General features: G+C 40.5%; 69 protein-coding genes, 1 tRNA gene and 1 pseudogene (2 of these 71 cut by a window edge). 13 read left to right on the top strand and 58 right to left on the bottom strand.

Features of this window, described 5'->3' with window-relative positions; genetic code table 11:
- Positions 1 to 417 carry the 5' end (the start) of a fumarate hydratase gene (locus G6W41_RS04115; protein WP_194170697.1) on the bottom strand. 429 nt of this gene lie to the left of the window's left edge, so the window shows 417 of its 846 coding nt (coding positions 1-417); it begins with the start codon at positions 415 to 417; the stop codon falls past the left edge of the window.
- 158 nt (positions 418 to 575) lie between these two features.
- Here G6W41_RS04115 and G6W41_RS04110 point away from each other — a divergent pair, with 158 nt between their 5' ends.
- The 4 genes from G6W41_RS04110 (at position 576) to G6W41_RS10285 (ending at position 2,903) form a co-directional block, all read left to right on the top strand.
- Positions 576 to 1,139: a LemA family protein gene (locus G6W41_RS04110; protein ID WP_103647144.1), complete on the top strand. Its 564-nt coding sequence runs from the start codon at positions 576 to 578 to the stop codon at positions 1,137 to 1,139.
- Positions 1,140 to 1,149: 10 nt separating this feature from the next.
- Positions 1,150 to 2,040: a DUF3137 domain-containing protein gene (locus G6W41_RS04105; protein ID WP_194170696.1), complete on the top strand. Its 891-nt coding sequence runs from the start codon at positions 1,150 to 1,152 to the stop codon at positions 2,038 to 2,040.
- Positions 2,041 to 2,145: 105 nt separating this feature from the next.
- Entirely contained in the window at positions 2,146 to 2,706 is a 561-nt protein-coding gene (locus tag G6W41_RS04100) for a sugar transporter (RefSeq protein ID WP_242039896.1), read from the top strand.
- Positions 2,707 to 2,780: 74 nt separating this feature from the next.
- Positions 2,781 to 2,903: a hypothetical protein gene (locus G6W41_RS10285; protein ID WP_275944618.1), complete on the top strand. Its 123-nt coding sequence runs from the start codon at positions 2,781 to 2,783 to the stop codon at positions 2,901 to 2,903.
- Positions 2,904 to 3,137: 234 nt separating this feature from the next.
- On the opposite strand, the gene G6W41_RS04095 is transcribed toward G6W41_RS10285, so the two are convergent.
- Positions 3,138 to 4,478 carry a hemolysin family protein gene (locus G6W41_RS04095; RefSeq protein ID WP_012140520.1) on the bottom strand — a complete coding sequence of 447 codons (1,341 nt, stop codon included), beginning with the start codon at positions 4,476 to 4,478 and terminating at the stop codon, positions 3,138 to 3,140.
- A gap of 170 nt (positions 4,479 to 4,648) precedes the next feature.
- Between G6W41_RS04095 and G6W41_RS04090 the strand changes: the two genes are divergently transcribed.
- The gene (locus G6W41_RS04090; protein ID WP_194170695.1) at positions 4,649 to 5,962 is read left to right on the top strand and encodes a sodium-dependent transporter; all 1,314 of its coding nucleotides are present in this window, start codon (positions 4,649 to 4,651) and stop codon (positions 5,960 to 5,962) included.
- 39 nt (positions 5,963 to 6,001) lie between these two features.
- On the opposite strand, the gene G6W41_RS04085 is transcribed toward G6W41_RS04090, so the two are convergent.
- The gene (locus tag G6W41_RS04085) at positions 6,002 to 6,448 is read right to left on the bottom strand and encodes a DUF411 domain-containing protein (protein ID WP_087583658.1); all 447 of its coding nucleotides are present in this window, start codon (positions 6,446 to 6,448) and stop codon (positions 6,002 to 6,004) included.
- A gap of 109 nt (positions 6,449 to 6,557) precedes the next feature.
- Here G6W41_RS04085 and G6W41_RS04080 point away from each other — a divergent pair, with 109 nt between their 5' ends.
- The 5 genes from G6W41_RS04080 (at position 6,558) to G6W41_RS04060 (ending at position 11,010) form a co-directional block, all read left to right on the top strand.
- Positions 6,558 to 7,526 carry a putative transporter gene (locus G6W41_RS04080; protein WP_194170694.1) on the top strand — a complete coding sequence of 323 codons (969 nt, stop codon included), beginning with the start codon at positions 6,558 to 6,560 and terminating at the stop codon, positions 7,524 to 7,526.
- A 431-nt stretch (positions 7,527 to 7,957) separates the two neighbouring features.
- Positions 7,958 to 8,761, top strand: a complete 804-nt coding sequence (locus G6W41_RS04075) for a M48 family metallopeptidase (RefSeq protein WP_194170693.1) — start codon at positions 7,958 to 7,960, stop codon at positions 8,759 to 8,761.
- A 2-nt stretch (positions 8,762 to 8,763) separates the two neighbouring features.
- A complete protein-coding gene (locus G6W41_RS04070; RefSeq protein ID WP_194170692.1) occupies positions 8,764 to 9,246 on the top strand; it encodes a GNAT family N-acetyltransferase in 483 nt (160 codons plus the stop codon).
- A 43-nt stretch (positions 9,247 to 9,289) separates the two neighbouring features.
- Positions 9,290 to 9,377: transfer RNA gene (locus G6W41_RS04065), tRNA-Ser, on the top strand.
- A gap of 58 nt (positions 9,378 to 9,435) precedes the next feature.
- Entirely contained in the window at positions 9,436 to 11,010 is a 1,575-nt protein-coding gene (locus G6W41_RS04060) for a Na+/H+ antiporter (RefSeq protein ID WP_194170691.1), read from the top strand.
- On the opposite strand, the gene G6W41_RS04055 is transcribed toward G6W41_RS04060, so the two are convergent.
- The 14 genes and pseudogenes from G6W41_RS04055 to G6W41_RS03990 all read right to left on the bottom strand — a co-directional run bounded on the left by G6W41_RS04055 (position 11,007) and on the right by G6W41_RS03990 (position 26,257).
- On the bottom strand, positions 11,007 to 11,519 hold the full coding sequence (locus G6W41_RS04055; protein WP_149701008.1) for a chemotaxis protein: 513 nt from the start codon (positions 11,517 to 11,519) through the stop codon (positions 11,007 to 11,009). The genes G6W41_RS04060 and G6W41_RS04055 overlap by 4 nt on opposite strands.
- Before the next feature lie 95 nt (positions 11,520 to 11,614).
- Positions 11,615 to 13,730 (bottom strand): annotated as a pseudogene (locus G6W41_RS04050) (TonB-dependent siderophore receptor).
- Positions 13,711 to 14,808, bottom strand: a complete 1,098-nt coding sequence (locus G6W41_RS04045; protein WP_194170690.1) for a PepSY domain-containing protein — start codon at positions 14,806 to 14,808, stop codon at positions 13,711 to 13,713. Before G6W41_RS04045 ends, G6W41_RS04050 begins: the two are co-directional and overlap by 20 nt.
- A gap of 1,337 nt (positions 14,809 to 16,145) precedes the next feature.
- A complete protein-coding gene (locus G6W41_RS04040) occupies positions 16,146 to 16,553 on the bottom strand; it encodes a tetratricopeptide repeat protein (protein ID WP_021087240.1) in 408 nt (135 codons plus the stop codon).
- A 133-nt stretch (positions 16,554 to 16,686) separates the two neighbouring features.
- Positions 16,687 to 17,514 carry an ABC transporter permease gene (locus G6W41_RS04035; RefSeq protein WP_021087233.1) on the bottom strand — a complete coding sequence of 276 codons (828 nt, stop codon included), beginning with the start codon at positions 17,512 to 17,514 and terminating at the stop codon, positions 16,687 to 16,689.
- A complete protein-coding gene (locus G6W41_RS04030) occupies positions 17,507 to 18,160 on the bottom strand; it encodes an ABC transporter ATP-binding protein (RefSeq protein WP_021087259.1) in 654 nt (217 codons plus the stop codon). Before G6W41_RS04030 ends, G6W41_RS04035 begins: the two co-directional genes overlap by 8 nt.
- A gap of 9 nt (positions 18,161 to 18,169) precedes the next feature.
- Positions 18,170 to 19,069: a NapH/MauN family ferredoxin-type protein gene (locus tag G6W41_RS04025; protein ID WP_021087271.1), complete on the bottom strand. Its 900-nt coding sequence runs from the start codon at positions 19,067 to 19,069 to the stop codon at positions 18,170 to 18,172.
- Positions 19,070 to 19,071: 2 nt separating this feature from the next.
- The gene (locus tag G6W41_RS04020; protein WP_021087218.1) at positions 19,072 to 19,536 is read right to left on the bottom strand and encodes a c-type cytochrome; all 465 of its coding nucleotides are present in this window, start codon (positions 19,534 to 19,536) and stop codon (positions 19,072 to 19,074) included.
- Entirely contained in the window at positions 19,533 to 20,084 is a 552-nt protein-coding gene (locus G6W41_RS04015) for a c-type cytochrome (RefSeq protein ID WP_021087241.1), read from the bottom strand. The genes G6W41_RS04020 and G6W41_RS04015 overlap by 4 nt, the downstream gene beginning before the upstream one ends.
- The gene (locus tag G6W41_RS04010) at positions 20,081 to 20,758 is read right to left on the bottom strand and encodes a 4Fe-4S dicluster domain-containing protein (protein ID WP_021087261.1); all 678 of its coding nucleotides are present in this window, start codon (positions 20,756 to 20,758) and stop codon (positions 20,081 to 20,083) included. The genes G6W41_RS04015 and G6W41_RS04010 overlap by 4 nt, the downstream gene beginning before the upstream one ends.
- On the bottom strand, positions 20,751 to 22,007 hold the full coding sequence (locus tag G6W41_RS04005) for a nitrous oxide reductase family maturation protein NosD (RefSeq protein WP_149702194.1): 1,257 nt from the start codon (positions 22,005 to 22,007) through the stop codon (positions 20,751 to 20,753). Before G6W41_RS04005 ends, G6W41_RS04010 begins: the two co-directional genes overlap by 8 nt.
- The gene (locus G6W41_RS04000; RefSeq protein WP_021086571.1) at positions 22,000 to 22,755 is read right to left on the bottom strand and encodes a hypothetical protein; all 756 of its coding nucleotides are present in this window, start codon (positions 22,753 to 22,755) and stop codon (positions 22,000 to 22,002) included. Before G6W41_RS04000 ends, G6W41_RS04005 begins: the two co-directional genes overlap by 8 nt.
- Before the next feature lie 82 nt (positions 22,756 to 22,837).
- Complete coding sequence (nosZ, locus tag G6W41_RS03995) at positions 22,838 to 25,426, bottom strand: Sec-dependent nitrous-oxide reductase (RefSeq protein WP_194170689.1); 2,589 nt, start codon at positions 25,424 to 25,426, stop codon at positions 22,838 to 22,840.
- A 12-nt stretch (positions 25,427 to 25,438) separates the two neighbouring features.
- Entirely contained in the window at positions 25,439 to 26,257 is an 819-nt protein-coding gene (locus tag G6W41_RS03990; protein ID WP_194170688.1) for a hypothetical protein, read from the bottom strand.
- Between the two features lie 418 nt (positions 26,258 to 26,675).
- Between G6W41_RS03990 and moaC the strand changes: the two genes are divergently transcribed.
- From moaC to G6W41_RS03975, 3 genes are read left to right on the top strand one after another with little or no spacing between them, the layout of a single operon-like run.
- The gene (gene moaC / locus G6W41_RS03985) at positions 26,676 to 27,152 is read left to right on the top strand and encodes a cyclic pyranopterin monophosphate synthase MoaC (protein WP_194170702.1); all 477 of its coding nucleotides are present in this window, start codon (positions 26,676 to 26,678) and stop codon (positions 27,150 to 27,152) included.
- Positions 27,127 to 27,393 (top strand): HP0495 family protein, encoded by a 267-nt coding sequence (locus G6W41_RS03980; protein ID WP_149703168.1) that lies wholly within the window; start codon positions 27,127 to 27,129, stop codon positions 27,391 to 27,393. Before moaC ends, G6W41_RS03980 begins: the two co-directional genes overlap by 26 nt.
- A gap of 9 nt (positions 27,394 to 27,402) precedes the next feature.
- A complete protein-coding gene (locus G6W41_RS03975) occupies positions 27,403 to 28,641 on the top strand; it encodes a hypothetical protein (RefSeq protein ID WP_194170687.1) in 1,239 nt (412 codons plus the stop codon).
- A 69-nt stretch (positions 28,642 to 28,710) separates the two neighbouring features.
- On the opposite strand, the gene G6W41_RS03970 is transcribed toward G6W41_RS03975, so the two are convergent.
- The 41 genes from G6W41_RS03970 to G6W41_RS03770 form a co-directional block, all read right to left on the bottom strand.
- Positions 28,711 to 29,505: an undecaprenyl-diphosphate phosphatase gene (locus G6W41_RS03970; protein ID WP_194170686.1), complete on the bottom strand. Its 795-nt coding sequence runs from the start codon at positions 29,503 to 29,505 to the stop codon at positions 28,711 to 28,713.
- 58 nt (positions 29,506 to 29,563) lie between these two features.
- Entirely contained in the window at positions 29,564 to 31,474 is a 1,911-nt protein-coding gene (gene tkt, locus G6W41_RS03965; RefSeq protein ID WP_194170685.1) for a transketolase, read from the bottom strand.
- Between the two features lie 107 nt (positions 31,475 to 31,581).
- Positions 31,582 to 32,481, bottom strand: a complete 900-nt coding sequence (locus G6W41_RS03960; protein ID WP_194170684.1) for a polyprenyl synthetase family protein — start codon at positions 32,479 to 32,481, stop codon at positions 31,582 to 31,584.
- The gene (locus G6W41_RS03955) at positions 32,478 to 33,587 is read right to left on the bottom strand and encodes a DUF7488 domain-containing protein (protein WP_194170683.1); all 1,110 of its coding nucleotides are present in this window, start codon (positions 33,585 to 33,587) and stop codon (positions 32,478 to 32,480) included. Before G6W41_RS03955 ends, G6W41_RS03960 begins: the two co-directional genes overlap by 4 nt.
- On the bottom strand, positions 33,584 to 33,898 hold the full coding sequence (locus tag G6W41_RS03950; RefSeq protein ID WP_002941513.1) for a YbaB/EbfC family nucleoid-associated protein: 315 nt from the start codon (positions 33,896 to 33,898) through the stop codon (positions 33,584 to 33,586). Before G6W41_RS03950 ends, G6W41_RS03955 begins: the two co-directional genes overlap by 4 nt.
- Positions 33,899 to 33,901: 3 nt before the next feature.
- Positions 33,902 to 34,249, bottom strand: coding sequence for an aspartate 1-decarboxylase (panD, locus tag G6W41_RS03945; protein WP_103557800.1), 348 nt, complete (start codon positions 34,247 to 34,249; stop codon positions 33,902 to 33,904).
- Positions 34,250 to 34,266: 17 nt separating this feature from the next.
- On the bottom strand, positions 34,267 to 34,836 hold the full coding sequence (locus G6W41_RS03940) for a hypothetical protein (RefSeq protein ID WP_194170682.1): 570 nt from the start codon (positions 34,834 to 34,836) through the stop codon (positions 34,267 to 34,269).
- Positions 34,837 to 34,854: 18 nt separating this feature from the next.
- Complete coding sequence (locus tag G6W41_RS03935) at positions 34,855 to 36,138, bottom strand: UDP-N-acetylmuramoyl-L-alanyl-D-glutamate--2,6-diaminopimelate ligase (protein WP_194170681.1); 1,284 nt, start codon at positions 36,136 to 36,138, stop codon at positions 34,855 to 34,857.
- A complete protein-coding gene (locus tag G6W41_RS03930; RefSeq protein ID WP_009295268.1) occupies positions 36,116 to 36,670 on the bottom strand; it encodes a hypothetical protein in 555 nt (184 codons plus the stop codon). Before G6W41_RS03930 ends, G6W41_RS03935 begins: the two co-directional genes overlap by 23 nt.
- A complete protein-coding gene (locus G6W41_RS03925; protein WP_194170680.1) occupies positions 36,657 to 36,932 on the bottom strand; it encodes a NifU family protein in 276 nt (91 codons plus the stop codon). Before G6W41_RS03925 ends, G6W41_RS03930 begins: the two co-directional genes overlap by 14 nt.
- Before the next feature lie 136 nt (positions 36,933 to 37,068).
- Complete coding sequence (locus G6W41_RS03920) at positions 37,069 to 37,989, bottom strand: ABC transporter substrate-binding protein (protein ID WP_194170679.1); 921 nt, start codon at positions 37,987 to 37,989, stop codon at positions 37,069 to 37,071.
- Positions 37,990 to 38,064: 75 nt separating this feature from the next.
- Positions 38,065 to 38,757: an ABC transporter ATP-binding protein gene (locus tag G6W41_RS03915; protein WP_194170678.1), complete on the bottom strand. Its 693-nt coding sequence runs from the start codon at positions 38,755 to 38,757 to the stop codon at positions 38,065 to 38,067.
- Entirely contained in the window at positions 38,754 to 39,503 is a 750-nt protein-coding gene (locus G6W41_RS03910; protein WP_194170677.1) for an ABC transporter permease subunit, read from the bottom strand. The genes G6W41_RS03915 and G6W41_RS03910 overlap by 4 nt, the downstream gene beginning before the upstream one ends.
- Positions 39,500 to 40,111 carry a hypothetical protein gene (locus G6W41_RS03905; protein ID WP_194170676.1) on the bottom strand — a complete coding sequence of 204 codons (612 nt, stop codon included), beginning with the start codon at positions 40,109 to 40,111 and terminating at the stop codon, positions 39,500 to 39,502. Before G6W41_RS03905 ends, G6W41_RS03910 begins: the two co-directional genes overlap by 4 nt.
- A gap of 104 nt (positions 40,112 to 40,215) precedes the next feature.
- Positions 40,216 to 41,202 (bottom strand): hypothetical protein, encoded by a 987-nt coding sequence (locus G6W41_RS03900; RefSeq protein WP_194170675.1) that lies wholly within the window; start codon positions 41,200 to 41,202, stop codon positions 40,216 to 40,218.
- Positions 41,203 to 42,109: 907 nt separating this feature from the next.
- Complete coding sequence (rplQ, locus tag G6W41_RS03895; protein WP_002941584.1) at positions 42,110 to 42,466, bottom strand: 50S ribosomal protein L17; 357 nt, start codon at positions 42,464 to 42,466, stop codon at positions 42,110 to 42,112.
- Positions 42,467 to 42,477: 11 nt separating this feature from the next.
- Positions 42,478 to 43,494 (bottom strand): DNA-directed RNA polymerase subunit alpha, encoded by a 1,017-nt coding sequence (locus G6W41_RS03890; RefSeq protein WP_002941564.1) that lies wholly within the window; start codon positions 43,492 to 43,494, stop codon positions 42,478 to 42,480.
- A gap of 14 nt (positions 43,495 to 43,508) precedes the next feature.
- Positions 43,509 to 44,135, bottom strand: a complete 627-nt coding sequence (rpsD, locus tag G6W41_RS03885) for a 30S ribosomal protein S4 (protein WP_002941501.1) — start codon at positions 44,133 to 44,135, stop codon at positions 43,509 to 43,511.
- A 25-nt stretch (positions 44,136 to 44,160) separates the two neighbouring features.
- Entirely contained in the window at positions 44,161 to 44,553 is a 393-nt protein-coding gene (gene rpsK / locus G6W41_RS03880) for a 30S ribosomal protein S11 (protein WP_002941551.1), read from the bottom strand.
- 22 nt (positions 44,554 to 44,575) lie between these two features.
- On the bottom strand, positions 44,576 to 44,944 hold the full coding sequence (gene rpsM, locus G6W41_RS03875; protein ID WP_012140556.1) for a 30S ribosomal protein S13: 369 nt from the start codon (positions 44,942 to 44,944) through the stop codon (positions 44,576 to 44,578).
- 3 nt (positions 44,945 to 44,947) lie between these two features.
- Complete coding sequence (rpmJ, locus tag G6W41_RS03870; protein ID WP_002941545.1) at positions 44,948 to 45,061, bottom strand: 50S ribosomal protein L36; 114 nt, start codon at positions 45,059 to 45,061, stop codon at positions 44,948 to 44,950.
- Positions 45,062 to 45,250: 189 nt separating this feature from the next.
- Positions 45,251 to 45,469 carry a translation initiation factor IF-1 gene (gene infA / locus G6W41_RS03865; RefSeq protein WP_002848031.1) on the bottom strand — a complete coding sequence of 73 codons (219 nt, stop codon included), beginning with the start codon at positions 45,467 to 45,469 and terminating at the stop codon, positions 45,251 to 45,253.
- 32 nt (positions 45,470 to 45,501) lie between these two features.
- Positions 45,502 to 46,260 (bottom strand): type I methionyl aminopeptidase, encoded by a 759-nt coding sequence (gene map, locus G6W41_RS03860; RefSeq protein WP_194170674.1) that lies wholly within the window; start codon positions 46,258 to 46,260, stop codon positions 45,502 to 45,504.
- 1 nt (position 46,261) lies between these two features.
- On the bottom strand, positions 46,262 to 47,524 hold the full coding sequence (secY, locus tag G6W41_RS03855; protein ID WP_009295263.1) for a preprotein translocase subunit SecY: 1,263 nt from the start codon (positions 47,522 to 47,524) through the stop codon (positions 46,262 to 46,264).
- Positions 47,524 to 47,925 (bottom strand): 50S ribosomal protein L15, encoded by a 402-nt coding sequence (gene rplO, locus G6W41_RS03850; protein WP_103609786.1) that lies wholly within the window; start codon positions 47,923 to 47,925, stop codon positions 47,524 to 47,526. The genes secY and rplO overlap by 1 nt, the downstream gene beginning before the upstream one ends.
- Before the next feature lie 15 nt (positions 47,926 to 47,940).
- On the bottom strand, positions 47,941 to 48,384 hold the full coding sequence (rpsE, locus tag G6W41_RS03845) for a 30S ribosomal protein S5 (protein WP_002941646.1): 444 nt from the start codon (positions 48,382 to 48,384) through the stop codon (positions 47,941 to 47,943).
- A gap of 15 nt (positions 48,385 to 48,399) precedes the next feature.
- A complete protein-coding gene (gene rplR / locus G6W41_RS03840) occupies positions 48,400 to 48,756 on the bottom strand; it encodes a 50S ribosomal protein L18 (RefSeq protein WP_002941658.1) in 357 nt (118 codons plus the stop codon).
- Between the two features lie 10 nt (positions 48,757 to 48,766).
- Positions 48,767 to 49,303 (bottom strand): 50S ribosomal protein L6, encoded by a 537-nt coding sequence (rplF, locus tag G6W41_RS03835; RefSeq protein WP_002941606.1) that lies wholly within the window; start codon positions 49,301 to 49,303, stop codon positions 48,767 to 48,769.
- Positions 49,304 to 49,481: 178 nt separating this feature from the next.
- Positions 49,482 to 49,877 carry a 30S ribosomal protein S8 gene (gene rpsH / locus G6W41_RS03830; protein WP_035169968.1) on the bottom strand — a complete coding sequence of 132 codons (396 nt, stop codon included), beginning with the start codon at positions 49,875 to 49,877 and terminating at the stop codon, positions 49,482 to 49,484.
- A 9-nt stretch (positions 49,878 to 49,886) separates the two neighbouring features.
- On the bottom strand, positions 49,887 to 50,072 hold the full coding sequence (locus tag G6W41_RS03825) for a type Z 30S ribosomal protein S14 (RefSeq protein WP_002941532.1): 186 nt from the start codon (positions 50,070 to 50,072) through the stop codon (positions 49,887 to 49,889).
- A 1-nt stretch (position 50,073) separates the two neighbouring features.
- Positions 50,074 to 50,619, bottom strand: coding sequence for a 50S ribosomal protein L5 (gene rplE, locus G6W41_RS03820; RefSeq protein ID WP_002941643.1), 546 nt, complete (start codon positions 50,617 to 50,619; stop codon positions 50,074 to 50,076).
- 5 nt (positions 50,620 to 50,624) lie between these two features.
- On the bottom strand, positions 50,625 to 50,861 hold the full coding sequence (rplX, locus tag G6W41_RS03815; RefSeq protein ID WP_009295260.1) for a 50S ribosomal protein L24: 237 nt from the start codon (positions 50,859 to 50,861) through the stop codon (positions 50,625 to 50,627).
- On the bottom strand, positions 50,861 to 51,229 hold the full coding sequence (gene rplN / locus G6W41_RS03810) for a 50S ribosomal protein L14 (RefSeq protein ID WP_002941516.1): 369 nt from the start codon (positions 51,227 to 51,229) through the stop codon (positions 50,861 to 50,863). Before rplN ends, rplX begins: the two co-directional genes overlap by 1 nt.
- Positions 51,229 to 51,480, bottom strand: coding sequence for a 30S ribosomal protein S17 (rpsQ, locus tag G6W41_RS03805; RefSeq protein ID WP_002941511.1), 252 nt, complete (start codon positions 51,478 to 51,480; stop codon positions 51,229 to 51,231). The genes rplN and rpsQ overlap by 1 nt, the downstream gene beginning before the upstream one ends.
- A gap of 1 nt (position 51,481) precedes the next feature.
- On the bottom strand, positions 51,482 to 51,676 hold the full coding sequence (rpmC, locus tag G6W41_RS03800) for a 50S ribosomal protein L29 (RefSeq protein ID WP_087586687.1): 195 nt from the start codon (positions 51,674 to 51,676) through the stop codon (positions 51,482 to 51,484).
- Positions 51,663 to 52,088: a 50S ribosomal protein L16 gene (gene rplP, locus G6W41_RS03795; RefSeq protein WP_194170673.1), complete on the bottom strand. Its 426-nt coding sequence runs from the start codon at positions 52,086 to 52,088 to the stop codon at positions 51,663 to 51,665. Before rplP ends, rpmC begins: the two co-directional genes overlap by 14 nt.
- Positions 52,089 to 52,090: 2 nt before the next feature.
- Positions 52,091 to 52,789 (bottom strand): 30S ribosomal protein S3, encoded by a 699-nt coding sequence (rpsC, locus tag G6W41_RS03790; RefSeq protein ID WP_002941650.1) that lies wholly within the window; start codon positions 52,787 to 52,789, stop codon positions 52,091 to 52,093.
- A 1-nt stretch (position 52,790) separates the two neighbouring features.
- Positions 52,791 to 53,123: a 50S ribosomal protein L22 gene (gene rplV / locus G6W41_RS03785; protein ID WP_194170672.1), complete on the bottom strand. Its 333-nt coding sequence runs from the start codon at positions 53,121 to 53,123 to the stop codon at positions 52,791 to 52,793.
- Between the two features lie 11 nt (positions 53,124 to 53,134).
- Positions 53,135 to 53,416 carry a 30S ribosomal protein S19 gene (gene rpsS, locus G6W41_RS03780; RefSeq protein ID WP_002941639.1) on the bottom strand — a complete coding sequence of 94 codons (282 nt, stop codon included), beginning with the start codon at positions 53,414 to 53,416 and terminating at the stop codon, positions 53,135 to 53,137.
- Between the two features lie 2 nt (positions 53,417 to 53,418).
- The gene (rplB, locus tag G6W41_RS03775; protein WP_002941522.1) at positions 53,419 to 54,252 is read right to left on the bottom strand and encodes a 50S ribosomal protein L2; all 834 of its coding nucleotides are present in this window, start codon (positions 54,250 to 54,252) and stop codon (positions 53,419 to 53,421) included.
- Position 54,253: 1 nt separating this feature from the next.
- On the bottom strand, positions 54,254 to 54,493 hold the 3' portion of the coding sequence (locus G6W41_RS03770; RefSeq protein ID WP_002941535.1) for a 50S ribosomal protein L23. Its footprint extends 42 nt past the window's final position; 240 of the gene's 282 nt are visible here — the last part of the coding sequence; the start codon falls outside the window, past its right edge; the stop codon is at positions 54,254 to 54,256.

Genomic DNA, 54,493 nt, shown 5'->3' with positions numbered 1-54,493 from the left:
TAGCTTATCGCCTGGGACGATCCTAGTGTGGATGACTGCTGGAGTGTTGTTTGTGGTATTTTTTCTCTCAAAAAGCGGCTCAGCAACGACTGATTTTCTAAGATAGCCCTCGGTGTAGCCCTTCGCAACGCCCTCATTGATCGCATCTTCGATATATCCGCCCTCGATATGCACATCCTGACCGATCTCGACAAAGACAACAGTCATGCCAGTATCTTGGCAAATAGGCGCAACGCCCTCTTCTGCTAGCTTGGCATTTTGCAAAATTTTGCCCAAGATATCTTTACCAAGAGATGAGCTCTCAATGGTTTGTGCTTTTGTAAAAGCAGCCTTTAGATCTGGTGTAACGACGTAACAGGCTTGTTTGCAAAGCTTTGCAACAGTCTCTTTTATATCTTTTACGTTTACCGTTCTCATTTATCCTCCTCGTAAAAAACAATTTTTAATTATATAAATTATATGTAAAATTTAAGATTAAATTATAATATTAAATTTAATCACCCAACCTCGGTGTTTAAATACTCTTAAGCAACTTTGGATAAACTACAACAAACTTAAATTTCAAAGGAAAAGTTATGAATTCGTTAGTCATCGTGATACTTGTTGTCGCAGTCATTTTTGTCTTTTTCATCAGCCTTTACAACTCACTCGTTGCAAAGCAAAACCAGGTAAAAAGCGTGGAGGCTGGCATCGACGCACAGCTAAAAAGAAGATATGACCTCATACCAAATTTAGTAGCTACTGCAAAAGAGTACATGGTGCATGAAAAGAGCCTACTAGAAAACATCACTGCCCTTAGAGAAAGCGCTAGAAGCGCATCAACAAATGAGGAGAAATTTGAGTTAAATAACAAAATTTCAAGCTTGCTAAATGGTTTAAGAGTAAGCGTAGAAAACTACCCAGACCTAAAAGCAAATCAAAATTTACTTCACATCCAAAGCACGCTAAATGAGATTGAAGAGCAAATTTCAGCTGCGCGCCGTGCTTACAACTCAGCCGTTGAAATTTACAACAACGCCACACAGATGTTTCCTTCAAACATCGTAGCTTCAATGTTTGGCTTTCACAAAGATGTATTTTTTGACATCCCTGAAAATGAAGCAGCTGCTCCAAACGTCGGTGATCTTTTTAAAAAATAAGGCATAAAAAATGCAAGCAGACGAACTAAAAGGCATCGATCTAAGCGATCTTGACGAGCTTGAAAAAGAGCGCCTTGCCATGGGGCAAAAAGCCTTTAAAATGATCGCTTATGGCTTTCTTGGCATCATAGTTGCAACTGGTTTTTTGGCGTCACTGCACCTTGGAAATTTATTTTTCTTTTTGTTAATCGGCGGAGTTTTTTATCTTGGCAAGACGATAAATGGGCTAAAAAACGAACTTGTAGCAAAATTTAAACAAAAAGTAGTTGGCGTCATCGTAAAAAACTATGGCCTAAATTTCAGCGCAAATGGCGGGCTAAGTTTGAATGATTTTTTAAAAATTTATGACGCTGATGTCAATAGACACAATGCAGAAGATATGATCTACGGACAGATCGATAACACGCAGTTTAAGCTTTGCGATTTTTATGCGGCAAAAGAAGTAAAGGGCGAAAAAAGCACTACTACAACAGTGAAATTTCAAGGCATTTTGCTAAAGGCTGAGTTTAAAAAAGAGCTAAACGCCACGATCTATGTCTGCGACAAAAAGCGAACATCTGATCTAAGAAGCGAGGGCGAGCAAGCGACGATGGATAACCCTAAATTTAACGAGCTTTTTAAGACCTACACGACCGATCAGATCGCAGCTAGATACGCTCTAACGCCAAAGCTGATGGAAAATTTCACCAGATTAAGAACCAAATTTAACGCCCCGCTCTCGGCAGTGTTTTTAAAAAATGAAATTTTTATCGCGATCGATCTTAGAAAGGATAGCTTTGAGCCTGATCTTAAAAAGCCGATAAACAGCAACGAGAGCGTGCAAAACTACATCTCAAGTATCAGTGACTTTTCGCAGATCATGCACGATCTGGAGCTAAATAAAAACATCTGGAAGAGCTAAATTTATAAAATATCAGAAAAGAAAAAGCTCAAAGAGGGCGACATATTTTACGTCTATAATGATTACTACAAGAGATATTTCTTTGGCAAAATCTTAGTTGATATCATGAACCGTTTTATAAAGCGAGCAAATGAGGGGCTTCTTTGGCCGCTTGATTTTTTTAGTGACTGCTACTTGGTTGCTGTTTATAAAGATATAGTAGATACACCAGTGCTAAAAAGCCGTGAATTTATCATCCCGGGAAGCTTCATCTACAAAAGCAGTTTCAACCGCAAAAATAAAGACGCTATAAAGTGGGTATATTATGATCACGAAGATATCAACTACCAAGAGTTAGAATTTCCAGAGTATATCGTCAGCAGCAATGATAAAATTTGCCTACAACGAGGAGAGCTTAGCATACCAACTGGCTTAACTCGCGCGCAATATGAGAATGAATTTAACATTACTGGCAGCAAAACTGGCGGCATAAACTACTCAAATGCCCTGCTTTTACAAGGCTTGCCAGCATATAAAGAGAGGATAGATTATAGCGATCTTCGCCTCCTACCAGAGCTTCGTAAAAAGATATATGAGATGATAGGTGAGGACCCAGGCATGCCGTACTACGAGCTAGCATTGAAGCACGGCAAAGATCTAGCACGCTTTTATCAAGATAAAAACTAGACTACAAAAGAGCTATTAAGAGGCGTTGTTTAAGGTTTAACAAAAGAAAATTTGACTCTCTTATTGCAGCCTAGATGAGCGTAATAGAGAAATTTATAACAAATTTTTGTGGTATTGCGTCTGAGCCAAGGCTAACTGGCTTTAGTAAATTTAAATATCACAAGCAAGATTACTCGGCTACTTTTGCAAGCAGCTAATAAATTTAAAACTAGCAAGCCATTTTAAAATTTATAACCAAATTTACAAAAAAGCGATGCTAACGTTTTAGAGAGCTATTTAAAAATGTGGTGTCGCTTTAAATTTTGTGGTTTTGTGAGGTTAAATTTAATGGCTTAAAGTCTTTAAAAAGCGCAATCTCACTTAAATTTGCCCTATTTTTATGATTTTGTGAGGTTAAATTTAATGGCCACAAAAGCCATTAAATTTATAAACTAAGCCTGAGCAGGCTCCTCTTCTTCTTTTATCTTTTTTCTAACTTTTACGCGTGAGATGCTAGCTCCATCCATCTTTCTCACTTCGTAGTAGCAGTTTTCATCCTCGATCTTGTCCCCAACTACTGGCAAACGACCAATTAAATTAAAGACATATCCGCCGATCGTTACTTGATCGGTCTCTTCATCAAAGCTTATGCCAAGAAGCTCCTCAACGCTCTCTAGATCGTATCTGCCTTGGAATTCATAGATGTTTTCATTTATCTTTTTATAGTGTTGATCGACCTCGTCGTGCTCGTCGTTAAAGTCGCCAAGCACCTCCTCCATGATATCCTCCATCGTAAGAAGTCCAGCCGTGCCGCCATACTCATCGACGACAAGTGCCGCTGAAATTTGCTCTTTGTTCATCATCACAAGCACCTTTGATATAGAGAGGCTCTCGGGCACGATGACAAATTTACGCACGATCGCATCAAAACTCTTCTCTTTATCCTCGCTAAAGTGTAGTTGCAAGATATCTCTAATGTGTATCATGCCCAAAATGATATCTTTTGAGCCGTCTATATAAGGATAGCGAGTATATTTTGACTCAAAAACGACTTGTAAATTTTCTTCAAAGCTTTTTTGTTTGTTTATACAGATCATGTCGCGTCTTGGCGTCATAACCTCTTTTGCGACCGTGTCGCTAAAATCAACTGCGTTTTTGATAAGCTCAGTCTCAAAGCTATCAAGTACGCCGCCCTTTAAGCTCTCGCCAACGATGATCTTGATCTCCTCTTCAGAGTGCGCTAGCTCATTCTCTTTTGCTGGCTGGATGCCTAAAATTTTAAGTCCAAATGTAGCTAGAATGTCAAAAAGCTTTATGATAGGCGAGAAAAGTATCCAGAAAAAGTGAAGTGGACGAGCGATTTTAAGCACTGCTGATTCTGATTTGGCTATGGCGACTGACTTTGGTACAAGCTCGCCCATAACGACGTGAAGTAGCGTGATAAGCGTAAATGCGATCGCAAAGCCGACTGTATGAACTAAGATATCGCTAAGATTAAAAACATTTTTAAGTGGGGCTTCTATGAGCCTTGCGACTGCTGGCTCACCGATCCAACCAAGGGCAAGTGAGCTTAGCGTGATGCCAAGCTGAGTGGCGCTAAGATATGTATCAAGCTTGTTTGACATCTCAAAGGCAAGCTGGGCGTTTGGCTTTTTCTCTTTGATGAGCTCTTCAAGTCTAGACTTGCGAACCTTAACAAGGGAAAATTCCGACAAAACAAAAAATGCGTTTAGTAAAATGAATATAATGGCAAGTATTACCATTAAAAGCGAGTTATCGCTACTGGGGTACAATTATGATCCTTAAGAGTTAAAAATTTTGGCTGATTATAGCGAATTTATATTTAGCGGTCAAATTAGCCACGCCCAAAAGTAACAACGTTTCTTAAATTTAAGATTTATAAAAAGTTCTTAAATCATATTTTGGTAACATTATTTTCATCACTAAATTTATGGATTTTACAATGAGCAAAAAGAATTTTTCATCACGCTGGGCTTTTATACTAGCCTCAGTTGGTTCAGCCGTTGGTATGGCAAATGTTTGGGGCTTTCCTTACAAACTAGGCACAAATGGCGGCGGAGCGTTTTTACTCATCTACGTTTTTTTTGTAGCTCTTTTTTCATACGTTGGCTTAAGCGCAGAGTATGCGATCGGCAGACGAGCAAAGACTGGCACGCTAGGATCATATAAATTTGCTTGGCAAAGTAGAAATTTAGGCGTCATCGGCAGTATCGTCGGCTGGCTCCCACTTGCTGGCTCACTTTGCATAGCCATCGGCTACGCTGTCATCATCGCTTACGTGCTAAAAGCCCTTACTCAGGCGCTTACTGGCTCATTTATGAGCGTTGATACAAATGTTTGGTTTAACTCATTTGCCCTTCATGAGTACTCGGTCCTGCCATATCACTTCATAGTGATCGTTGGCACGCTTCTTACGCTATTTTTTGGAGCAAAAAGCATCGAAAAGACTAATAAAATAATGATGCCACTATTTTTCGTGCTATTTGCCATTTTGGCTATAAATGTCGCGATGCTGCCAAACGCATTTGAGGGGTATAAATTTCTATTTATTCCTGATTTTAGCAAGCTTGAAGATCCGATGGTGTGGGTCACAGCGATGGGTCAAGCCTTTTTCTCGCTCTCTATCACTGGTTCTGGCATGATAGTTTATGGAGCATATCTTTCAAAGGATGAGGACATCGTAGAAAGCGCCAAAACTACGGCATTTTTCGACACGCTTGCAGCGCTTGTGGCAGCACTTGTCATGATCCCAGCGGTCTTTGCCTACGCTATGGATCCAGCTGAAGGTCCAAAGCTACTTTTCGTAACGCTTCCTAAAATTTTACAAAATATGATCGGCGGTCAAATTTTTGCGATCATACTATTTACAGCAGTCATCTTTGGTGGTATCACATCGCTTCAAAATATGTTTGAGGTGGTCGCTGAGTCACTCATGCATAAATTCCCACGCCTTAGTAGATTTTGGGTGCTTGCGCTGCTTTGCGTGGTTTGCTTTGGGTTTGGGGCGTTTATGGAGCCTATTAGTAGTTGGGGACCTTGGATGGACTTTGTCTCTATCTACATCATCCCAATCGGCGCAGTCATCGGCGCAATATCTTGGTTTTGGATCATTAAAAAAGAAGAAATTTTAGACGAAGTAAATTCAGGAGCAAATAAAACTTACGGCTCATTTTGGTACTTTGTTGGTAAATTTATCTATGTGCCAATAGCCTTTTTGCTCTGCATCATTGCTATTAGCAAAGGAATTTCTTTTTAACTTAGCCCATCAAAAGAGGAGCTAAGTCTAAATTTGAAGTTATTTTAACTTTTTAGAGCCAATGTAGGTAGCAAAGACCTCTTGCGAACCATCTTTTTTAAAGAGTATGACGTCGTATTGCTCGGCTTTGCCGCCTTGCTCCATACCCTGACTCTCCATAGGCATGCCAGGCACTGCGATACCAACGGCATCTTTTGGTTTAAGCTCCAGCAGGCGCTTGACCTCATCAGCTGGCACGTGACCCTCGATGACGTAGCCATCAACGATAGCTGTGTGGCAGCTTGAAAGCTCTAGTGGCACGTGAAATTCTTTTTTAACCTTGACCAAGTCATCTACTTTAATGGTCTCTTCGCTAAAGCCAGCCTTTTGCATAGCACTCGCCCAGTTGCCACAACAACCGCAAGTTGGGCTTTTATAGACCTTCATATCGGCCCCAAGCGCCAAGGTCGCACAAAGGCTAAGAGCTAAAAATGCAAATTTCTTCATCATTTTCCTTTACGTTGAAATTTGCAAAATGATATAGTTTGGGTTTAAATTTTATATAAATGCTTAACCCTTGCCTGCTATAATTGCCAAAATTTACAAAAGGCACTTTATGTTTTCATCATTTTTCAAAGACAAAAAATGGGCGCTTTGGGCTTACGGCGGAGCGCTATTTATCATCTTGCTGCTTGTCTATCAAACGCATCTAAACGTCCGTATCAACGAGTGGTATAAAAATTTCTACGACATCATGCAAAACTCAAAGGATCACAATGTAGATGAGTTTTGGCAAGGGATATTAAATTTCTTAAAGATCGCCATGCCTTACGTCGTGACCTACACGGTGATATCGTTCTTTGCGAGCCACTGGGTCTTTCGCTGGAGGGAGGCGATGACCTTTAAATACCTCAAATTTTGGCGAAACTGCCAAAACGACATCGAGGGTAGCTCGCAGCGTATCCAAGAGGATGTTTATCGCTTTGCTAAGATCATGGAGAGCCTTGGCGTGCAGGTTTTAAAGGCATTTATGACACTGATTGCCTTTATACCGGTGCTTTGGGAGCTAAGCAAGAGCGTGAGCCTACCTTTCATCAAGGACATCGAGGGCTCGCTAGTTTATATCGCGCTTCTAATTAGCATCGGAGGCCTCATCGTATCGTGGTTTGTGGGCATAAAGCTACCGCACCTTGAGTATAACAACCAAAAAGCGGAGGCGGCCTTTAGAAAAGAGCTAGTTTATGGCGAGGATGATAAGCTTAAATTTTGCCAGCCAAACGTTATGCTAGAGCTTTTTACAGGGGTCAAGCTAAACTACTATAAGCTCTTTTTGCACTACGGCTACTTTAATCTCTGGCTCGTCTCATTTTCGCAAATTCTTGTCATCGTGCCTTACATCATCATGGGCAATGGCCTATTTAGCGGCGTCATCACGCTTGGCGTCCTCGTGCAAGCTAGCAATGCTTTTTCGCAGGTCAGAGAGAGCTTTAGCGTCTTTATCGATAACTGGACGACGATAACAGAGCTAAGATCGGTCAATAAACGTTTGAGAGAATTTGAGAGAAATATAGATTATAAAGCGTAAGGGTTAAATTTACATACTGAAGAAACTCAGGCAAATTTTAAAATTTCATGAACGAGTAATTTCGGCTCTAAAATTTGAGCTAAGCTATAAGCGAAGCCAAATTTTAGTAGTCAATTCTTGCGAGTGAGTGAAAGTTTAAAATTTGCAAAGACAGCTTGATTAAATTTGTAAATTTCTTTTTATTTAAAAGGGAGACAAGGGGACTTGAATTACGAAGCCGTCCCCTTATCTCCCTTTAGATCCCACAATCCCCTCGCACGTTAGAAGTGGCATGCAATGGTGCTGGCGCACTGCATGCGGTTAAAAATACGATAAATTCTAAAATTTACAAAAGCCAAAACCAACGCAAAACTTAAATTTCACCCCTCGTTTAACAATGCATATCCAACACAAGCTATAATACGCCAAATTTTAATCCAAAAAGGATGAAAATGAAAAAAATTTTACTTACGTTATTAACAGCTAGCATGCTTATCACAGGCTGCACGAGCGTCACAAAGTCAGGCGTCGTTGGCGCAGATCGCAAGCAGTTCATGCTAGTATCTTCTGAAGCGATGGAGCAAAGCTCGGCTCAAGCCTACGTCAAGACGCTAACAGCTGCTAGAAGCAAGGGCGAGCTAAATGTCGATCCGATCCTCACAAAAAGGGTTCAAGATATTGCAAAAAAACTGATCGCGCAAACTGGCGTTTTCAGAGAGGATGCCCTAAAATGGAAGTGGCAAGTAAATGTTATCAACGAAGATACGCTAAATGCTTGGTGTATGCCAGGTGGCAGGATCGTCGTTTATAGCGGTATTATTAAAAAGCTAAATTTGACAGATGCACAGCTAGCAGCGGTCATGGGTCACGAGATCGCCCACGCGCTTAGAGAGCACAGCAGGGAGCAAGCGAGCACCGACCAACTCAAAAACATCGGCATCTTCGCAGTCGCAACCGCCACAGGACTTGGCGATCTTGGAGCAAGTGCATTAGGTTTAGCTACGCAATACACCATCTCAATGCCATTTTCTCGCTCACACGAGACCGAGGCCGATCACATAGGCACCGAGCTAATGGCAAGAGCTGGGTACGATCCAAAAGAGGCGGTCGAAGTTTGGGTTAAAATGAGCAAGATGAATGTCGGCAAAGTGCCTGAAATTTTAAGCACTCACCCATCAAACGAGAGCAGGATCAAGGATCTAAAAGAGGTCGCAGCAAAGCTTGAGCCAGTATATCAAGCAGCCAAAAAAGGCTAGGCTTGATCGAGCGAGCAAATTTAAGCGACCTTGAAGCGATCACGCAAATTTATAATGACTACATCTTAGAAAGAAGTGCGACTGCAGACTTGCGGCCAGTTAGCACAAAGGAGCGAGAGCCTTGGTTTAACGCCCACGGCAACTCGCGCCCTATCTTTATCTACAAAGAAAATGATGAAATTTTAGGCTACTGCTCGCTAAGTGACTTTAACCCCAAGATCGCTTACGATATAAGCGTAGAGATAAGCATCTATGTCGCTAAAAAAGCCCTTAAAAAGGGCATCGGCAAGCAGCTTTTAGCCCACAGCCTAAATGAAGCTAGAGGGCTAAATTTAAAAAATATCATCGCGCTAATCTTTAGCAAAAACGAAGCAAGCCTTGGGCTATTTTTGAAATTTGGCTTTGAAAAATGGGGCGAACTGCCTGGCGTTTGCCTGATGGATGGCGAGTATAAAGATGTCGTTATCTTGGGGCTAAAGCTCTAAAAGCTAAGCATTAAGCAAATGAAGATATAATCACCTTCTTCTTGGGTAGATGTCCGAGCGGTTTAAGGAGCACGCCTGGAACGCGTGTGTGGGGCAACTCACCGAGAGTTCGAATCTCTCTCTACCCGCCAAAAATTTGACAAAATTTACTCTATTGCCATAATACAAAAAGAAATTTAAAGGACCAAAATGATCGAACACTTACTGCTATTTTTTGCACTGCTAGCTATCATCATCGCTTTGGTGATGGTCTCAAACCGCCTAAAGGTCGCCTATCCGGTGCTATTAGTCCTTGGCGGGCTTGCCATTAGCTTTGTGCCAAATTTACCAAGTATCAAGATCGATCCTGAGCTTATTTTCATCATATTTTTGCCGCCACTTCTTTATGAGGCTGCGTGGGCAAACTCGCTAAAAGAGCTCTATAAATGGCGCCGTACGATCGGCAGTTTCGCCTTTATCGTGGTTTTCATAAGCGCAGCAGCAGTTGCTTTGATAGCAAATTTAGTGATCCCTGGCTTCTCGCTCGCCCTTGGCTTCATGCTTGGCGCCATCGTCTCGCCACCAGACGCGGTGAGCACGGCAGCTATCCTTAAATTTGTCAAAGCCCCGCGCAGGATCAGCGCTATTTTAGAAGGCGAGAGCCTTTTAAATGACGCATCATCGCTCATCATCTTTCGCTTTGCCGCAGTGGCAGTGACTACTGGGCAGTTTATCTGGTACAAGGCGGCTGCAAGCTTTGTCTGGATGGTGGCTGGCGGTGTTTTGGTCGGTCTTGTGGTGGCATTAGTAGCCTACTTTTTGCATAAGACCTTGCCAACCGATGAGAACAGCGATACGATCATGACGATCACGACGCCTTATGTTATGTATATTTTAGCTGAGGAGCTTGGCGCGAGCGGCGTTTTGGCGGTAGTTTGCGGCGGACTTTACCTCTCGACAAAACGAAACGAAATTTTAACCGCTTCAACAAGGATCCACGCTTTCCCCGTTTGGTACAACCTTATTTTCTTGCTAAACGGCCTTGCCTTTACCATGATCGGCCTTGATCTGCCTGAAATTTTAGCAGGGCTAAAGCGTAGCGGCGTCTCGCTCTTTGAGGCGGTCTCTTACGGCGTTTTGGTCACTGCCGTGCTCATCGTTATCCGCCTCATGTCATCTTATGGAGCCGTTTATATCACGATGTTTATGAAGCGCTATATCAGCGTGGCGGACGATCGCAACCCTGGCAAAGCCGCACCATTGATCGTCGGTTGGGCGGGCATGAGGGGCGTAGTCTCGCTAGCTACGGCACTCTCTATCCCCGCCATGGCTGGTAGCGAGCCGTTTCCGCATAGAGATCTCATCTTGTTTATCACCTTTGTCGTTATCTTGCTAACGCTCGTAGTTCAGGGACTAACTCTGCCGCTACTTATAAAAAGTGTCAAATTTCCAGACTTTAACGACCACATGCCAAATGAGCTTGCAAGGATCAAGATAAAAAAGGCACTTGCCGAGGCTTCGCTTAAATTTCAAAGCGAGAAATTTTGCAATGAGGAGAATTTCTTGTTCCAAAAACTCAAAGAAGTTTGGAATTTCGAGCTTTCAAATGAAAATTTCGAGATCAGCGACGAGGTCAGGCAGACCTATTTTGAGATCCTAAATGAGCAGCGAAAGGCGCTTCGTGAGCTAAACAAAGACCCAAAAATCGACGAAGAGATCATCAGGATCTTTTTGTATCACATCGACCTTGAGGAGCGAAGGTGGCAGGAGCATAGCGAGTACTAAAATTTTCTCCCGACGCTGCAGCTTACCGCGCCGCAAAATCTCTTACCAAATTTGGCTTCGACGATGAGAACGAGTACGAAAAATATCTTCTCATCGTTCATGCGTGCGATCTGACGCAAAGTCTGGCTGGGACTATTAAATTTAACATCATTTTCGCGCAAACTCTTGCAAAACTCAGTCTCGTCAAAGCCAAGCATGCGTGAAATTTCACTGATAGTGTAAGGCTCAAGCGAGGCGATGATGCGGTCCATGTTGCAGATCGTTGGATTTTTGCGGTGCGTGGCGACATCGATCATCTCATTTATGAGCTTTACTAGCTTTCTTCTGCGGTTAAAAAGGTGCAAGATCACAGCACAAACGATCAAAGCTCCTGCAAATTTGTGCGCGCTCATCATCCACTCACTATAATCACCCATGGCGAAATTTAGCCCAGTAAATGCAAGCAGACAGATCCCACAAGCAAGAGCGCAAACAAGACAAAATTTATATATCACTTCTACTTTTAGCAATGCAAATTCCTTAGTTTTTTGAAATTATACACCTACTATGCAAAAAATGAATGGCGCCAACTAGAAATTTAGCTGGCGCGTTAGAGTAAATTTAGCTAAAACTTATAGTTAAAGCTGAGATTAAAGGTGCGTGGGTTACCATAAACCATCTTGTTTTTGCCGATGCCCTCGTAGTATTTTTTATTAAATAGATTGTCGATATTTAGCTGCACGTCAAAGTTTTTAGCAAATTTATATCCAAACATCAAATTTGCCAAGGTGTAGCCCTTTTGCGTGATCTCTCTTGCGCCATTGTCAGTGTAAATTTTACTCTTATACATAGCCCCAGCTCCTACTCTAAAGTCCCTAAATTCATACTTTGCAAATAAATTTGCCGTGCTTCTTGATGAGTCGGTGACATATTTCTCACCATTAGCATCTTTTGCGTTAAAGTGCGTTGCACCAAAGCTTAGGCTTAAGTTTTTAGTGATCTCGCCGTTTATATCTAGCTCGACACCCTTGCTTGTGACACCTTTGCCAGATTCATATATTTTGGCATTTGTCGCTGGATTTTTCTTGCCAGTGTTTATGCCAAGCTTGTCTTGCACGATCTTAAAGACGCCAAGACTTGCTTGAAGCGCCCCGTCAAGATACTCGCCTTTGATGCCCACTTCATAGTCCTTGCCTTGGATAGGATCTAGATATTTATCATTTGCATCTTTTGCGGTTTGAGGTTTAAATATGCTCGTGTAGCTAGCATATAGAGTGTGGTTTGCTCCGATGTCGTAAGTGACGCCAAGATATGGTGTGATCTCATTTGTGAAATTTCTATTGCCTTTACCACCCTCGATCTCGTATTTGTAGTAGCTCACCCTGGCACCTAGCAAAAATTTAAGCTCATCGGTGATTGATAGTTTATTTGCCGCGTAAAATGCCTTTTGTATCGTTTTGTCTTTATTGTTTTGATCTTCGTAAGGGAATTTTGGATCATCAAGATGCAAGTTTTTAAAATCAATCCTGCTTCTTGCCGTATAAGCAAGCCCAGCTGGCGTGTTCTTTTGCACCAAGTAGCTACTTACCTTATCACTACTTTTTTTATAGTTGTTATACATCGCGCCAAAGACAAACTCATGAGATAAATTTGCTATCTCGTAAGTGATATTTGCATACGCATCGACGTTATGGATGTTCTCCTCTCTTTTGTTTGCGTAGGTGTAAAGACCGTTTATATTGCCAGTACCGTCTAAATTTACCGCTCCGCCATAGTAGAGTAGATTTGAGTCAGTGTTTGCTCGTCTAAATGAGTAGCTTAAATTTAAGCTCGCTTCATTTTCAAAGTAGTGCTTAAAATCAGCGTAAAAATCAAGCGTCTTTTATGTCCCATCTCGTCCAAGGCTGAGAGAAAATTTCATTTTTACTAAAATTTGTCCTAGAGCCATCTGTATAAAATGCCGGCATACCGCCCCATCTAATGCCGTGACGTTTTAGCTCTTGATAAAACGAACCAAGACTAAGCCATGAGCTATCGCCTATGTCGCTATCTACGACGCCGTAAATCGCGCTATTTTTGCGGTTGTAATAATCCATATAAGAGTGCGACTTCTCATGCATAAATGAAAGCCTCGCTCTGACGCTTCCGCTCTCATTTACTGGCGTTTGTACATCGCCATTTACGCCGTATCTATCGTATGAGCCAGCACTTAGTCCAAAATTTCCTTTTAGCTCCTTTGAGTCTGCCCTTTTTCTTATGAAATTTAAGCTTGCAGATGGGCTGCCAGCGCCTGCAAGTAGGCCATTTGCCCCTTTTACCACCTCAACTCTTTCATAAGGCAGCAAGCTCATATCATTTGCACCAAGACTAAAGCCACCAAAGCTAGGCATCGAATCAAGCAAGTAATAATCTATCGCAAAGCCACGAGCCGTCGGATATACGCGCTCGTCCCATTTGTTTAGCGTGACGCCCGGGATATTTCTAAGAAGCACTTGATAGTCCTTGATGCCTTGATCTTTTAGCCTTGCTTCTGTTAGCACAGTTAGCGACTGTGGCGTTTGGCGAGAGGTTAAATTTAGCCTTGTTGTGCTCTTTACAAGCTCTTTTGCAAAGTAGTTTGCATCGTCTCTTCGCTCACTTTCTACGACATCAATTGCCTCTAAAATTTTATCGCTTTGGCTAGCAAAAATTTGAGGTTGCATCAAATTTAATGCAACCAAACTAATTAAAAATTTTTTCATTTTTTCTCCTTTTAAATTTTCTAAACCACAGATAAAGCCCTGAGATGCTCAAAACTAACGGCGAGATACCCACTATAAACCAGATAAATTTTGTAGTTTGGTTGTAGTTTCCAAAGTGCGATCTTCTAAAGGTCGAGAGGATTTTCTCACTTAAATTTGCATTTTTTATGTCTAGGACGCTAACTAGCTTGCCGCTTTCTTTGTCGTAGGTGATAACGCTTGAGTATTCGTTATGCAAAAAGCTTTGCCATATCACATAGCCAAAGATACGGATGTTTGCCCCTTGCATGAAAGGCAGCGAGATGAAGTGTGGTTCAAAGCCTTTTATGTCCTTTTTCGATCTAGTGACCAGCTCATCAAGGGATAAACTTTTGTTATAAATTTTTGCGTCTATTACGAAGTCATTTTTAAACTCTGGCATGCGTGCCATCCTAAATTCCCACCAAGCGCCGCTTATACAAATGAGCAGTAAAACTGGCGTGCAAAAAATTCCTATTATCTTGTGGATGTCATTCATAAAAACATTTAGCCCATTTACGCGCAGTCTAAGCAGAGTTAGCCAAAATTTACGGTAGATCACAAAGCCGCTTATGCAGATAAAAAATGTAAAAATAGCTGTTAAAAAGAGGATGATATTGCCACTTTTTTCAAGCAAAAGCTCCTCATGGATATGCGCCAAAACCCCGAAAAATCCCTCATCATGCGCAAGTGGCTCACTCTTTATCTTGCCGCTAAAAGCATCAAAATAGATAAATTTCCACTCTTTTTTGCTGTCATTATGCTCGATTAGCCAAATTTTGTCACACTTTTTAGGGTTTGCATCGATATTTATACCAACCATCTCATAGCCGCCAAACTTGCTTGCGATGATATTTCTTAGCTCATCAAAGCTAATCCTTTTGCTTAAATTTTCTTTGTTTAAATTTACATTTACGATATTTGGGCGAAAAAGGCTGTTTAGCTCGTCTTTATAAACTAGGATCGCGCCGCTAAAGCAAACTACAACAAGCGGGATAAAAAAGAGAAGCGACAAATATGCATGCACCTTGTAAAAAAGCTTTAAATTTAAAAATTTCACCCCTTTTGCCACCTTTTAAAAGTTAGTTTTGATAATAGCTCGCAATTTTATAAGATTTTTGCTTTTATAATTTTTAAAACTATTATCAAAATATAATTTTAAAAAGAAAGTAACGCTTGTGAAATTTGAGTTTAGAAAGGTAAAAAATTTGATTTAAAAAAGAGAGACAGCTCCTCTTTGTGTAAGCGGAAAAGCCAGAAAAGGGGGAAGCAAAGTCTTAACCGCTACAAAAAGGAGGGTCCGTTTAGGACGATGAAATGTTATTATTTAAATATAAATTTTAATGAAATTTTTAGTTAATAAAAAAGAAATTCTACGTAATACTAAATTAAATCACGATATTTAGGCATTTACTAGAAAAATTTCTCTTTTAAAAAGGTAAAAATATATACTTTGTGTGAAAGCAAAAATCACATTTGAAATTTCATTTTTATTACTATTAAACGTGGTTTATAATGTTTAATTTGGCGACGTAAAAAAGGTATCTCACTAAATGCGCTTAAAAACTCGGACAAATTTTAAAATTTCATGAACGAGTAATTTCGGCTCTGATTTTAGTGGCAAGCTTTGCGAGACCTAAAATCAGTAGTCAATTCTTGCGAGTGAGTGAAAGTTTAAAATTTGCAAAAAATAGTAAATTTATTTTTAAAATATGTGATTTAAATTTTAAAAATTTATGAGCGAGCATATCACAGCTCTAAATTTAGTGCTAAACGAAGTGCAGCCTAAATTTAGTAGTCTGCTAAGGCGAGTGAGTAAAGTTTTTAAAATTTATAAATTTGCAAAATAGCAAATTTCTCTTTTAAAAATACGGACCTTAAATTTAGAAACTCTTTTATCCAAAAAGGGAGACAAGGGGACTTGAATTACGAAGCCGTCCCCTTATCCCCCTTTTTAAATCCCCCAATCCCTTCGCACGTTCAAAGGGCATGCGATAGCACTATCGTGCCGCATGCGTTTTTTTATCAAGTAAGTTTTCACAAATTTTAAAATTTAAGAGCGAGCATATCACGGCTCTAAATTTAGTGGCGAGTGGCTACGAGACCTAAATTTAGTAGTCTGCTAAGGCGAGTGAGTAAAGTTTTAAAATTTGCAAAATAGTTTTTTAAAAATTTAAAGTTTTGTTTCTTTGTTAAGGGGGAAGAGGCTTGAATTACGGTCTGCTTGCAGTTGCGAGCTCGCGAAGCAAAGAAGCTCCCTTCCCCCTTAACAATCCCCTAATCCCGACGACGTTAGAAGTGGCATGCTTCAGTGCTTCGCACTACATGCGTTTTATTATAGGGTAAGTGTTTGACAAATTTTAAAATTTGCAAAAAAGCTTTATAAATTTATAAATTTTAATTCTTAGGCACAAGCTCTAAGACGTTGCAGGCTCGTTTGCTGCCCATTTTGCAAGCTTTATCAAGGGCATTTGCAGATAGATCAAAGCTCTGCTCTACGCCGTTTCCTTGCAGATATTTTGTAGCAAGCTCGTAGCAAGCTTCGCTGCTGCCATTTTCGCAAAGCGACTTAAATATCTCATAAGATCTAACCATATCTCTCTCCACGCCAAGACCTCGCCCTAGCATGTCAGCATATAAAAAGCAAGAGGTTTTGTCTTTGTTCTCGCACTCGCTTGAAAGCTTTTTAGTAAAGCTCCCGCAAGCTTTTGCGTCACTTTTGTTGATGCAGTTTTGCATATTTTCATCCCAGTTTGCACTTAGAGATAAAACGGCAAAGGCTAAAAATAAAATGGATTTTTTCATAAATTTCCTTGAGAGAGATAAACCCCCTTTGGGGGAAAGGGGGTCATTACAAAAAGGAGGTTTCTTGTTGGACAATTGGAATAATACAAGCCTCGTCTAAATTTAAAGCCAACTCTTATTTAACAAAAAACAATCAAACAAGATCTCTCTTGCTAAAGCCCAAATAGCCACAAACTAGCAAGATCGCACCAAGCAATAAAGGATAGATGATCGCATAAGCTACGAAGGTCGCTTTTGAAAATGTGCCTAAGATAAAGTAAGACGCAGTGCCGATGACTGCTAAATTTGGATCAAAAAGGCTAAGCGCTGCTATCCTAAAAAGCTCGATCGGATTTAGCATAGCGATGGTGTAGATGACGTACTCATCGACAGAGCTTCGCATAAGCAGTCCAATGAGTGCTAGGTCGATAAAAGCTAGCATGATAAGCCAGAGCAAAAACGCCACGCCCTGCCCTGTTTCTTGGTTTTTGATAAGGCTTGAGATAAAAAAGCCAAGCGATAAAAAGACGATACTTAGGCTAAAAAGTAGGCCAAAGTAAAGCACCAGCACGCTCCAAGGTATCGACACGCCCTTTATAAAGCCAACCACCACGCAAAGCAAAAGCGAAAACAAAAGCGGCACAAAAACGACAAATGTCCGCCCAAGCGCCTTGCCAAAGTAGTACTCTTTAAGGCTTAGCGGGAAGCTTAGCACGTACTCAAGCAGGTTTGTGTCCCTGTCTTGATTTATACTTCTTACAGTTGAGATGAGGATAAATATCGGCACGATGATGACGCAAATTTGTATAAACAAAAGTAGCGCCCTTGTTAGTCCAGAAAAGCCAAGCACGCGCGAGTCGGTCACTCCACTAAATAAAAATCCTATCATCAAAGCAGAAAAAAGAAGCGCATATATCGCAAACCACCTCGAGCGAAACGACTCTTTGACGTCTAGTTTTGCTATTAAAAAAAGGTTATTCACTCTTGCTCCTTAAATTTTCTTCTTTGATGATCTTGCCAAGGTCCATATAGACGCATCTATCAAGCAAATGAGCGATCTCATCTATGCGGTGTGAGATGAAAACTAGTGTCTTTTTTTGCGTGAAATTATCTAGCAAATTTTTAAAAGACTCCCTTGCTTTTACATCTAAATTTGCCGTTGGTTCGTCAAACATCAAGATTTCACTATCTTTGGCAAATGCGATGGCTATTAGCATCTTTTGCTTCATGCCGCCAGAGAGTTTGTAAAAGGACTTGTTTAAATTTGCATGCAGGTCAAGCTCCAAAAGCTTGCTAAATTTCTCAATATCTTCAAATTTTACATTTGAGCTTTTGCAGACAAACTCGCAAAGCTCACGTAGGCTAAATTTAAGCGGTGGCGGGGTTTGTGGCACAAATGAGATAAACTTTAGCGCCTCTTTTCTATCTTTTAGGGTATTTACGCCATTTATCGCGACGCTTCCGCTATTTGGCACAAACTCGCCCAAGATGATACGCATGAGCGAGCTTTTACCAGCTCCATTTTGCCCAAGTATCGCTATCTTTTCGCCAGCTTTTACATTTAGACTGACGTTATCAAGTATCTTTTGCGAGCCAAAAATTTTCGTTACTTCTTTTATATCTATCAAAAAATTTCCTTATATGAGTTTCTTAAAGCCGTTGTCAAATTTAAGCGCATCTTGGTGGCAAACGTCGATACACCTGCCACAAAGCGTGCAGTCAGCCCCAGCTATCCTAAAGAGCTTTTTACTATCATCAGTTTTTGCGCCCTTTTTTGTCATAAAAAGCACGTGTGGCACTAGGCAAACATCAGTGCAAACCAAGCAGTGGTCGCACTTTTCTTTATCCCAGCTGACCTTTATCGCATTTGGCTTAGCCAGTAGCGAATAGGTCGCTCCAACAGGGCAAACATATCTGCACCAAGCCCTGCGTGAGAAGAAAATCTCAACCACAAGCATAGCCACAACTAGCCATATAGCGTGAAAGTAGCCATAGATGATAAATCTTGAAAATATCCCAACGACGTTAAAAATTTCAAAGACAAGACTTGAGCTAGCAAAGCTAAGAGCCAAAAACAAAATGGTAAAGGCGTATCGCCACTTTGTGTCAAAAACTCGTGGTTTTACTATCTTTTTGGCGCGTAAATTTTCGTGAATTTTCTCAGCTATCTCGCTTATAAGTGAGTACGGGCAAACCCACGAGCAAAAGCCCCTGCCACCAAAAATGATGTAAAAGGCTAGGATACTAAGCGAGCCAATTAGTAAATTTACATGAATTTCATGCGTTGCTAAAAAGACTTGCAAGCTCATAAATGCATCTGCTAGGTGAAAGCCAAGTATCCTTGAGGCGCTGATGTCGCCCTCTAAAATTTGCACATCGACCCTGTAAGAGAGCACAAATAAAAGATGAACTAATACAATGGTAAAAATGCGCCAAAAACGTATGCTCGGGCGCTTTTTGCCATCTTTTGTAGTCGTTATTAGCGTGCTTAGAAAGCTTACATTTCTAATGGTCGCACGAACGTTATATTTATCCATTTTTACTTTTTAAATTTAGAAATTTCATCAGCAAGGCTGTTTAGATCGCTGTCACTAACGTTTGTTAGCAGTCCCTTCATAAGCGTGTTTTGCACCTTGCCAGCCTTATAATCAGCCAGTTTTTTAAGAAGCTCGTCCTTGCTTAGATGAGTGATATCAGGCGCTACGACGCCTTTGCCATTTGCGCCGTGGCACGGGGCGCAAGAGGTTAGATATTGCTTGCTAACGCCTTCATTTTGAGCCTTAGCTACGCTTAGACTTAGCTCTTTTACCTTTTTTAGCTCATCTTCGCTGGCAAATTCCTCGCTAGACTTTGGCTGCTGATTTGAGATATTTTGCTCCACCTTTGGCGTGGCGACTTTTGCTACGGATTTCTCCTTTTTAGGCGGAGTTTGGCTTAGCATAAACACCATGATACCGCATATCAGCACCGCTAAAATGATCGTTATGATTTTTCCGATTTTCATTGTTTGCTCCTAAATTGCGCATTAAAATCGCTTATCTCTTTAGCTAAATTTCTTATCTCACTCTCGTCCATTTTCTTAACAAGATCACGCATCAAAACATTTACCTTTTCCTTGCTCTTGTAGGCGTTTATCATCTTGAAAATTTCATCCTCGCTCTTTGTTAAAAGAGATGGTCCGATGATGCCATTTGCGTAGTCATCGTGGCAGGCTGAGCACTTTGTGATGAAGTCCTTGCTAAGTCTGCCCTTTATAAGTCTTAAATTTATACTTTGAAGCGGGCTTTTTACCATGGCAAGCGCTCCGATCTGACGACTTACGTTGTTGTCTTCAAGTCCAAATTTAACGCTTTTTTCGCCGTGCATGTCGTATTTTATAAATTCATTTTGCTTATTTGCACTCTCGTTGTTTTCATTTTTTTCGACCTTTATGCTAGCACTTGTCGCTACTTTTGCACCTTGCTCGCTAGCAGCCTTTTGCGCTTTGTCCTCACTCTTTTCACAGCCGACAAATAGCAATGCAGCAGCTACTAAAGGTATTATTGCTCTCATTTTTTCTCCTTGTAAATTTCATCATAGCTCATCTTTGGGGCGATATTTATGATCTTTGCTGGGCAGACCTCAGCGCAAACGCCACAACCAACGCAGCCATTTTTTATAAGTGGTAAATTTGCCTCGCTCATTGCTATCGCGCTATCGCCAACTGGACAAAGCGTGACGCAAAGATCGCAAATTTGACCGATCTTGCCTTTTATCTTATCTTTTAGCGCCTCTTCTCTGTCGTTATAGGCTTTGCGATCAAGCAGATCTTTAACGCCAGCTTCGCTTAAATTTTCTCTTTTCACGCTCAAACAGGCTGCCGTGTCACTTAAAACCGCAACGCCCATTTTGACATCACCAACAACCTTTGTGGCGTGATCGAGCGCACCGCTAGGACAGGCTAGCACGCATGGGAAAAGGTCACACAAGTAGCAGCCTCGCTCTTTGGCGTCGATGTGAGCTGAGCCACTTGAGTAGCCATCTTCTATGTCAAGTAAATTTATGCTGTGATAAGGGCAGACTTGCACGCACTGACCGCATTTTACGCAAAGATCATCAAAGTCATCAACAGCACCTGGCGGTCTAAGATAGAGTTTGTCGCCACTACTTTTTGGCAAAAACTTGCCTATGGCGTATCCAGCCACAGCTGCGGCTGAGCCTATTATCATAAAATTTCTTCTATCCACGTTTCGCCTTTAAAGCGTTGAAATTTGAAACATCAAGCGGTTTTATCCTAGGCGAACTATCTTCAAGTAGCTTTATGGGCTCAGAAAATGGAGCGAGTTTAGCTAAGAAATTTAAGACGCTAAAGACGCTAGAACCATAGAAAAACTGCAAATTTGGATAGTACTGCCAGAGCTGATCGATGTATGAGAGGTGCAAAAATGGCGTGTCGCCGTAGCCATCTTTATCTCTATCAAAGCTCTCATACTCGTCATAATAGTTCTTGCTCCATCTATTTAGTAGCATCTTTTCGCCTGGGGTGTCGTTTACGACGATGTCCATGTTGCCGATAAAGTCGTTGTTTTCAAAGATGCTTGTGCCTTGCGTAGCGTGAAAATAGACGCCAACTACGTTGTGTAAAATTTTATTGCCTATAAAATTTATAGTTGATCCCGGCTGAAAGGGCGAGTTATCAAGCAAGATGCCACGCGCGTTATAGACAAGGGTGTTATTTTCTATCGTAAAGTCAGACACGTCCTTTAGTCCGATGCCGATACCAAAGGCGCCGTCACTATCCATAACTAGGTTATTTTTTATATTTGAGCTAGCTGAATACATAAAAAACATACCAACAGCGTTGCCGATAAATTCGTTATTTTCGACTAAATTTTGATTAGCATACATAAAATGCAGAGAGTATCTGCTACCAACTGCTTTGTTGCTTAAAAATTTATTGTGACTTGCATACCATGCGACCATGTCACGGCTGTCGCGGATATTGTTGTGCTCGATCAAATTTTCATGGCTATACCAAAGTCTCACCGCATCGCCTCTAAAGCCAAGGCTAGCGCCCTTTTTTGAGGTAATGTTGTTTTCAGTGATCTTTGAGCTACTGCACTCTTTAAAGTCAATCCCAAAAAGCACATCGCTTATGTCGTTTTTAGAAATTTCAACGTTATTTGCCTTGTCACAGCCTATGCCAGCGTCAAGCTCGCCAAGATCGTTGCCACTGCCACTTATCTTTAAATTTTTAAGTGTCACGTTTGAAGCGATGATCTTTATAACGCTGCCCTTGCCGTCCCCTTTTATGTGGGCGTTTTTACCCTCGCCGATGATCGTAAGAGGCTTATTTATCGTTATACCACCTTCATAAACAGCGTCGCCTAGCTTTATCACATCGCCAGGACTAGCGTTATTTATCGCATCTTGAAGGACGTTTGCAAAGCCAAAAAGTGGCAAAAAAACAAGGGCAAATTTAGAAAATTTACGCATTTAGCTCTTTTTTCTTTGAAAATACCGCAAGTATGCAAAGCACGCTCATCACCATCATCACCCAAAAGCCGATAGTTGGGTATGAGTGCGTAGTAAAGTGCGCCACGCTACCATCGCCTAAGACCGTTGGCATAAATGGCTTGATCTTAAAGGCGCCCCACTCTTGCATATTGTGTCCATACCAGTATAGCCAGCCCACAAATGCGCTCATAAATAGCACAGGTGCGATGATGGTTGGCACCATGAGAAGTGAGTTAAATTTACCGTCATAGTATAAAAACGCAAGCATACAAAGTGTGGCGATAAGCAGATAATAAGGTGCGATCGCTCGCTCTAAATTTCCGCCATGCTCCATAGGATACATGCCGATGTAGTGGTTTATCGTATTCATCTCGTGTACGTCGCCACTATATCCATCTACGTGAAAATATACTGGTATGCCATCTGGAAAGGCTGCCTTTGGGTAGTTTGGCGCTTCAAGAGATACGTACCAGATAGGAAAAGATGGCGTGCCTATCTCTGCTTTTTGCTCGATCATCTTATGAAGATCGCTTGCCACCTCTTTTGGCAAAAGGTGGTTTTTATACTGAAATGAGCTATAAAGATCGTAGATAGTGTAAGCATAAGATGGTAGCTCGTCGCCATTAGCTATACGCTCCTTTGCTCCGTGCCAACCAAGAACTGGCAGAGTAAAACAAACGCTCATGATGATAAGTGCAACAATGGTATAAATTTTATATTTACTCATAATCTCTCCTTTAAATTTTAAAATTTAGCCTAGCAAAAAGTTAAATTTTAAAATTTAAAAGGGGCAAAAATGCCCCTTAAAACTACATGCCTGCGTTTTCGTCTATCCATTTTAGATACTGGATGATATTTTTGATCTCTTCATCACTCATGTGCTGATTTGGCATTCTAAGTTTAAAGAAGTCAATCATCGCTTTAACGTAGTCGTCGTTATAGAATTTAGCAGGATCTTTTATAAAGTCTGCTACCCATTTTTCGCCGTTTTCATGTCTTAGCAAGACACCAGTTAGATCTGGACCTGAGCTTACTTGACCGATAACGTGGCAGCCATTACATCCTCCTTTTAGATAAGCTTCTTCGCCTTTTGCAGCAGCTGGGCTCATCGGAGTTGCGATCTCTTTAGCTAGGTTGTTTTTAGCTCTTAGACCAACGTCGGCAGTTTTTACCATGTATTGCCATACTTGGTACTCCCAAAGGATAGCGCCATTTACGTCGCCTTTTTTGTAAGCTTCGTCAGCTTTAGCTTTTACCTCTTTGATGTGGCCGTATTGATCAAGTGCGTCATCAACCAAAGCTTTTACTTTTGGATATTTCTCATAATGTTTCTCTTTTAGGTATTTAACAACCTCTTGGATAACATCATCAGTTGCTTTGTTAGTTGCGATTACTTTGTCATACTCAGCTTTTAAAGCCTCTGGACTTAGAGTTTTTAGCTTACTATTTTTTGCAGATTCATATTTTTTATTTGGATCTTTAACAAGCAAGTAACCCATCATCTCTAGGTGAAGTGCTGAACAAAACTCGGTGCAGTAGTACGGGAAGACGCCTTCCATATCAGCTACGAAATTTACTGAAGCAGTTTTGCCAGGCTCTAGTGAAGCGTGGATGTTGTAAAGGTCGATGCCAAAGCCGTGAGTCTCATCTTGAGCGCGCTCTAGGTTTGTTAGGTGAATAGTTACGTTATCGCCTTTATTTACCTCGATGTGCTCTGGGTTGATGTGGCTTCTGATCATTGTTGCATAGACAGTTACATTTTTGCCGTTTCTCTCAACTCTTTCTTGACCAGCTAGAGTTGCGTATGGGCTAGCCTCGCCTGTTCTTGAGTTTGTACCCATGTTGTAAGTAAGTGCTGGAGTTAGTTTGCTAGCAGCGATTGAGACAACGTCGTGTGGCTCACCAAGTGGGATAGGCATATCATAGATTAGATCCATTTTTGCGCCAGTGATGTCTATTAACTGGTGGTTTTGTGGATGGAGTGGGCCTACTGGGTTGAAACGATCGATTGAAAGTTTATCAAGAGCGATTGCGTATTTGCCCTTAGGTTTTGCTGATTTGCCTTCCATTGTGTCAAGGTGACCAATGTTGTAGTGAACATTTACTTTATCAAGTACTTTTAAATTTTTGTAGTCCCATTTTACGATTTGGCTATCAACGTAAAGTGAAGTATAAAGTATGCCATCTTGTGAGTCAAATGATGTGTGCAGTGGTCCAAGGCCAAGTTCTACTTGTCCGTGCATTGACTTTTCTCTATCTAAGATAGGTATGCCGTATGGGTCAGTGCCAGCGTACTCTTTTTTATCGATTAGCTCTTTGATCTTTTTAAAGTCATAAACTGATGCGTGAGTATCAAGCTTGCCACCAACGATGATGTATCTACCATCTGGTGATACATCACAACCATGTGGGCTCTTTGACTCTGGTATTAAAAATAGTGCCCCAGCTTTTACAGCAGCCTCTATCGTAACTACCCTATGGCCATTTATAACTTTGTAGTTTTTCTTGTCTTGTGCAAGTTTTTCTAAAATTTGCCAGTTATAAACGTGTAAGAAGTCGGTGTCGTTTCTACTTGCACCTGCCTCAAATGGAGGAAGGCCTTTTTCGATACCACCTGTATACATCTCGCTATTTATTGAGTTTGTAAAGCCCCAGCCGTAGCTCTCGCCCTTACCAGCGTCACTTAAGTCTTGCCAGTATGGAGGAAGCTCAAGTGAGAAAGATGCTTTCTCGTCGATCTTGCCTTTTGGATAGTCAAATTTCCAAAATGTCACAGCGCCTCTATAAACCGCCTCGTAGTCGTCCATAGAGTGGTAGTTATCATCAAGTGGAGCTGCGTACTGGCTGGCTTCGATGACATACTCGCTGTTTGGAGTGATGAAGCTACCGCCGTGGTCGCTCTTCATGATAGGGTTTACGACCATTTGAGTTGTCTCAAAGTCTTTTAAATTTATAACAGCGATCCTTGGGTTTGCCTTGTCGTTGATAAATAGATAATCACCAACATACTCACCATTTTTCTCAGTGAAATTTGGGTGGTGTGTATCGCCCCAAGTTATCTCTTTGCCCCTGATGTTGCCTTCTTTTAAAACAGCTTTTGACTCATCATCATAGCCATATCCTTGCCAAGGCTCTGGGGTGAAAACGCCGATGTATTTGTAAATTCTCATCGACGGAACGCCATAAACTAGCACTTGACCACTCTGCCCGCCAGATGAAAAAACGATGAAATCATCTTTTCTACCGCTTGGCTGGTAAGTCTTAGCAGCTGCAAGGACATCTTTTTCGCTTAGCCCGCGCTCTTTCATGACTTTTTCAAGGTCACTACTAGCAGCACAAGCAGCGGTTAAAGATAGCCCAAGCAGTGCAGCACTTGCGACACAAAATAACTTTTGCATTTACTCTCCTTTTTAAAATGAATTTATCTCTAAACTCTTTGTCTTATTGCCTAGATCCACGCCAACAAGCACGTTTTTATCTATAAATATTTCTTTTATCTCGCCGCTAAAAAGCTCTTTTTTACCCTTTAGCTTGAAGCTTTTGTCAAATTTATAGATCACTCCATCCTCGCTAGCTACCAAAACCTCATCTCCCGCGCAAGCAAGAGCTGAAATTTTAGATCTTAAAACTTGCTTTTTAGCTCCACTTTTAAGATCTAAAATTTCTCCGTTTCTAAAGCCTATGAAAATTTCATCATCGCTAAATTTACAGGCACTTATCGGCGCAAAGCCAACACTTTTTTGCTCTTTTGCGTTAAGCTTGTTATCAAGCAAAAATGCCTTGCCATTAAAGCTTGTAAAAAACACTCCCTCACCAAGCGGTAAAAAGCTAGAAATTTTATAAACATTGTTAAAATTTTTTGATATCAATTTTTTAGAACTCTTGTCAAAAATGGCGATCGTTACGACATTTGCCATATCGCAAGCTACGTAAATTTTCTCTTTATCTAGCAAGATATTTGAAACCTTACAGCCAACATTTGGCAGTGCAAAGAAAAATTCCTTCTGGCTAGCTACCTTTACGATCTCGTTGTTTAAATTTGCAACGTAAAAAGAGCTCTCATCAAAAGCGCATCTTTGATCTTTGTAAATTTTCTCCTTTAAGCCTAGGCTTTTTGTCTCGCCATCTTTTACAAAGATGATGTTTTGACTATTTTCATCGACGAAGCAGCCCTTACTCTCAGCAAAAAGCGCCATCAAAGATAAGCTAAGACATAGCAGAAATTTCATTATCTAGGTTGCTTTCATCGTAAATTTAAAATTTGTAAAAACTATACAAGCATAACTCTTAAAAGCAAATTAGCGATTAATTTACTTTTTTAAGCATTTAAAGAAAAATATCAGTAAATTTTTTTAAATTTTGCTATCTACAATAAATAGACTTTGTAATTTAACGGATAGAAATATACTTTTGATAAAATTTATTATCTATAAAAGTTCGTATCTTAGGTATTTTATGCATTAAAATTTAAATTATAAATATTTTTTTAAAAAAATTATTTAAATTATATAATTATATTAAGAAATGAAAAATCGCTCTTGCCTTTTGAGCAAAGCTTAAATTTTAGATTTTTGATATTTTTTTGCTTAAATTTGCTGATAACTTAAATTTGCTTAAATAGGCTATAATCCACCAAAAAAAGGAGAGATAATGCTAACACATTTAGATGAAAAAGATCGTCCAAAGATGGTCGATGTAAGCCCAAAAGATCCAACTAAAAGAGTAGCAACTGCTAGCGGGATCATCAAAATGAGCAAAGATGCTTTTAAGGCGATCAAAGAAAATACCGGCAAAAAAGGCCCAGTCATCCAAACAGCCGTCGTCGCTGCGATAATGGGCGCTAAAAAGACAAGCGAGCTAATACCTATGTGCCATCCACTGGCCATTTTGGGCGTGGATTGTGACATCGAGGAGCTGCCTGATATTTGCGCTTTTAAGCTTTTTGTAAGCGTAAAGATAGAGGGCAAAACAGGCGTTGAGATGGAGGCGCTAACAGGCGTGAGCGTGGGACTTTTAACCATTTACGATATGGTAAAAGCCATAGATAAGGGCATGGAGATCAGTAACATCGTGCTAGAGAGCAAAACAGGAGGCAAAAGTGGCGAATATATGCGATCTAAATAATAAAAAGGCAAAAATCGACTACCCAACACACTGGGAGTATAAAGTGATATTTGACGCTGGCATAAATGCCGAAGAGAAGGTAAAAGAGATAGTAAAAGATAGAGAATTTAAGCTAGTTTTTTCAAAATTTAGCAAAGATAAAAAATACGCTAGCTACGATCTAGCCGTGCTAGTTTTAAGCGAAGAAGAGAGGCTGGAGATTTTTTCAGCGTTAAAACACGAAGCAAAATACGTTTTATAAGGTAAAAATATGGATAAACTTGAGAAAAATTTACGTGATTATAAAGATAGCGAGGGGCTACTAACTAGCATAAAGGCTCTTTGCAACGACTTTTTTAAGGATGTCTCAGACAAAGAGGAAAACGCACTGCCTGAACTTTTGAAGCAAAAGATGAATGAGCTTTACGACAAGATGGACAAAGAGAGCCTCATAAATGCTAAAAACCTAAAAAGCGCTATGGAGGGGATAAATCAAGCTCTAGTTAGCGGCGAAGAGAAAGAGCTTTATGAGCTATTTGATAAAAGAGATGAGATAAATAGAGCCATCGAGGCAAAGCGAGAAGAGATAAAAAATAGGCTAAAAATTTCATTTGAAGCGGCTGAAGAGGTCGTAAAAGATAGAAATTTTGGTGAAAAAGAGGAAATTTTAGAGCTTTTAAACAATGCGATCATTAGAGAGACAAGGATGCTTGGCATCTTAAAAGAGAGCGCTCAAATCGCCTTTTTAACGACGCTTGAAGGCGCAAAGGATGTCGAAGAAACTGCTGGCGCGATAGCTAAAAATATGACCTATTCTGCGATAAGAGGTGGGGAATTTAGCAAAGAGCGAATGTTTGAAATTTCAAAAAATATCATCAGTGCAGCAGGGAATTTAGCAAATGAGGGGCACATCTTTGCAAAAGAGCTGATGAGTGGAGCGATAAACGGCACGAGAGATGGCATCTTAAGAGCTATTGAGAAGCTAAAAGATGAGGCGAAATTTGCTCCAGATGAGCTAAGGCTAAACTCACAGCTTTTAAATTTAAAAAACGTGGATGAAGAGTTTATAGCGCTTCTTAAAGAGCTTGAAAATGAATTTGACGGCGTGGCTAAAAGTGAGATCGAAAGCGTGATAAATAGCGAGCTTGATACAAATCTAGCAAAATTTAAACGCATAAGCGATCAAGCGATAGAGCAGATCAGCTCAAGGCTTGAAGAGCTAAAGTCAAACGGCGTTGCAAAGTTTGTGAGCGAGGCGAACAATAAATTTGAAGCTCTAAAGCAAGAGCTAAATGACAAGAGCAAAAAGCTAAAGCTAAATTTTGACGCAAATGACAAGCTTGAAGGCCTAAAACAAGATATCGCAGAGTTTGAGAAAAAGGCGAACGACAAGCTTGAAGACATCAAACAAATGGATATAAAATCAGAAGCTAAGAAATTTGGCGATAGAGCATATCAAGCCGCAAAAGACTTTTTAAACGTCATAAAAAAAGATAAAAAAGAGGAGTAAATTTGCCAAGCTTTTTGGCAAATTTATCATTTTGGCTAGGTCTTAGCCTAGCCATTTTACAACTTAAATTTATAAAAATAGATAGAGCAAAAACGCACCCAAGATCAAGCGGTAGATGACAAAAGGCAGCATCCTGATCCTTGAGATGATCTCCATAAATAGCTTCACGCAGATATAAGCACTCACTGCACTTATGATAACACCAAGAGCGATGTCGCTCCAAGGCAAGGCATTTGGATCTTTTATAAGCTTGATGCTTTCAAGTCCGCCAGCTAAAATGATCACTGGGATCGAAAGTAAAAATGAGAAATTTGCACTGCCCTTGTGGCTAAAGCCCAAAAATAAGGCCGCTGTCATCGTTATACCTGATCTTGAGACTCCAGGGATGAGCGCCACAGCCTGCGCTAAACCGATGATAAGAGCAAATTTTATAGTCATTTCATATTCGCTTTTATTTGTCGAGCGAAGATCAGCAAAGTAAAGTGCGATACCAAAGATGATCGTAGTAACAGCGATCACAACGCCACTTCTTGCGTACTCTTCGATCACGTTGTTAAACAAAAGTCCAAAGATGCCAACTGGAATAGTGGCAAATCCAACGCACCAGACAAGCAGGCTATCGCCCACCATCTTTCGTTGCGCGATCGAGGCAAAAAAGTCGCGAAGTAGCTTGAAAATCGTATCTTTAAAATAAAAAAGTATCGCGCTTAGCGTACCAACATGCACTGCCACGTCAAAAGCAAGCCCTTGATCTGGCCAGCCAAGTAGCTTTGGCACCAAGATAAGGTGAGCCGAGCTTGAAATAGGCAGAAATTCGCTTATGCCTTGCACCAAGGCTAAAACGATAACGTGAGAAATTTCCATAAAATGCCTTTTTTGATTGTAGATTGCAGTTGGGGATTTTACTCCCCAAAGTTAAATTTTATATAAGTTCGCTAGCAAAATTTGCAAGCTTTTGCGGAGTAAATCCGAAGTGATCAAATAGTTCATTTGCCTTGCCACTGGCACCAAAGCTGTTCATGCCATAAACTGCATCGGCAAATTTATACCACTCATAGCCAGTTGCAGCCTCAACTGCGATGATCGTTGTGTTTTTATCTAAAATTCTAGCCACATACTCAGCTGGCTGTTCGCAAAGCAGGTCAAAACAAGGCGCTGATACGACGTTTGCACCGATACCTTGCTCAGCTAGAAGTGCAGCTGCTTTTACACAAAGTGAGACTTCGCTGCCACTTGCTATAAATGTTATCTTCGCATCTTTTGCCGAGCTTAGAAGATATGCGCCGTTACTAACCTCGCCAAATTCGCCTTTAGCAAGTGGCTCAAGCCCTTGGCGACTAAGCACAAATGCACTTGGAGCGTTTAAATTTAGCGCTGCATGCCAGCTAGCTGCGTTTTCGTTGCCATCAGCTGGGCGGAAAGTGTAGAAATTTGGCATAGCTCTAAATGTGCTAAGCTGTTCTATTGGCTGGTGTGTCGGACCATCTTCGCCAACGCCGATGCTATCGTGCGTGAAGACAAAAAAGTGCTTGATACCCATTAGCGCTGCTATCCTCGCACTTGGCTTTAGATAGTCGCTAAAGATGAAAAATGTCGCTGAAAATGGCAAGAAAAGACCGTATCTGGCGATGCCATTGTTGATAGCTGCCATGGCGTGTTCTCTGATGCCGTAGTGGATATTTTTGCCATTTGGGAAGTCGCCCATGCCTTTTAGCTCGGTCTTGTTTGATGGAGCAAGATCTGCACTACCGCCGATAAAGCCAGGGAGTTTTTTAGCTATCTCATTTAAAATGACATGGTTTGTATCTCTTGTGGCTAGCTTTTTGTCGCTAAAGTCCGGAAATTCGATCTTGCTAAAGTCTGGATTAAGAAGGGAATTTAGCAAATTTTTGCCTTCAATGCTTAGTGCCTCAACCTTTTTGTTCCACATAGCCTCTTCAAGATCGCCCTTTTCTATCGCACCTCTAAATCTTAAAAGCACGTCCTCGTCGATAGCAAATTTCTTCTCAGGGTCAAAACCAGCTGCCGCCTTTGCCTTTTTGATGATCTCTTCTCCAAGTGGTGCGCCGTGGCTGTGGTGGCTACCCTCAAGCTCCATTGCGCCACGTGCTATGTGTGTGTTTGCGATGATGAGATATGGCGACTCTTTCTCGCTTGCTTGCTCTAACGCAAATTCGATCTGGTTATAGTCGTGTCCGTCGATGCGTGCGACCTCCCAGCCCTGCGCTTCAAATCTTGCCTTGACGTCCTCGCTAAATGCGATCGCTGTGTCGCCCTCGATCGTGATGTTGTTTGAATCATAAATGAGAACAAGGTTGTCTAGTCTTAAATTTCCTGCGATCGAACATGCCTCGTAGCTTATGCCCTCTTCAAGGTCGCCGTCGCCGCAAAGGCAGTAAATTTTATGATCGATTATTTTATTATCTGGCTCATTTAGCACGTTTGCAGCGTATTTTTCTGCCATGGCTAGGCCAACTGCATTTGCTACGCCTTGACCAAGTGGGCCAGTAGCCACCTCAACGCCTGGGGTGTGAATTTCTGGGTGTCCTGGAGTGTTTGAGCCAAGTTGGCGAAATTTCTTAAGCTCATCTAGGCTTAGATCGTAGCCGCTTAGGTGCAAAAAGCTATAAACCAAGCTTGACGCGTGACCACCGCTAAAAACGAGCCTATCTCTGTTTAGCCATTTTGGATTTTTAGGGTTGTGTTTTAAAAAGTTGCTTAAAACCACCATGATATCGGCTAGGCCCATAGGAGCACCTGGGTGTCCGCTGTTAGCGTTTTGCACCATATCAGCGCACAAAAATCTTATAGTATCGGCTTGTTTTTTTAGCATATGATCTCCTTTTATTGCGTCAGATTATACAAAAAAGTGATTAAAACTTGCCTTGCATTTTTGCTCAAAATGTCTAAAAAGTGATATAAATTTACGAAATTTACGCACTATCTTAGGTGCTTGTCTGTAAGCTCCAAGATCATCTTTGCAATGCTTGCATCTATCTGCTTTAGCGCCTCTTCTATCTCGCAAATAAGCTCATCTTTTTTCTTTTTTGCACCAGATAGACCAAGTAAATTTGTAAATGAGTTTTTAGCTAGGTCGTTATGCACGGGCTTTCCAGCGGCCGCTTCGTCGCTTGTAAGATCGATAATGTCGTCTTGTATCTGAAAAGCAAGCCCAAGCTTTAGACCGATATCATAAATTTTCTCGCACTCTGTTTCATCTAAATTTACTATCACAGCGCCCATTTTTAGACTTGCAGCGATGAGCTTTGCGGTTTTGTGGATGTGTAAAAAGACTAGCTCATCAAGGCTTAGCATCTTGCCAGAGAGGCCAAATTTAGCCTTTGCTCTTTTAATGTCCTCTTTGTCTGTATTTTCAAAAAAACAATCCAGCGCCTGCCCTAGTACCATGCCACTAACGCCAGCATTTTGGCTTAAAATTTCAACGCACTTTATACGAGTGTCAGCTGGCAACTCAGCGCGTGAAATTTCATAAAAAGCATGCGTATTTAGCGCATCTCCTGCAAGTATCGCGGTAGTCTCGTCGTATGTGACGTGAAGCGTTGGAGTGCCGCGCCTTAGGCTTGCATTATCCATAGACGGCAGATCATCGTGGATGAGCGAGTATGTGTGCATCATCTCAAGCCCCAAAGCCACTCTCATCGCCTTTTGCGTGAGGCTTTTATCGACATTTTCGACCACACCAAGAAGCAAAAGCGCCCTAAAGTGCTTGCCTCCAGCCTTTAGCATCACCCCAAGCGCCTCCTCGTAGTAAGGGTGAAAGCTAGGCGCCTTTGGCAAATTTGCATTTAGAAATTTTACGAAGTCCTCAAGTAGGCTCATTTTGGCACTCTTGCAAAGAACTGAAAGTCATTTCTAGTAAATAAAAGCACGAAATTTTGCAGATCGCTGATCTTTTCTAAAAGCTCCTCGCGGCTATTCACGCTCTCTTTGTTGTAGCCTAAAATTTTATCGCCGATCTTGATGCCAAAGATGTCGGCATTTGACTTTGGCTCGACCTTAGTAACGACTAAATTTTTATCAACCGTGATACCATAATCCACCAAAACTTTATCATCTAGCAAGCTCTCAGGCGACTTTGGCATGACGTTTAAATTTGGCAGATCAAGGCTTGATGGGGCGTCAATGTCTAGGCTTTGGTTAAATTTCACATCCCCGCTTACTGGCACTTGAAAGAGTAGCTCTTGCCTATCACGCTTCACGATGATGTCCAGTTTTGCGCCCTTTGGAGCAAAAAGCACCATCTCATTTAGCTCTCTTAGGCTCTTTGGCTTGATGCCATTTATCGTAACAAGCTCATCATCTACCATCATCATCTTGCCGCGGCCCAGTGGATCAACAAGTCCCACAAAAAATTTATCCTCTTTTTGCAAGAATTTCACGCCGATATCGCCGTAATATACGTCATCGTAAGATACAAAGTGCTTCAGATAGCGATTTGGTATAAATTTATCAGCTCCAACAGCTATGCCTATCATCTTACAACAAGGCGTGTTTATCTCGCCAGTTGCGTTATACTCGAAGCTTAGCGTGTCAAAGTCGCCTAAATTTTGCCCTAAAGACTTGATGTGACCCATGACGGTGTTATTAGAGTCGTTTAAGATACCAACCCAAGTGCTCTTTTTGATGCGCTCTTCATTAGTCTCATCAGCCATCACGATAGGGCTTAGCTCCTTGCTAGAACGGACCAAGAAAAGCTGCAAATATGGGTCAAATTTGACATATTCGCCAAGCGGAGCTCCGTCACTTTTTGGCACTGCGATCAAATTTTTAGTGATAGCCACGCCAAAGTGTTTATTTACCGAGACGATTGAGTTTTTGTTCTTTTCAAAGCAGGCGTTAAAGTCCTCTTGCGTAGGCCTAGGATCGGCGTTTAGGCAAAGTGCTGATAGCAAAAAAGCAAGGGCAAATTTATATTTTAGTCTCATTTTATCCCCATCGAAGCAAGGCCGCCAAGCATCCTTGAAGCGGTGTTTTTCTTATCGGCCTCAACCGATTTTAGCACGTCATTTACGGCGCTTATTAGCAAAATTTGCATACTCTCTTTATCTTCAAGCAAGCTATCATCTATGCTGATATCAAGTATCTCGCCGCTACCGTTTGCTCTCACGCTCACTAGTCCGCCACCGCTTTTTGCGCCAAATTCTTTATTTTTGCTCTCTTCTTCCATCTGCTTGGCTTGCTTTTGCACATCCTCAAGCATCTGCCCCATCTTTGAAAAGTCAAATCCCTCAAACATCGCCTACTCCTTTATGATCTCGTTTTTATTATTTACATGCACGATGGTTGGCTTAAATTTCTTAGCCTTTTTAAATTTCATACTAGCATACGCCACTATGATGACCACATCTCCTACGCAGACCTTTCTAGCAGCTGCGCCGTTTAGGCAAATTTCGCCTTTTTTGCCCTTTATCACGTAGGTGGCAAATCTCTCGCCGTTATTTACATCTAAAATTTCAACCTTTTGATTTTCTATCAAATTTGCAGCCTTTATAAGCTCCTCGCCGATGCTGATCGAGCCAACATAGTTTAAATTTGCGTCTGTTACGACGGCTCTGTGGATCTTACTAGCTAAAATTTCTATTGTCATTTTCTGCCTTGTTTAGTTTATTTGCACTCTATCACTGGTCTGTTTGCTAAAAATTTCTCGTTTAGCTTCTCTGCCTTTAGCGTCTTTTCTAGCTCGTCAAGGGTTTTAAAATTTCTAGCAAAAGATACGCCAACTAGTCCGCACTCGCTCGTTTTGGCAACGTCTAGAGTTATCTCGTAGCTGTTAAATTTTGGATTATTTGGCTCTGGATAGTAAATTTCTTCACGGTAAGAGCTGTCGCTACCTATCTTTTCTATCTTAAATTTGCCCTTTTTTGGATCTGTGGTTTTTTTTATCGCTGTTATAAAATCATCTATGTTTTTGATGCTTGGCGCATAGGTAACGCTGATTAGCTTACTCCATCCATAGCCGCCCTCATCTTCCAAATAATACTCCACCGTAAATTCATTTTGGTATTTTTGGTGATAAATTTGGCCGTCATACTCTATATTTTGAGGTAGGTTGGTCACTAGATAGCTCTTTTGGTTTGCGCTAGCTTGTGGCTTTTGCGGCTCTTTTTGAGCAGTGGCACATCCTAGTAGCAGCGCACTACAAGCAGCTACAAGGGCTAAATTTAAAATCTTCATCGTTTTTCCTTTCAAAAGTTATCTAGATAAAATTTCAAGCACCACTTCTTTGTCGCTAAATGGGTGTTTGACGCCCTTTATCTCCTGATATGGCTCGTCGCCTTTGCCAAGTATGACAAGCGCCCAGCCGGGTTCTAGCTTGCTAATGGCTAGAGCGATCGCCTCTTTGCGGTTGGCGTTTCGTATCAAATTTTCATTTTGGCTCATACCAGCGCAAATTTCATCGATTATGCTCTCTGGCTCTTCGCTTCTTGGATTGTCACTTGTGACGATGCAAATTCTTGCGTATTTTTGGGCTATCGCTCCCATTTTAGGGCGCTTTGTCCTATCTCTATCGCCGCCTGCGCCAAAGACTGCGATCAAATTTAGATGTCTAAGCGAGTTTAGCACCTTTTCTATGCCATCTGGCGTATGGGCAAAGTCCACGATGACTAGCGGATCGGTGCTGATGACCTCCATCCTGCCGCTCACGCCTTTAAATTTACTTATCGCCTTTGAAAGTGCGGCTGCGTCTGGGCGCTCTAGTAAGCAAACGGCACCAAGTGCTGCGATTAGGTTGTAAAGATTAAACTCGCCTTGAAGGCTTGAGTCTATCTCCACATCGCCATTTGGCGTCTTGATAACTGCGTCTATGCCGTCCTTTAGCCCATAAACTATCGGCGCAAAGCTAGCTGGCTTTTTGATCGCGTATGTGTAGGCGTTTTTTGGGTTAAATTTAACTCCACCATCGTCAATGTTTATGAGTTTTACGCTCTCATCGTCAAAAAAACTTGACTTTACCCTAGCGTACTCCTCCATACTCTTGTGGTAGTCTAGGTGATCTTGCGTTAGGTTTGTAAAAATTTTAAGAGCAAAATTTAAGCTCTCTATGCGTTTTTGAGCGATCGCGTGTGAGCTAACCTCCATCACGAAGTACTCACAGCCCTGCTCGCTGGCTACTTTTAGGTATGAGAGCGTCTTTAAAATGGCACTTGTCGTAAGCGCCTTGTCATCTATCTGCTCGCACTCTATAAATGCCCCTCTGGTGCCACTTAGGCCACATTTTTTGCCTAAATTTCGCAGGGTCTCGTAGATAGCCGCAGCCGTCGTGGTCTTGCCATTGGTGCCTGTGATGCCAACTATTTTTAAATTTTCATCGATCTTTAAAAGCTTTTTGCACTCTTCAAGAGTGATTATCTTAGCACCATTTTTTACCGCGTGTTCTACAAATTTCGCATTTGCAGTAGTTTGCACAAAGTATGCACCCTGCTCGCACTCGTTTGAGTCATCTGTTATAAAGCTATTTTCTACTGATATTTTCATCGTTTTGTCTTTTTTGTATCTCTTTAAAAAGCTGATCTATACGCTCGTCGCCGCCAAACATCACCGCCGCACTCTCAAGGTAGTTCATGCTCATATCGATGAAGTCATTTTTTATCAAATTTCCTAAAAATTCCAAAAAATCGTCTTTGTTTGAGATCATGACCTTGGTTGAGAACATGATGTTTTCAAAGACCTTTTTAAAGCTGCCGTCCTTATAAACAGCCCTTTTAAAGTCCTCGTAGCTGATCGCGTCTTGCTCTTCAAAGTACTCGCTCTCCTCGTCTCTGGACTCTAAAATTTTTAAAATTTCCTCCACGCCCTCGTCGTCTTCGCCGGCTCTTACTTTCGCCATGTAGTAGTCAAACAAGAGCTTTGCCTCTTCGGCATTTTCCTCGCCAAGAGAGCAAATTTGTATCAAAAATAGTAAATTTTTCTCCTGCGTCTTTTCGTAGGCTAGTGAAAAGTAAAAGATCGCATCTTTAAATTTAGAGCGTTTGAAATATTTTATGCCTATTTTTTTATAATCTATCAATGTCAAATTCCTCGCCGATTGGGACATTTATAACCTCAAGCTCTGGATGAATGTCGATGCGAAGCTGCCTTTCAAGGCCGTATTTTAGCGTGGTCGTGCTAGCCGCGCATCCGTGACAATGTCCTGTGAGTCTTACGTAAATTTTGCCATTTTTTATGCCAAGTAGCTCCATGCCGCCGCCGTCATTTTCAAGCATCGGTAGCACCTTTTGCAAACTCGCAGTCACTGGCTTTAAAAGCTCTTCATCACTAAATTGGATCATATTTTTTCCTTAAATTTTTTAGCTATTATAGCAGATAAAGTGCAAACAAACGTTTCCTAGGCTTTTGCTGGGGGCGTTTTGGCTTTAAATTTTGGTGGTTTTTTGTGAGAAAAAAGGGCAAATTTGCCCTTTAAGTTTAGTTTAGTAGAAGTGATTTTATATCGATTTTATGTTCAATCATCTTGCTCTCAAGCATAAATTCTTGCGTAGCCTCAAGCGCTTTTATATCATCATCCGTGATCTTTGGGCTAAAGTCGTACTGAGGATACATGCTCTTTACCGCCTCTATGCTTAGCCCAGTCTCCTCGGCTGTAAATTTAAGCGCCTCGTCCTCGTTTGCCTTGATGTAGGCTAAAATTTCATCCTGAGCTTTTTTAAATTTCTCAACTATGTCTTTGTGCTTTTTATAAAACTCTCCGCTTGTTGCCGTGACGATGACTGGTGTGATGACGCCTTTGCCAGTTGTCACTACATTTAGGCCTGATTTTTGAGCATTGTAGGCCGCTGGTCCTGCAAGAAGCGCTGCATCGACGCTGCCGTTTTCAAGTGCAGCTTGCGCAGCTGGGATACCCATAGAGATGAACTCTACGCCGTTTATGCTAAGCCCACCAAGCGCTAGGTATCTCACCAAAAGCTCGTTTAAGATAGTGCCTTTTGGGCCTGCTACTTTTTTGCCTTTTAGATCTTTTGGTGACTTGATGTTTTTATCTTTAGAAAATATGACAAAGGCCTCTGGTGCCCTTGAGTAGGCGCTTATGATCTTTATATCAGCCTTATTTGCAGCTGCAAGTATGACCGAAGTGCCGCCCACGCAGTTTAGAAACTGGAGCGAATTTGAAGCGAGCGCTTGCGTTTGCTTGGCACCTGAGGTGATCTCAGAGTACTCGACCGGCATGCCAAAAGACTTCGCGTAAAAGCCTTTAAATTTATCGACGATCGATGGGACGTTTAGCGGCGATTTGACGTAGGTCATGCCGATCTTATCTAGCCCTTCGCTTGCGTTTGCGACTAAACAAAGCAAAGAGGCCGCACACAAAACCTTAAAAAACTTTCTCATACTTACTCCTTTTAAAAATTTTCAAGATTATATAATCTTTTGCTTTATTTTGGTTTTAATTATCATTTTATTTACCTAAATTTCGCTCAAAATTTTGCGTTTTATCGCTATTAGCTCCTCGCTTAGTAGATCTCTTGGCCTTGCTAAATTTGATAGCTCGTAGTTTGACTTTATCCCGCCCTTTTCAAGCAAGATGATCTCATCAGCCAAAAATAGCGCCTCGTCGATGTTATGAGTGACAAAAAGGATGGTTTTACTAGCTTGTATTTTTAGGATTTCAGCCTGCATGCTAGCTCTAGTAAAGGCATCAAGCGCAGCAAACGGCTCATCCATAAGGATCAAATTTGCCTCGTACGCAAGCACTCTAGCAAGCGAAACGCGCGAGCTCATGCCACCAGATAGCTGCGAAACTGCGGCAAATTTAAAGTCGCTAAGCCCTATCATCGATATCAAACTATCGATTTTTGTAGCCTCTATTTCATGCTTTTTAAGCGCAAATGCAATGTTTTCATAGACGTTTAAAAACGGCATAAGGCGGGACTCTTGAAAGACGAAGCCGATCTTTACTTGCTCTTTAAATTTTATCTCGCCAAGACTTACGCTCTCAAGACCAGCGATAAGGCGCAAGAGCGTAGTTTTGCCACATCCGCTTCTGCCGAGTATGACGGTGATCTTATCTTTTTTTATGTTTAAGCTTAGCTCTCTTAAAACGTCGATCCGCTTTTCGCCTATAAAAAAATGCTTGGATAAATTTGAAATTTCTATCATTTTTCACCTCGCAAAAGGCTAAATTTCGCTATCAAAAGCAAAAAGAGCCTATCTATGAGCACGCCGCAAATGCCGATCGTAAAAATGCCCACAAATATCCTATCCGCGCGTGAGAGCTCCTCGGCGTCAAGTATGAGGTAGCCCAGCCCGCTTGAAGCCGCTATCATCTCAGCTCCGATGATCGCGCGCATGGCGTAGCCAAAGCCTATTCGCATGCCGACAAAGATATCTTTTAGTGCGCTTTTTAGGATGATCTTGTAAAAAATTTCAAATTTACTAAAGCCAAAAATTTTGCCAACCTCGATGAGCTTCACGTCGCAGCTCGTTAGCCCCTTTTGGATACTTAGAAACATCGGGAAAAACGAAGCTAGGATGATAATGATGATCTTTGGCGTCTCGTTTATGCCAAACCAAAGCACCAAAATGGCGATCAAACTAAGTGGCGGGATATTTCTAAAAAACTCCAGTATCCACTCGTAATAAACACTGATCTTTGGCAAAAGTGCGGCTATACCGCCAAGCACGAGTGCTAGGGCAAACGAGAGAGCATATCCTGCAAATATACGCTTGAAGCTGATGATCGTATGCGTGGCAAGCTCGCCGCTTAGGCTCATGCTATACATCGTCTTTAGCGTAGCTAGCGGACTTGGCAAGATATATGGCGTGAAAATTTCTAGCTCGCAAACGACCTGCCAGATGGCAAAGATCGCTAGGATCAAAATGCTCTTTTTAAAAATTTCCCTCACAGCCCATCTCCGTTGTGACAGCCGTTTTCGCAGTATAAAAGCTCGATGATCTGGTAATTTTTAAGCTCGCTAAATTTATATGAAAGGGCGTTTTCTATCTTCTCTTTACTGCTAAGACTTAGTGTTTTTACGTCCAAATTTGTGAAAAAGCCTGGCGGTACCGGACTTTGCTCGATGTTGCGCATCTTTAAATTTATAGCGTTTTGCTCCCTAAAGCTTTTCCACGTCAAAAATGTGGTTCGTGCTAAATTTAGCCCCCTGCCAAGCTCTGCCAAGTCCTCGCAAGGCGTCGTCACGTAAAGCCACTCGTCCTCTTTTAGCTTTGCTCTTAGCTCAAGCGCGCTTTCTATTAAAATGGGGTTTAAATTTGCGACGAGATCGGCCTGCTCTTTAAAATTTGTCCTGATGAAATTTACAGCTCTCGGACAGCGGCTATCGTAAATAAGCTCGCTTTGTGCAAGAGCGTTTTTGTATGCGTTTTTTACGCTTTTAACGTGGTCTTTTTCGCACTCTACTACACTAAAGCCTTTGTATTGCAAAATTTCTTTAAGCGCTGCAAAGTCGTAGATGTTTTTTACAACAGGATTTAACCAAACCACTTTTTTCATGAAAACTCCCGTCAAATTTAAAGAAAAATGTAATAATTAAAATCAAAATTGTATCACTTGAAAGTAAAAAGATGGCTTTGGAGGTTAAATTTATAAGAAAACGGCTAGACTTTTACGTCTAAATTTCGCTTTTTCTGGCTTTTCTCCATTAGCTTTATTATATCTATGCCGCTTTTTTCAAGGCGCATTAGCTCCTTAAGATAGGCAAATTTCTCATCTTTATTGATATCGTAGGTCGCTAGCTTCTCGCTTCGGCCGATCACTGATGCATAGACCTTGTTGCCGTCAAGTTTGTCGGTGTTTTGCACATTGTAAAGCGACAGCACGCCCTCTATCACCTCTTTAAATTTCGCGCCGCTCTTCATGCCAGCCTTCATCAGCGTCAAAAATCTCTGCCTGCTCTCATTGTCAGTGAAATTTATACTTTGCATTGTCTCATATTCGATCGGTGGCTTGTTCGTACTAGTTAGCATTGAGATAGCCTTCTTGCCTATCGTAATACTCTCCACGCCGACCCTCTCGCCAAGATATTGCCTCAGCGCATAGTCCAGCCACCTATCTTTAAATTCTTCTACACTCATGTCCTTATCAAGTATCTCAAAGCCCTCCACGTGGCTCTTGTGCCTAAGTCCGAGCAAGGTGCCGCTATCATCTTTTGACGTGTACTCTTTCGCGAAGAGATCGACGTTTGTTGGATAGTATCCGATGATCGATTCGTAAAGCCTTCCAAAACCAAGCGCTCCAGTCTGACTAACAAAGCTTTTAAGCTCGTTTATCTCATCTTGGCTCATTTGCTTGTCGTATCCCATGAGTTTGCCCCAGATGCTTATCTTGCCATTGGCGGCTATGCCTGTGAGCGAGTTGTCTTTAGCAAATTTTAGTGGCTCATCATCTTTATTAAATTTGCTCTCATTTGTGCGACTTAAATTTGTCTGCTCGCTGCTTTGATTGGCGTTTTGAACTAATTTTTGGGATGATAAGTTTAAGGAATTTTCGTCCGCACTAGGCTTACTACGGCTAGCGCTTTGCTCTCTAATATTTTGAAAGCCGCTATATAAATTTACATTAGCGCCGTTTACGCCACCTATCATCTCAAATCCTTTATAAGATAGTTAAAACAAATATCGTCTTTTTCAGAGTAAAATTTAGAAATTTGTAGAGTTTGACTTGTAAATTTAGGCTGACTTAGGACTGGATAAATTTAGACATTTGAGAAGGCTGGAATTTAGAATTTACTTTGTAGAAATTTGCATCTATCGGCTTTTATTGTATCTGGTTTAGCTTTATTATATATAGTCTATATATTCGGTTTTGGATTTATCATATACAACTCTTTTGTCATATCATAGGCTATTTCGGATCAAATTTATGTCATCTTCTTGGCCACTCTAGTTACATTAGCCAAGCCCTTTTTACAGTTTATCAAAATTTAGAATTTTGCAACTTCGTGAATTGTAAATTTGAAATTTCTTTTTTGAATAAATTAAATTTGAGATAGTTTGTCTAGATAATTTGCCCTGCTTTTTGCATTTTAAATATATAGCCTTAATCCTAAAATTTCGCAAAATAGCTTATAAATTTGACCCAGAACCACTCAAAATAGAAATAACACGCCTAAAGCAAATATCACAAAAAATCAACGAAGTAAAATTTAAAAAACCAACTAGCTCTAAATTTATAAATTTATGGCATAAGCTTTAAAATTTAATAGATAAATTTGATCTATAAATTTAAAACCTCATTTCTGAGATTTTTGGCATAAATAAAAAGCATCTGTTTGTTTTTTTGTGCTTAAAAGACACTATAAATTTACTTATACCAACTATTTTAACCTATAGCATCAGCTCATCTAAAAGCCACGAAATCAAATTTATAATGCTCCGACTTGTAAATTCACTACACACAGAATGGATAAAAAATTTAATACAAAAACTTTAAAAAATAAACGTAAAAAAACAAATTTAGAAAGATAAGAGAGCCAGATAGGCTCTCTGGGGATTATTCAGCTACTAGCTCTATATAAGCCATCTCAGCTGCGTCGCCTCTGCGAACGCGAGTTTTGATGATTCTTGTATAGCCACCGTTGCGCTCTTTGAATTTTGGAGCTACTTCAGTAACTAGCTTATTTGTAGTCTCTTTGTCTTGCAATGAAGCAAATACTGCTCTGTGAGCGTTAGAGTCGCCCTTTCTAGCTCTTGTGATAAGCTTTTCAACATAGCTTCTAAGCTCTTTTGCTTTTGGTAAAGTTGTCTCTATCTTTTCGCTTTTGATGATAGCTATCGCTAAATTCTTAAGCAATGCAGATCTATGAGATGACGTTCTACCAAGTTTGCGATATCCGTGTTTATGTCTCATCTATTGTCCTTTTATTCTTTTGCACTCATTTGTGATTTTAGCTCGGTTATTTTCTTTCTGAGTTGCTCTTTGCTATCTTTTAACACATCGACACCAACTGGATAGCCTATCTCTTCCATAACCGCTTTTATCTCTTCAAGAGATTTTTTACCTAAATTTTTAAGCTCTTTAAGCTCATTTTCGTCCATCAACGCAAGCTCACCGATAAATCTAATATCAGCTTTATCAAGGCAGTTAAAACTTCTAGCGCTTAAATTTAGATCTTCTACACTAGAAAGTAGCTTTGAGAACTCGCCGCTTGCGCTTGAACTAGCAACTGGCGCACTAACATCAATATCTAAAATTCCTTTAAATACTGACATTTGTTGATACATAGCTTCTAAACAATTTTTAAAAGCTTCTACTGGACCAACTTGACCATCTGTTGTTATCGTAAATACGATCTTCTCGTAGTCTGGGTCATCTTCAACCAAGACGTTTTGTATCTCATAAACTGCTTTTTTAACAGGTGTAAAGAAAGCGTCTAGTGCGATATACTCGTCTTCGATCTCTTCTCTGATCTCTTCACTAGGAACATATCCGATACCTTTTTGGATGATAACTGAGAAATTTAACTCAGCATCTTCGTTGATAGTTGCAAGATATGCGTCTGGATTAACGATCTCAACTAGGTCGTTATTTAGGTCAGCTCCAGTTATCTCTTTTGGTCCTTTAAAGCTATACTCTATAACTTCACGCTCACTGCCGCTTTTTAATTTAAATCTGATCTTCTTCAAATTTATAATAAAAAATGCCACGTCTTCAAGCATACCACGCATACTATCAAATTCGTGACTAACGCCTTTTATCTTTACGCCGATAGGAGCAAAGCCTACTGTGCTTGTGTAAAGAAGACGGCGTAGTGGGTGAGCCAAAGTAACAGCATAGCCTGCTTCAAAAGGATATGCTGTAATGTTAGCGACGTTTTCGCTAACACTTTTAACTTCTATTTCAGTTGGCATATAAGCTGATGTAGTAATCTTTCTCATCTTTATACCCTCTATTATTTTGAGTAAAGCTCTACTATAAATCTTTCCTCAACAGGAATGATAACCTCTTCTCTTTCTGGATTTCTAGTGAAAATTCCAAATTTTTTCTCTTTTTCCACATCTACCCAAGCAACGATGCCAGTTTGAGCTGTAAGATCGATCGCGCGAACGATTTGTGGATTGTTTTTAGATTTCTCAGCAACTTCTACTTTAGAGCCTGGCTCCACTCTGTAAGATGGGATATCCACTCTCTTGCCATTTACTAAAATATGTCCGTGAGTTACTAGCTGGCGAGCAAAACGACGAGTCGTTGCAAAGCCCATTCTGTAAACAACATTGTCTAATCTCTGCTCTAGTAGTTGAACCAAAAGAGCACCAGTGTTGCCCTCGCGGCGTGCTGCTTCTTGAAACAATCTTCTAAATTGTTTCTCTGAAACGCCATACATAAATTTAGCTTTTTGCTTCTCGCGAAGTTGTAAGCCATATTCGCTTATTTTTGCTCTTCTTTGTCCGTGTTGTCCTGGTGCATAAGGTCTTTTTTCTAAAGCGCTTTTACCAGCGAGTCTTCTTTCGCCTTTTAACGCAAGAGACACACCAAGACGTCTTTCTAATTTTTCAACAGGTCCTGTATATCTAGCCATAATAATTTCTCCTAATTTTCTCTAATTATACGCGGCGGCGTTTTGGCGGTCTGCAACCATTGTGTGGTAAAGGTGTGATATCTTTGAAGAAAGTTACTTTTATACCTTCAACACCACCTACACTCTTAACAGCCGTTTCACGTCCGCTACCTGGACCTTGAACCTTGATGCCAACTTCTTTAATGCCGTGCTCTTTTGCTTTGTTTAAAGCATCTTCTACAGCTTGTTGAGCTGCATAAGGAGTTGATTTTTTACTACCCTTAAAGCCTAAGCCACCTGCACTACTCCATGCAATAGCATTTCCCATTTCATCAGTTACAGTTACCATAGTGTTGTTAAATGTTGCACTGATATAAACGATACCTTTGGCTATGCTTTTTCTAACTACTTTTTTCTTAACAATTTTTCTTTTCGCCATTTATTATCCTTTAACCATTGCCTTACTTAGTAGCCGCACCGACAGTTTTACGTCTGCCTTTTCTGGTTCTAGCATTAGTTTTAGTCTTTTGACCACGAACAGGAAGACCTTTTCTGTGGCGAAGACCTCTGTAACTTCCAAGATCCATAAGAGCTTTGATATCCATAGCAACTTGTTTTCTCAAATCACCCTCAACGACGTGGTGCTCTTGAATTTCTTTACGGATAGCTGCTGCTTCGTCTTCGCTAAGCTCATAAACTCTCTTGTCGTAAGAAATTCCAGCTGCGTCAAGAATTTGACGAGATTTATAAAGACCTATACCATAGATATAAGTCAAACCATACTCGATTCTCTTTTTGTTTGGTAAATCTACACCTGCAATACGTGCCATGCCTTATCCTTGTCTTTGTTTATGTTTTGGATTTTCGCAGATAACACGAATTATGCCACTACGTTTGACAATTTTACATTTGTCACACATCTTCTTTACAGAAGGACGAACTTTCATTTTAGTCTCCTAAAAATTTATTCCACTTTTTTAGGGGCTGCATCAGGTCTAAAGAAATAATTTAAACCAACTATTTTCAAAATAAGTGGGGAACTTTGAAAATAATTCTTCATACAGCTTTTCGCAAAGCTTGGATTTTACCCAAAACCAGCTTTAAATTTACTTAGCATATTTGCCACAAAATCAAATTTACTTATATCTATAAGTGATCCTGCCCTTGTCTAGGCTATATGGCGTAAGTTCTACTTTTACGCGGTCGCCAGGCATTATCTTTATATAATGCATTCTCATCTTTCCGGCGATATGACATAAAATTATATGTTTGTTGTCAAGCTCAACTTTAAAAGTTGCATTTGGCAGTGCTTCAACAACATTTCCATCAATCTCAATGACATCGTCTTTTGCCACAAACTCTCCTTTCTTTAAATTTGCTATAAATTTTACGCTTGGCTTAAAATTTCGGCTTTGCCATTAACTATCGCCATGCAATGCTCATAATGGCTAGTTCTCAAACCATCTTTTGAGGTTACTTTCCAGTTATCGCTTCCCAAAACTGGTGTGCCATCTTTTTGGCAGATCATCGGCTCTATACAAAAAATCATCCCCTCTTTTATCTTTGGTCCAGCTTTTGGGTTGTTTCCTTCAAGATAGTTTGGAATTTCTGGCTCTTCGTGTGGTCTTTTGCCTATGCCATGACCGCAATATCCGCGCAAAGGTACATATCCTCTACCAAGAATAAATTTCTCAAGCTCATAGCTAATCTCTTTAAAATGCATACCAGCTCTTATAAAATCAATCGCAAAATAAAGTGCGTCTTTTGAGCAAGCGATCAAAGCCTCGTCTTCTTTTGAAATTTTACCAACCCCAAAAGTCCTAGCCGAGTCACCAAAGTAACCATCTAAATTTGAACCAATATCAACGCTAACGATATCGCCCTCTTTTAGTTTATACTCGTTTGGAATTCCGTGGATTACCACTTCATTGACGCTTATGCAAGCTGCATTTGGAAAGCCGTAAAGCCCTTTAAAGGCCGGTTTTGCTCCAGCAGCTCTTATCATATCTTCACAAATTTTATCTATCTCAAGAAGGGAAATTCCAGGTTTTATGATCGTAGAAACGTGATCAAGAGTTCGAGCGACGATCTTGTTCGCCGCTCTCATTTTCTCTATCTCAGCTGGTCTTTTTAGCGTGATAGCCATTTTATAGACCTACTGCACTTAGAGTTTGGTATTTATTTGTATAAGACTGAGCTTCTATACGTCTCATCGTATCAAGTGCTACTGAAACCACAATAAGAACTGATGTACCGCCAAAATAAAATGGTACGCCCATGGTCTTTACAAGTACCCAAGGTAATGTTGAAATGATACCCAAGTACAAAGCTCCACCTAAAGTTAGTCTGCCAGCTACTTCATTTAGATAGCTAGCCGTACTCTCGCCTGGTCTAACACCTGGGATAAATCCGCCTTGTTTTTTCAAATTTTCACTTATATCTTTTGTGTTAAAGACGATAGATGCGTAGAAAAACGCAAAGAAGATAATAAATAAAAATGTTAAAACATTAAACATATAGCCATTTGGACTTAAAAAGTCGTTAATAGCTTGGATTACTGGATTTGTGCTAGCCTGCAAAATAGTACTTGGAAACATCAAAATCGCACTAGCAAATATTGGTGGGATAACGCCACTTAAATTTACTTTGATCGGTATATAGTTCATTATACGTTTATTTTGATTTTCCATTATCACTTTTCTTGAGTAAGAAATAGGGATACGTCTTTCACCCATCTCGACAAAGATAATAGCACCAATGGTCGCTAGAATAATCACCAAAATAGCAATTACTGTTAGGAAATTCATCTCAGAAGTATTTACCAAATTTACAGTTCCGCCGATCGCACTAGGTATGCCAGAGACGATGCCCGCAAAGATGATAAGACTTATACCATTGCCTATACCGCGCTGCGTGATCTGCTCGCCTATCCACATAAGTAGCATAGTGCCAGTTAGCATAGATACAGCAGAGATCGCGATAAATAAATTCATATCTATCATGATAGCTTGCTCGCCGCCACGACCGCTTAAGCTTTGAAGTCCGATAGAGACGCCGATTGATTGTACAAGAGTGATAACGATAGTTGCATAACGTATGATTTGCATATATTTTTGCATACCGTCGCGCTCTTTTTTCATCTGACCTAACTTTGGAAATGTCGCTGCTAGAAGCTCCATGATGATCGAAGCTGTGATGTAAGGCATAATGCCTAGAGATATGATACTTAAACGCTCAGCGGCTTTACCACTAAACATATTAAATAGACCCAAGGCGTTGCTATTGTTTGAATTGAAAAATTCTTTAATTACGTCGACATTAACACCAGGAACTGGCACATAAGCCAGTATCCTGTATGCGAACAAAAATGCCAACGTGATTAAAATCTTGTTGGTCAGTGTTTTATCCATTATTTTGTTCCGCTAACGCTAACGTTCTCGTCTTTGATCTTTGAAGCAAGAGCTTTTGCGCTTGCACCGATTAGTTTTATCTTAGTAACGCTCTTTGAAATTTTATGAACGCTAGCTATTGTTGCGATTGAAATTTCCGCAAGCTCTTTTATAGCTGTGATCTTTTCAACATTGATAACATAAGGTTTTTCAAATTTAGAAGCAAAGCCTACCTTTGGAAGACGTCTTTGAAGTGGTTGTTGTCCGCCCTCAAAACCTCTTTTTTCATTATAGCCTTTTCTTGCTCTTTGACCTTTGTTGCCTTTGCCAGCAGTTTTGCCATTGCCACTGCCTTGACCACGACCTATTCTTTTAGTTGCATGAGTTGAACCTGCAGCAGGTGTTAATTTTTCTAATGCCATCTTAACTCCTTTCTCTTAGCTTTTTAGCAAACTAAGTGCTTTTATAGTAGCACGAACGACGTTTGCTGAGTTGTTTGAGCCAAGTGATTTAGTAAGGATATCCTTAATACCTGCAAGCTCGATGATAGGACGTGCACTACCACCAGCGATAACACCAGTACCTTCGCTAGCTGGGCGAAGTAACATTCTACTTGCGTTATATTTTACCTCTACATCGTGAGGGATAGTTGTGCCCTTGATCTTAACGTGGATAATATTTTTAAATGCGTCGTCAATTGCTTTTCTCATCGCATCTGGCACCTCTTTAGCTTTGCCATATCCAAAGCCAACTAGGCCATTTCTATTACCAACAACAACTAAAGCTGTAAATCTAAATCTACGACCACCTTTAACAACCTTTGTAACCCGACCGATATCGACGATTACTTCTTCAAATTCTTCTCTATTATATTTTTCCATCGATTTTCCTTTGGGTTATAGCTTGATGCCATTTTCTCTTAAAGCTTCAGCAAATGCTGCAATAACACCATGGTATAAATAACCATTTCTATCAAAAATCGCAACATCTATCTTCTTAGCTTTTAAAGCCTTAGCAAATTCTTTAGCTAAAGTGACCGCACCTTCTTTGTTTGCTTTTATGCCTATTTTTCTACCATCAACCGCAGCTAGTGTAGTAGCTGTAACGTCGTCAATCGCTTGAACATAAAGAGTCCTGTTTGATTTGAAAATAGAAACTCTTGGGCAAGTTGCAACACCAGAAATTTTACCTCTGATTCTTCTTTTTCTCTTAATTCTAAGAGCGATTTTTCTTTTTAGTACTTTTGCTGTCATTTACCGCCCCTTACTTCTTAGATGTCTTGCCCGCTTTGCGGATGATACGTTCTTCTAGATATTTAACACCTTTGCCTTTATATGGCTCAGGTGGTCTAAATCCTCTAACTTGAGCAGCCACTTGACCTACTACTTGTTTATCGTCACCTTTGATAGTAATAACGTTTTTATCAACGCTAGCTTCAACGCCTGCTGGTAACTCATAGTTGATAAGGTGTGAAAAACCAAGAGAAAGCTCTAAAATTTTACCTTTTGCAGCTGCTTTGTAGCCAACGCCGTTGATCTCAAGCTGGCGAGTAAAGCCATGAGTGATACCAGTTACGATGTTGTTAGCAAGTGCTCTATATGTTCCCCAGTAAGCTCTGCTTTGGCGATCTTCGCCCTTTGGAGCAAAAACTATATGACCATTTTCTATCTTGACATCAACGTGACCTTTTGTGTCAAGCTCTTTTAAGTGATTGCCCTTTTTAAATTTTAGGACATTATTTTCAACGCTAACGTCTACACCACTTGGGATAGCGATAGGCTGTTTTCCAATACGTGACATTTTTTTCCTTTACTTGTCTAGGGTGTTCCTACATTTACGAATAAACACCACAATGCCGTAAATTTGATCGTCAAATTTGACGAAACCTGACTAAATTTAGCCTGGGCAAAATATAAAATTTCACCTAGCTAAAGTTAAATTTCTAAATTTAAAACAACGCCAAAACGCTGCTTTACTATTACCAAACGGTGCAAAGAACCTCGCCACCAACACCAGCTTTACTTGCTTCAATACCGCTCATAACGCCTTTGCTTGTGCTAACGATAACTGTTCCGTAACCATTTTTAAAACGCTTAATGTCGTCTTTGCCTTGATAAACACGGCGACCAGGTTTTGAAACCCTTTTAAGCTCGTTTATAACGCTTCTGCCGTACTCATCATACTTTAAAACTACGTTTATAAATTTCTTGTTACCTTCTTCAATAACGTTGTAGCTCTCGATATAGCCTTTTGCTGCAAGGATAGAAAGAGTAGCCTCAACAACCTTAGAATGAAGCAATTTAGCAGTCTCAAGTCTTCTCATACTTGCATTTCTAATGCGTGTTAATCCATCTGATATTAAATCGTTCAACATTTCTATTCCTTACCAACTTGCTTTTTTAAGACCAGGTATTAGGCCTTCGTTAGCCATTTTTCTTAGGCAAACACGGCAAATTCCAAAATCTTTATAAACAGAGTGCGGACGACCGCAAATTTGGCATCTAGTATAGCCGCGAACCGCAAATTTTGGCTTGCGTGCAGCTTTTGCTATCATTGATTTCTTTGCCATTTTACTTTCCTTTTGCAAACGGCACACCAAATAGCTCTAGCAATTTGAATGCCTCTTTATCATTTTTAGCCGTAGTAGCAATCGTAATATTCATACCATGAGTTCGTAAAATTTTATCATACTCAACCTCTGGAAACATTAGCTGCTCGCTAAGACCAAAGTTATAGTTTCCACGTCCATCAAAGCCATTTTTTGGAAGACCACGGAAGTCTTTAACTCTTGGAAGAGCAACGCTTATTAGCTTATCTAAGAAAGCATACATTTGCTCTTTTCTCAAAGTTACTTTGATACCAACAGGAAAACCCTCGCGAACTTTAAAGCCAGCAACTGATTTTTTAGCATCAGTAATAACCGCTTTTTGTCCAGCGATAAGTGAAATAGTATCAGCCATATTTTGAAGCACTTTCTGATCTTTCGCAGAGTCTCCAGCGCCTACACTGATCACGATTTTCTCGAGCGCAGGGATAAGCATTGGATTTTTGATGTCAAATTCTTTTACGAGAGCTGGCTTGATAGTTTCGTTAAATTTATCTTTTAATCTACTCATATCTCTTATCCTTCAACTTTCGCGACGTTTGATATATCAATTGGCATCTCTTTATTTACGTGACCACCATTTGGAGTTTTTTCGCTTGGTTTGATAGCTTTTTTAGCTACTTTGCATCCCTCAACTATAACCTGACCTTTTTTTGCAAGAACTGCTAAAATTTTACCAGTTTTGCCTTTATCGTCACCAGCGATGATCTTTACAGTATCGCCTTTTTTGACTTTAAATTTTACATTAGCCATTATAAAACCTCCGGAGCTAGCGAAACAATCTTCATAAAGTTAGCATATCTAACTTCACGTCCAACTGGTCCAAAAATACGAGTGCCGACTGGCTCTTTTTTGCTATCAAGTATAACAGCTGCGTTCTCGTCGAAGCGGATTAGCGAACCATTATCTCTTTGAACCTCTCTTTTAGTTCTTACAACAACAGCTTTTACAACCTGTCCTTTTTTGATCTTACCATTTGGAAGAGCTTTTTTAACAGAGCAAACTATGATATCGCCAAGTGTAGCGTATCTTCTTTTGCTGCCGCCAAGAACTTTTATACACATTAACTCTTTTGCGCCGCTGTTATCAGCAACTGCAAGTCTTGTAAAACTTTGAATCATTACTCAACTCCCTTTGCCAATACAGCTTTTAAGCGAAAATTCTTGCGAGCTGAAAGTGGTCTGCACTCAACTGCAACAACTGTATCGCCTGCTCTTGTCTCATTTTTCTCATCATGAACTAAATACTTCTTAAAGCGTTTTACAAATTTATGGTATCTTGGGTGCATAACGCGTCTTTCTACCAAAATAGTAGCTGTTTTATCTCCAGCTTTTTGTAAAACAACACCTTGAATTTCTCTTTTTAATGCCATTTTACGCCCCTTGTCTTGTTGCACTAATTGCAGTGTTGATCTGAGCTATCTCTTTGCGAACAGCACTAATCTCATTAGGGTTGCTTAACTGCATAGTTTTTAGCTTTTGTTTAAGTGTAAATAAAAGCACCTTTTTCTCTTTTAGCAACGCGTTTAATTCTGCAACGCTCTTATCTTTTAACTCAGTATATTTCATTTTCACTCTCTCGCGTTACAAATTTTGATTTGAAAGGAAGTTTGTGTAGAGCCAAAGTTAAAGCTTCACGAGCTAGCTCTTCGCTAACACCAGCCATTTCAAATATTATACGACCAGGTTTAATGTTCATAACCCACTCTTCAACTCCTGCCTTACCTTTACCCATACGAGTTTGTAGAGGTTTTTTAGTAAGTGGCTTATCAGGGAAAACCCTAATCCAAATTTTAGCCTGTCTCTTTACGTGACGAGTTAGAGCTTGACGAGCAGCTTCTATTTGGCGTGAATTTACTCTACCAGCCTCAACAGCTTTAAGTGCAAATTCGCCAGTTGCTAAAGATGCTCCGCGAGTCGCATAACCACGGTTGCGACCTTTCATTTGCTTACGAAATTTCGTTCTTTTAGGCATCAACATAATTATTTACCTCTTCTTGCTCTACGTGTTTTCTTAGGTGCCTCTTCTTCAGTTTTTTCAGGTTGAACACCTTTTTGAAGAACCTCACCTTTAAAAATCCATACTTTAATACCTATGTTTCCATAAGTTGTATGAGCCTCAGCTACACCGTAATCTATCTTTGCTCTAAGAGTATGAAGCGGAACGCGACCTTCTAGATACCACTCGGTTCTTGCCATCTCAGCACCACCTAAACGACCAGCAACTGAAATTTTGATACCTTTAGCGCCTGATTTTTGAGCACCTTGGATAACTTTTTTCATAGCACGTCTAAATGCGACACGCTTTTCAAGTTGCATAGCTACGTTTTCAGCAGCAAGTTGAGCTGAAGCTTGAGCTTTTCTTTCTTCTTTGATATTTACATTTACTTCTTTGCCGATAAGTTTGCTAACTTCGTTCTTTAGGTTTTCAACATCTTGGCCTTTTTTGCCGATGATGATACCAGGACGAGCTGCAACTACGGTTACACGAAGTTTTTTAGCCGTTCTTTCGATTAAAATTTGGCTAATTCCTGCATAGTAAAGCTTTTTCTTTAAAAATGCACGAATTTTGTAATCTTCACCGATATTTTCAGGAAGACTTTGTTTGGTTGGAAACCATCTAGATTCCCAGTTGCGGTTAATTCCTAGTCTAAGACCTATTGGATTTACTTTTTGTCCCATATTATGCTTCCTTCTTTTCAGGTTTAGATACTTCTACCATTACATGAGAAGTAGGTTTGCGAATTTTGCTCGCTGTTCCTCTTGCTCTTGGTCTAAATCTCTTTAATACAGGACCAGCGTCAACGCGGCAACTAGTTACTACAACTTCTTCTGGCTCAAATCTGCCATTTGCTACTGCTGAGCTAATAGCGTTTGCTATAAATTTAGCACCACGATTTGGCATAAATTGCAAGCTTGCAAGTGCTAGCTCGGCATTCATACCTTGAACTTCTCTTGCTATAAGTCTTGCTTTTGTAGGAGAAAGTCTTACGAATTTTATAATTGCTTTACTCATATTATCTCCCCTTACTTGCCGATTTTCTTTTGCACTGAGCCTTTGTGACCCTTAAATGTGCGTGTTGGAGCAAATTCGCCAAGTTTATAGCCTATATGATTTTCTGTAACATATACAGGAATAAAGCTCTTGCCATTATGAACGTTAAATGTTAGTCCAATCATTTCAGGTACAATCGTGCTACGTCTTGACCAAGTCTTGATTGGTTTGTTATCGTTTGCATTTTTTGCGGCAATAACTTTTTTCATTACATGATCATCTACGAAAGGACCTTTTTTGAGTGATCTTGCCATCTCTATTTTCCTTTCCTTCTTGAAATTATAAGCTTATCGCTAGCTTTTTTACGGCGAGTCTTAGCACCTTTAGTTGGTTTACCCCATGGAGTAACTGGGTGACGGCCTGAATTTTTCTTACCTTCACCACCGCCGTGTGGGTGATCAACTGGGTTCATAGCAGAACCACGTGTTTGTGGGCGGATACCGCGGTAGCGATTACGTCCAGCTTTACCTATAGTGATGTTAGCCCAGTCTTCGTTGCCTACTACACCGATACTTGCCATACACTCAGCTAGCACTTGTCTCATCTCGCCACTTGGCATCCTTAAGATAACATACTTCTCTTCTTTACCCATTAGCTGAGCATAACCACCAGCTGAACGAGCTATCTGAGCGCCTTTACCAGGTTTTAGCTCTACGTTATGAACGATAGTACCAACTGGTATAAATCTTAATTTCATAGCGTTGCCTGGTTTAATATCTAGTGAGCCCTCATCGATAGATGCGATAACGTCGCCAACATTTAGGCCATTTGGTCTAATGATATAGCGTTTTTCGCCATCTTTGTAAGCTATAAGAGCGATACGGCAGTTTCTGTTTGGATCGTACTCGATCGCTTCAACTTTACCTTCTATACCAAATTTACGACGTTTGAAGTCGATGATACGATAAAGTTTTTTTGCACCTGCTTCTTTATGTCTTGAAGTTATACGACCATTGTTGTTTCTACCACCAGTTGCAGGTAGTTTAACAAGCAAGCTTCTAACGCTTGGTTTAGCTGTTATATCTTCAGAGCTTAGTCCAGTCATATATCTACGACTAGGTGTATATGGTTTATATGATTTTATAGCCATCTTACGCCTCCGTATTTTCTAGGCTTACGCCTTCAGGTAACTTAACGTAGAATTTCTTTATCTCGTCACGTTGGCCTGCTCTTCCTCTAAAACGCTTAACCTTACCGCTAATTCTAAGTGAATTTACGCGAACAGGCGTTACTCCAAAATACTCTTGTAAAACCGCTTTTAAGCTGTTTTTTGTAACTCTTGGTGAAGTTTGGATAACAACAACGCCTTGTTCTTGAAGGCCTAGAGTTTT

The organism is Campylobacter concisus, from assembly GCF_015230035.1.
Taxonomy (GTDB): Bacteria; Campylobacterota; Campylobacteria; order Campylobacterales; family Campylobacteraceae; genus Campylobacter_A; species Campylobacter_A concisus_BK.
This window is presented reverse-complemented; position numbering and strand designations above follow the sequence as displayed.

Excerpts from the sequence above, each read along its gene's own strand:
- G6W41_RS04110 (WP_103647144.1), top strand. The coding sequence starts at position 576 with ATGAATTCGTTAGTCATCGTGATACTTGTTGTCGCAGTCATTTTTGTC.
- G6W41_RS04105 (WP_194170696.1), top strand. The coding sequence starts at position 1,150 with ATGCAAGCAGACGAACTAAAAGGCATCGATCTAAGCGATCTTGACGAG.
- G6W41_RS04100 (WP_242039896.1), top strand. The coding sequence starts at position 2,146 with ATGAACCGTTTTATAAAGCGAGCAAATGAGGGGCTTCTTTGGCCGCTT.
- G6W41_RS10285 (WP_275944618.1), top strand. The coding sequence starts at position 2,781 with ATGAGCGTAATAGAGAAATTTATAACAAATTTTTGTGGTATTGCGTCT.
- G6W41_RS04090 (WP_194170695.1), top strand. The coding sequence starts at position 4,649 with ATGAGCAAAAAGAATTTTTCATCACGCTGGGCTTTTATACTAGCCTCA.
- G6W41_RS04085 (WP_087583658.1), bottom strand. The coding sequence starts at position 6,448 with ATGAAGAAATTTGCATTTTTAGCTCTTAGCCTTTGTGCGACCTTGGCG.
- G6W41_RS04080 (WP_194170694.1), top strand. The coding sequence starts at position 6,558 with ATGTTTTCATCATTTTTCAAAGACAAAAAATGGGCGCTTTGGGCTTAC.
- G6W41_RS04075 (WP_194170693.1), top strand. The coding sequence starts at position 7,958 with ATGAAAAAAATTTTACTTACGTTATTAACAGCTAGCATGCTTATCACA.
- G6W41_RS04060 (WP_194170691.1), top strand. The coding sequence starts at position 9,436 with ATGATCGAACACTTACTGCTATTTTTTGCACTGCTAGCTATCATCATC.
- G6W41_RS04040 (WP_021087240.1), bottom strand. The coding sequence starts at position 16,553 with ATGAAAAAATCCATTTTATTTTTAGCCTTTGCCGTTTTATCTCTAAGT.
- G6W41_RS04025 (WP_021087271.1), bottom strand. The coding sequence starts at position 19,069 with ATGGATAAATATAACGTTCGTGCGACCATTAGAAATGTAAGCTTTCTA.
- G6W41_RS04020 (WP_021087218.1), bottom strand. The coding sequence starts at position 19,536 with ATGAAAATCGGAAAAATCATAACGATCATTTTAGCGGTGCTGATATGC.
- G6W41_RS04015 (WP_021087241.1), bottom strand. The coding sequence starts at position 20,084 with ATGAGAGCAATAATACCTTTAGTAGCTGCTGCATTGCTATTTGTCGGC.
- G6W41_RS04005 (WP_149702194.1), bottom strand. The coding sequence starts at position 22,007 with ATGCGTAAATTTTCTAAATTTGCCCTTGTTTTTTTGCCACTTTTTGGC.
- G6W41_RS04000 (WP_021086571.1), bottom strand. The coding sequence starts at position 22,755 with ATGAGTAAATATAAAATTTATACCATTGTTGCACTTATCATCATGAGC.
- nosZ (WP_194170689.1), bottom strand. The coding sequence starts at position 25,426 with ATGCAAAAGTTATTTTGTGTCGCAAGTGCTGCACTGCTTGGGCTATCT.
- G6W41_RS03990 (WP_194170688.1), bottom strand. The coding sequence starts at position 26,257 with ATGAAATTTCTGCTATGTCTTAGCTTATCTTTGATGGCGCTTTTTGCT.
- G6W41_RS03975 (WP_194170687.1), top strand. The coding sequence starts at position 27,403 with ATGGATAAACTTGAGAAAAATTTACGTGATTATAAAGATAGCGAGGGG.
- G6W41_RS03970 (WP_194170686.1), bottom strand. The coding sequence starts at position 29,505 with ATGGAAATTTCTCACGTTATCGTTTTAGCCTTGGTGCAAGGCATAAGC.
- tkt (WP_194170685.1), bottom strand. The coding sequence starts at position 31,474 with ATGCTAAAAAAACAAGCCGATACTATAAGATTTTTGTGCGCTGATATG.
- G6W41_RS03960 (WP_194170684.1), bottom strand. The coding sequence starts at position 32,481 with ATGAGCCTACTTGAGGACTTCGTAAAATTTCTAAATGCAAATTTGCCA.
- G6W41_RS03955 (WP_194170683.1), bottom strand. The coding sequence starts at position 33,587 with ATGAGACTAAAATATAAATTTGCCCTTGCTTTTTTGCTATCAGCACTT.
- G6W41_RS03950 (WP_002941513.1), bottom strand. The coding sequence starts at position 33,898 with ATGTTTGAGGGATTTGACTTTTCAAAGATGGGGCAGATGCTTGAGGAT.
- panD (WP_103557800.1), bottom strand. The coding sequence starts at position 34,249 with ATGACAATAGAAATTTTAGCTAGTAAGATCCACAGAGCCGTCGTAACA.
- G6W41_RS03940 (WP_194170682.1), bottom strand. The coding sequence starts at position 34,836 with ATGAAGATTTTAAATTTAGCCCTTGTAGCTGCTTGTAGTGCGCTGCTA.
- G6W41_RS03935 (WP_194170681.1), bottom strand. The coding sequence starts at position 36,138 with ATGAAAATATCAGTAGAAAATAGCTTTATAACAGATGACTCAAACGAG.
- G6W41_RS03925 (WP_194170680.1), bottom strand. The coding sequence starts at position 36,932 with ATGATCCAATTTAGTGATGAAGAGCTTTTAAAGCCAGTGACTGCGAGT.
- G6W41_RS03920 (WP_194170679.1), bottom strand. The coding sequence starts at position 37,989 with ATGAGAAAGTTTTTTAAGGTTTTGTGTGCGGCCTCTTTGCTTTGTTTA.
- G6W41_RS03915 (WP_194170678.1), bottom strand. The coding sequence starts at position 38,757 with ATGATAGAAATTTCAAATTTATCCAAGCATTTTTTTATAGGCGAAAAG.
- G6W41_RS03905 (WP_194170676.1), bottom strand. The coding sequence starts at position 40,111 with ATGAAAAAAGTGGTTTGGTTAAATCCTGTTGTAAAAAACATCTACGAC.
- G6W41_RS03900 (WP_194170675.1), bottom strand. The coding sequence starts at position 41,202 with ATGATAGGTGGCGTAAACGGCGCTAATGTAAATTTATATAGCGGCTTT.
- rplQ (WP_002941584.1), bottom strand. The coding sequence starts at position 42,466 with ATGAGACATAAACACGGATATCGCAAACTTGGTAGAACGTCATCTCAT.
- G6W41_RS03890 (WP_002941564.1), bottom strand. The coding sequence starts at position 43,494 with ATGAGAAAGATTACTACATCAGCTTATATGCCAACTGAAATAGAAGTT.
- rpsD (WP_002941501.1), bottom strand. The coding sequence starts at position 44,135 with ATGGCTAGATATACAGGACCTGTTGAAAAATTAGAAAGACGTCTTGGT.
- rpsK (WP_002941551.1), bottom strand. The coding sequence starts at position 44,553 with ATGGCGAAAAGAAAAATTGTTAAGAAAAAAGTAGTTAGAAAAAGCATA.
- rpsM (WP_012140556.1), bottom strand. The coding sequence starts at position 44,944 with ATGGCACGTATTGCAGGTGTAGATTTACCAAACAAAAAGAGAATCGAG.
- rpmJ (WP_002941545.1), bottom strand. The coding sequence starts at position 45,061 with ATGAAAGTTCGTCCTTCTGTAAAGAAGATGTGTGACAAATGTAAAATT.
- map (WP_194170674.1), bottom strand. The coding sequence starts at position 46,260 with ATGGCTATCACGCTAAAAAGACCAGCTGAGATAGAGAAAATGAGAGCG.
- secY (WP_009295263.1), bottom strand. The coding sequence starts at position 47,524 with ATGGATAAAACACTGACCAACAAGATTTTAATCACGTTGGCATTTTTG.
- rplO (WP_103609786.1), bottom strand. The coding sequence starts at position 47,925 with ATGGCATTAGAAAAATTAACACCTGCTGCAGGTTCAACTCATGCAACT.
- rpsE (WP_002941646.1), bottom strand. The coding sequence starts at position 48,384 with ATGGAAAAATATAATAGAGAAGAATTTGAAGAAGTAATCGTCGATATC.
- rplR (WP_002941658.1), bottom strand. The coding sequence starts at position 48,756 with ATGACAGCAAAAGTACTAAAAAGAAAAATCGCTCTTAGAATTAAGAGA.
- rplF (WP_002941606.1), bottom strand. The coding sequence starts at position 49,303 with ATGTCACGTATTGGAAAACAGCCTATCGCTATCCCAAGTGGTGTAGAC.
- rpsH (WP_035169968.1), bottom strand. The coding sequence starts at position 49,877 with ATGTTGAACGATTTAATATCAGATGGATTAACACGCATTAGAAATGCA.
- G6W41_RS03825 (WP_002941532.1), bottom strand. The coding sequence starts at position 50,072 with ATGGCAAAGAAATCAATGATAGCAAAAGCTGCACGCAAGCCAAAATTT.
- rplE (WP_002941643.1), bottom strand. The coding sequence starts at position 50,619 with ATGAGTAGATTAAAAGATAAATTTAACGAAACTATCAAGCCAGCTCTC.
- rplX (WP_009295260.1), bottom strand. The coding sequence starts at position 50,861 with ATGGCTAATGTAAAATTTAAAGTCAAAAAAGGCGATACTGTAAAGATC.
- rplN (WP_002941516.1), bottom strand. The coding sequence starts at position 51,229 with ATGATTCAAAGTTTTACAAGACTTGCAGTTGCTGATAACAGCGGCGCA.
- rpsQ (WP_002941511.1), bottom strand. The coding sequence starts at position 51,480 with ATGGCATTAAAAAGAGAAATTCAAGGTGTTGTTTTACAAAAAGCTGGA.
- rpmC (WP_087586687.1), bottom strand. The coding sequence starts at position 51,676 with ATGAAATATACTGAGTTAAAAGATAAGAGCGTTGCAGAATTAAACGCG.
- rplP (WP_194170673.1), bottom strand. The coding sequence starts at position 52,088 with ATGTTGATGCCTAAAAGAACGAAATTTCGTAAGCAAATGAAAGGTCGC.
- rpsC (WP_002941650.1), bottom strand. The coding sequence starts at position 52,789 with ATGGGACAAAAAGTAAATCCAATAGGTCTTAGACTAGGAATTAACCGC.
- rplV (WP_194170672.1), bottom strand. The coding sequence starts at position 53,123 with ATGAGTAAAGCAATTATAAAATTCGTAAGACTTTCTCCTACAAAAGCA.
- rpsS (WP_002941639.1), bottom strand. The coding sequence starts at position 53,416 with ATGGCAAGATCACTCAAAAAAGGTCCTTTCGTAGATGATCATGTAATG.
- rplB (WP_002941522.1), bottom strand. The coding sequence starts at position 54,252 with ATGGCTATAAAATCATATAAACCATATACACCTAGTCGTAGATATATG.